The sequence below is a fragment of the Priestia sp. FSL P4-0332 genome (assembly GCF_038005845.1).
GTDB lineage: Bacteria > Bacillota > Bacilli > Bacillales > Bacillaceae_H > Priestia.
The window spans coordinates 4,210,767-4,268,437 of record NZ_JBBOUA010000001.1; the positions used below are offsets into that span (position 1 = coordinate 4,210,767).

Annotated in this window: 63 protein-coding genes and 1 riboswitch (2 of these 64 cut by a window edge); of the genes, 7 read left to right on the plus strand and 56 right to left on the minus strand. The window is 38.4% G+C overall.

The genetic code is table 11. The features are described from left to right. From aroB to MKY06_RS22130, 16 genes are all read right to left on the minus strand, one after another. On the minus strand, positions 1 to 867 hold the 5' portion of the coding sequence (gene aroB, locus MKY06_RS22055; protein WP_013059007.1) for a 3-dehydroquinate synthase. The gene continues 216 nt to the left of window position 1, outside the view; only the first 867 of its 1,083 coding nucleotides appear in the window; it begins with the start codon at positions 865 to 867; its stop codon lies off the left edge, out of view. Next, a complete protein-coding gene (gene aroC, locus MKY06_RS22060; RefSeq protein ID WP_013059008.1) occupies positions 867 to 2,039 on the minus strand; it encodes a chorismate synthase in 1,173 nt (390 codons plus the stop codon). The genes aroB and aroC overlap by 1 nt, the downstream gene beginning before the upstream one ends. A 134-nt stretch (positions 2,040 to 2,173) precedes the next feature. Beyond that, a complete protein-coding gene (locus MKY06_RS22065) occupies positions 2,174 to 2,956 on the minus strand; it encodes a CheR family methyltransferase (protein ID WP_098279066.1) in 783 nt (260 codons plus the stop codon). A 210-nt stretch (positions 2,957 to 3,166) separates the two neighbouring features. After that, positions 3,167 to 3,616 (minus strand): nucleoside-diphosphate kinase, encoded by a 450-nt coding sequence (ndk, locus tag MKY06_RS22070; protein WP_013059010.1) that lies wholly within the window; start codon positions 3,614 to 3,616, stop codon positions 3,167 to 3,169. A 115-nt stretch (positions 3,617 to 3,731) separates the two neighbouring features. Then, positions 3,732 to 4,697 (minus strand): heptaprenyl diphosphate synthase component II, encoded by a 966-nt coding sequence (hepT, locus tag MKY06_RS22075; RefSeq protein WP_013084891.1) that lies wholly within the window; start codon positions 4,695 to 4,697, stop codon positions 3,732 to 3,734. A gap of 81 nt (positions 4,698 to 4,778) precedes the next feature. Beyond that, positions 4,779 to 5,483: a demethylmenaquinone methyltransferase gene (locus MKY06_RS22080; protein ID WP_013059012.1), complete on the minus strand. Its 705-nt coding sequence runs from the start codon at positions 5,481 to 5,483 to the stop codon at positions 4,779 to 4,781. Positions 5,484 to 5,487: 4 nt separating this feature from the next. Continuing rightward, the gene (locus MKY06_RS22085; protein WP_223268968.1) at positions 5,488 to 6,279 is read right to left on the minus strand and encodes a heptaprenyl diphosphate synthase component 1; all 792 of its coding nucleotides are present in this window, start codon (positions 6,277 to 6,279) and stop codon (positions 5,488 to 5,490) included. Between the two features lie 281 nt (positions 6,280 to 6,560). Beyond that, the gene (gene mtrB, locus MKY06_RS22090; RefSeq protein WP_013059014.1) at positions 6,561 to 6,791 is read right to left on the minus strand and encodes a trp RNA-binding attenuation protein MtrB; all 231 of its coding nucleotides are present in this window, start codon (positions 6,789 to 6,791) and stop codon (positions 6,561 to 6,563) included. Positions 6,792 to 6,816: 25 nt separating this feature from the next. Next, the gene (folE, locus tag MKY06_RS22095; RefSeq protein ID WP_013059015.1) at positions 6,817 to 7,383 is read right to left on the minus strand and encodes a GTP cyclohydrolase I FolE; all 567 of its coding nucleotides are present in this window, start codon (positions 7,381 to 7,383) and stop codon (positions 6,817 to 6,819) included. A 148-nt stretch (positions 7,384 to 7,531) separates the two neighbouring features. Next, the gene (locus MKY06_RS22100; protein ID WP_013059016.1) at positions 7,532 to 7,804 is read right to left on the minus strand and encodes an HU family DNA-binding protein; all 273 of its coding nucleotides are present in this window, start codon (positions 7,802 to 7,804) and stop codon (positions 7,532 to 7,534) included. 373 nt (positions 7,805 to 8,177) lie between these two features. Beyond that, positions 8,178 to 9,656 (minus strand): stage IV sporulation protein A, encoded by a 1,479-nt coding sequence (gene spoIVA / locus MKY06_RS22105; protein WP_013059017.1) that lies wholly within the window; start codon positions 9,654 to 9,656, stop codon positions 8,178 to 8,180. Positions 9,657 to 9,885: 229 nt separating this feature from the next. Next, the gene (locus tag MKY06_RS22110) at positions 9,886 to 10,608 is read right to left on the minus strand and encodes a hypothetical protein (protein ID WP_013059019.1); all 723 of its coding nucleotides are present in this window, start codon (positions 10,606 to 10,608) and stop codon (positions 9,886 to 9,888) included. Between the two features lie 24 nt (positions 10,609 to 10,632). After that, positions 10,633 to 10,836: a DUF2768 domain-containing protein gene (locus MKY06_RS22115; protein ID WP_013059020.1), complete on the minus strand. Its 204-nt coding sequence runs from the start codon at positions 10,834 to 10,836 to the stop codon at positions 10,633 to 10,635. 315 nt (positions 10,837 to 11,151) lie between these two features. Next, positions 11,152 to 12,183, minus strand: a complete 1,032-nt coding sequence (locus tag MKY06_RS22120) for an NAD(P)H-dependent glycerol-3-phosphate dehydrogenase (protein ID WP_013059021.1) — start codon at positions 12,181 to 12,183, stop codon at positions 11,152 to 11,154. A 17-nt stretch (positions 12,184 to 12,200) separates the two neighbouring features. Continuing rightward, complete coding sequence (gene der, locus MKY06_RS22125; protein WP_013059022.1) at positions 12,201 to 13,511, minus strand: ribosome biogenesis GTPase Der; 1,311 nt, start codon at positions 13,509 to 13,511, stop codon at positions 12,201 to 12,203. A 297-nt stretch (positions 13,512 to 13,808) separates the two neighbouring features. Further along, positions 13,809 to 14,414: a YphA family membrane protein gene (locus MKY06_RS22130; protein WP_013059023.1), complete on the minus strand. Its 606-nt coding sequence runs from the start codon at positions 14,412 to 14,414 to the stop codon at positions 13,809 to 13,811. 120 nt (positions 14,415 to 14,534) lie between these two features. Here MKY06_RS22130 and MKY06_RS22135 point away from each other — a divergent pair, with 120 nt between their 5' ends. Beyond that, a complete protein-coding gene (locus tag MKY06_RS22135; protein ID WP_013059024.1) occupies positions 14,535 to 14,672 on the plus strand; it encodes a YpzI family protein in 138 nt (45 codons plus the stop codon). A 30-nt stretch (positions 14,673 to 14,702) separates the two neighbouring features. Here the strand turns inward: MKY06_RS22135 and MKY06_RS22140 are convergent, their stop codons facing one another. From MKY06_RS22140 to prsW, 10 genes are all read right to left on the minus strand, one after another. Then, the gene (locus tag MKY06_RS22140; protein WP_098476280.1) at positions 14,703 to 15,917 is read right to left on the minus strand and encodes an MFS transporter; all 1,215 of its coding nucleotides are present in this window, start codon (positions 15,915 to 15,917) and stop codon (positions 14,703 to 14,705) included. Positions 15,918 to 16,093: 176 nt separating this feature from the next. Next, complete coding sequence (fni, locus tag MKY06_RS22145) at positions 16,094 to 17,146, minus strand: type 2 isopentenyl-diphosphate Delta-isomerase (RefSeq protein ID WP_013059026.1); 1,053 nt, start codon at positions 17,144 to 17,146, stop codon at positions 16,094 to 16,096. Between the two features lie 16 nt (positions 17,147 to 17,162). Then, a complete protein-coding gene (gene rpsA, locus MKY06_RS22150; protein ID WP_013059027.1) occupies positions 17,163 to 18,299 on the minus strand; it encodes a 30S ribosomal protein S1 in 1,137 nt (378 codons plus the stop codon). A 162-nt stretch (positions 18,300 to 18,461) separates the two neighbouring features. After that, positions 18,462 to 19,049 (minus strand): lysophospholipid acyltransferase family protein, encoded by a 588-nt coding sequence (locus MKY06_RS22155; protein WP_013059028.1) that lies wholly within the window; start codon positions 19,047 to 19,049, stop codon positions 18,462 to 18,464. Next, positions 19,046 to 19,720, minus strand: a complete 675-nt coding sequence (gene cmk / locus MKY06_RS22160; protein ID WP_013059029.1) for a (d)CMP kinase — start codon at positions 19,718 to 19,720, stop codon at positions 19,046 to 19,048. The genes MKY06_RS22155 and cmk overlap by 4 nt, the downstream gene beginning before the upstream one ends. A gap of 162 nt (positions 19,721 to 19,882) precedes the next feature. Beyond that, positions 19,883 to 20,059, minus strand: a complete 177-nt coding sequence (locus MKY06_RS22165; RefSeq protein ID WP_013059030.1) for a YpfB family protein — start codon at positions 20,057 to 20,059, stop codon at positions 19,883 to 19,885. 69 nt (positions 20,060 to 20,128) lie between these two features. Next, positions 20,129 to 20,794 (minus strand): flagellar brake protein, encoded by a 666-nt coding sequence (locus tag MKY06_RS22170; RefSeq protein WP_053487718.1) that lies wholly within the window; start codon positions 20,792 to 20,794, stop codon positions 20,129 to 20,131. A 155-nt stretch (positions 20,795 to 20,949) separates the two neighbouring features. Next, on the minus strand, positions 20,950 to 22,299 hold the full coding sequence (gene ypeB, locus MKY06_RS22175) for a germination protein YpeB (RefSeq protein ID WP_029320395.1): 1,350 nt from the start codon (positions 22,297 to 22,299) through the stop codon (positions 20,950 to 20,952). Between the two features lie 17 nt (positions 22,300 to 22,316). Then, entirely contained in the window at positions 22,317 to 23,249 is a 933-nt protein-coding gene (gene sleB / locus MKY06_RS22180) for a spore cortex-lytic enzyme (RefSeq protein WP_013059033.1), read from the minus strand. A gap of 146 nt (positions 23,250 to 23,395) precedes the next feature. Next, positions 23,396 to 24,046: a glutamic-type intramembrane protease PrsW gene (gene prsW, locus MKY06_RS22185; RefSeq protein ID WP_013059034.1), complete on the minus strand. Its 651-nt coding sequence runs from the start codon at positions 24,044 to 24,046 to the stop codon at positions 23,396 to 23,398. Between the two features lie 198 nt (positions 24,047 to 24,244). On the opposite strand from prsW, the gene MKY06_RS22190 reads away from it, so the two are divergent. Beyond that, positions 24,245 to 25,216 carry an asparaginase gene (locus MKY06_RS22190; RefSeq protein ID WP_029320392.1) on the plus strand — a complete coding sequence of 324 codons (972 nt, stop codon included), beginning with the start codon at positions 24,245 to 24,247 and terminating at the stop codon, positions 25,214 to 25,216. A gap of 19 nt (positions 25,217 to 25,235) precedes the next feature. On the opposite strand, the gene MKY06_RS22195 is transcribed toward MKY06_RS22190, so the two are convergent. The 10 genes from MKY06_RS22195 to MKY06_RS22240 form a co-directional block, all read right to left on the minus strand. Next, positions 25,236 to 26,207 (minus strand): YpdA family putative bacillithiol disulfide reductase, encoded by a 972-nt coding sequence (locus MKY06_RS22195; protein WP_057273987.1) that lies wholly within the window; start codon positions 26,205 to 26,207, stop codon positions 25,236 to 25,238. Between the two features lie 124 nt (positions 26,208 to 26,331). Beyond that, positions 26,332 to 27,597: a Glu/Leu/Phe/Val family dehydrogenase gene (locus MKY06_RS22200; protein WP_370506064.1), complete on the minus strand. Its 1,266-nt coding sequence runs from the start codon at positions 27,595 to 27,597 to the stop codon at positions 26,332 to 26,334. Between the two features lie 357 nt (positions 27,598 to 27,954). Further along, positions 27,955 to 28,557, minus strand: coding sequence for a genetic competence negative regulator (locus MKY06_RS22205; protein WP_098288278.1), 603 nt, complete (start codon positions 28,555 to 28,557; stop codon positions 27,955 to 27,957). A gap of 127 nt (positions 28,558 to 28,684) precedes the next feature. After that, entirely contained in the window at positions 28,685 to 29,596 is a 912-nt protein-coding gene (locus MKY06_RS22210; RefSeq protein ID WP_098288279.1) for a MerR family transcriptional regulator, read from the minus strand. Positions 29,597 to 29,703: 107 nt separating this feature from the next. After that, complete coding sequence (locus tag MKY06_RS22215) at positions 29,704 to 30,471, minus strand: metallophosphoesterase (RefSeq protein WP_055992947.1); 768 nt, start codon at positions 30,469 to 30,471, stop codon at positions 29,704 to 29,706. Between the two features lie 20 nt (positions 30,472 to 30,491). Beyond that, a complete protein-coding gene (locus MKY06_RS22220) occupies positions 30,492 to 30,866 on the minus strand; it encodes a hypothetical protein (RefSeq protein WP_013059041.1) in 375 nt (124 codons plus the stop codon). 54 nt (positions 30,867 to 30,920) lie between these two features. Further along, complete coding sequence (locus MKY06_RS22225) at positions 30,921 to 31,373, minus strand: DUF2663 family protein (protein WP_029320381.1); 453 nt, start codon at positions 31,371 to 31,373, stop codon at positions 30,921 to 30,923. 91 nt (positions 31,374 to 31,464) lie between these two features. Beyond that, positions 31,465 to 32,070 (minus strand): CPBP family intramembrane glutamic endopeptidase, encoded by a 606-nt coding sequence (locus MKY06_RS22230; protein ID WP_098279062.1) that lies wholly within the window; start codon positions 32,068 to 32,070, stop codon positions 31,465 to 31,467. Beyond that, complete coding sequence (locus MKY06_RS22235; protein WP_098279061.1) at positions 32,070 to 33,587, minus strand: RecQ family ATP-dependent DNA helicase; 1,518 nt, start codon at positions 33,585 to 33,587, stop codon at positions 32,070 to 32,072. The genes MKY06_RS22230 and MKY06_RS22235 overlap by 1 nt, the downstream gene beginning before the upstream one ends. Positions 33,588 to 33,610: 23 nt before the next feature. Beyond that, positions 33,611 to 34,660: a helix-turn-helix domain-containing protein gene (locus MKY06_RS22240; protein ID WP_013059045.1), complete on the minus strand. Its 1,050-nt coding sequence runs from the start codon at positions 34,658 to 34,660 to the stop codon at positions 33,611 to 33,613. Between the two features lie 257 nt (positions 34,661 to 34,917). On the opposite strand from MKY06_RS22240, the gene MKY06_RS22245 reads away from it, so the two are divergent. Beyond that, positions 34,918 to 35,166, plus strand: coding sequence for a ferredoxin (locus MKY06_RS22245; RefSeq protein WP_013059046.1), 249 nt, complete (start codon positions 34,918 to 34,920; stop codon positions 35,164 to 35,166). Between the two features lie 78 nt (positions 35,167 to 35,244). Here MKY06_RS22245 and MKY06_RS22250 read toward each other — a convergent pair whose 3' ends face one another. Then, a complete protein-coding gene (locus MKY06_RS22250; protein WP_013059047.1) occupies positions 35,245 to 35,820 on the minus strand; it encodes an ECF transporter S component in 576 nt (191 codons plus the stop codon). Positions 35,821 to 35,974: 154 nt separating this feature from the next. Beyond that, a riboswitch (FMN riboswitch) is annotated at positions 35,975 to 36,117 on the minus strand. Between the two features lie 298 nt (positions 36,118 to 36,415). On the opposite strand from MKY06_RS22250, the gene serA reads away from it, so the two are divergent. Next, positions 36,416 to 37,990: a phosphoglycerate dehydrogenase gene (serA, locus tag MKY06_RS22255; protein WP_029320362.1), complete on the plus strand. Its 1,575-nt coding sequence runs from the start codon at positions 36,416 to 36,418 to the stop codon at positions 37,988 to 37,990. 31 nt (positions 37,991 to 38,021) lie between these two features. Here serA and MKY06_RS22260 read toward each other — a convergent pair whose 3' ends face one another. The 12 genes from MKY06_RS22260 to MKY06_RS22315 all read right to left on the minus strand — a co-directional run bounded on the left by MKY06_RS22260 (position 38,022) and on the right by MKY06_RS22315 (position 49,788). Then, a complete protein-coding gene (locus tag MKY06_RS22260) occupies positions 38,022 to 38,711 on the minus strand; it encodes a peptidoglycan DD-metalloendopeptidase family protein (RefSeq protein WP_098279059.1) in 690 nt (229 codons plus the stop codon). Positions 38,712 to 38,880: 169 nt separating this feature from the next. Beyond that, positions 38,881 to 40,653 carry an ATP-binding protein gene (locus MKY06_RS22265; RefSeq protein ID WP_028410715.1) on the minus strand — a complete coding sequence of 591 codons (1,773 nt, stop codon included), beginning with the start codon at positions 40,651 to 40,653 and terminating at the stop codon, positions 38,881 to 38,883. Continuing rightward, positions 40,653 to 41,369 (minus strand): response regulator transcription factor, encoded by a 717-nt coding sequence (locus tag MKY06_RS22270; protein WP_013059051.1) that lies wholly within the window; start codon positions 41,367 to 41,369, stop codon positions 40,653 to 40,655. Before MKY06_RS22270 ends, MKY06_RS22265 begins: the two co-directional genes overlap by 1 nt. Positions 41,370 to 41,718: 349 nt before the next feature. Continuing rightward, complete coding sequence (ccsB, locus tag MKY06_RS22275) at positions 41,719 to 42,897, minus strand: c-type cytochrome biogenesis protein CcsB (protein WP_013059052.1); 1,179 nt, start codon at positions 42,895 to 42,897, stop codon at positions 41,719 to 41,721. Positions 42,898 to 42,908: 11 nt separating this feature from the next. Continuing rightward, positions 42,909 to 44,531: a cytochrome c biogenesis protein ResB gene (locus tag MKY06_RS22280; RefSeq protein ID WP_029320357.1), complete on the minus strand. Its 1,623-nt coding sequence runs from the start codon at positions 44,529 to 44,531 to the stop codon at positions 42,909 to 42,911. A 12-nt stretch (positions 44,532 to 44,543) separates the two neighbouring features. Continuing rightward, positions 44,544 to 45,065, minus strand: coding sequence for a thiol-disulfide oxidoreductase ResA (gene resA / locus MKY06_RS22285; protein WP_013059054.1), 522 nt, complete (start codon positions 45,063 to 45,065; stop codon positions 44,544 to 44,546). 197 nt (positions 45,066 to 45,262) lie between these two features. Next, positions 45,263 to 45,988: a pseudouridine synthase gene (locus MKY06_RS22290; protein ID WP_013059055.1), complete on the minus strand. Its 726-nt coding sequence runs from the start codon at positions 45,986 to 45,988 to the stop codon at positions 45,263 to 45,265. A gap of 86 nt (positions 45,989 to 46,074) precedes the next feature. After that, the gene (locus MKY06_RS22295; RefSeq protein WP_013059056.1) at positions 46,075 to 46,608 is read right to left on the minus strand and encodes a spore maturation protein; all 534 of its coding nucleotides are present in this window, start codon (positions 46,606 to 46,608) and stop codon (positions 46,075 to 46,077) included. After that, positions 46,605 to 47,204 carry a nucleoside recognition domain-containing protein gene (locus MKY06_RS22300; protein ID WP_013059057.1) on the minus strand — a complete coding sequence of 200 codons (600 nt, stop codon included), beginning with the start codon at positions 47,202 to 47,204 and terminating at the stop codon, positions 46,605 to 46,607. Before MKY06_RS22300 ends, MKY06_RS22295 begins: the two co-directional genes overlap by 4 nt. Next, entirely contained in the window at positions 47,197 to 48,345 is a 1,149-nt protein-coding gene (locus MKY06_RS22305; protein ID WP_029320329.1) for a D-alanyl-D-alanine carboxypeptidase family protein, read from the minus strand. The genes MKY06_RS22300 and MKY06_RS22305 overlap by 8 nt, the downstream gene beginning before the upstream one ends. Before the next feature lie 118 nt (positions 48,346 to 48,463). Next, positions 48,464 to 49,036, minus strand: a complete 573-nt coding sequence (gene scpB / locus MKY06_RS22310; RefSeq protein ID WP_013059059.1) for an SMC-Scp complex subunit ScpB — start codon at positions 49,034 to 49,036, stop codon at positions 48,464 to 48,466. Then, positions 49,033 to 49,788, minus strand: a complete 756-nt coding sequence (locus MKY06_RS22315; protein ID WP_013059060.1) for a segregation/condensation protein A — start codon at positions 49,786 to 49,788, stop codon at positions 49,033 to 49,035. Before MKY06_RS22315 ends, scpB begins: the two co-directional genes overlap by 4 nt. 198 nt (positions 49,789 to 49,986) lie before the next feature. On the opposite strand from MKY06_RS22315, the gene MKY06_RS22320 reads away from it, so the two are divergent. Further along, complete coding sequence (locus tag MKY06_RS22320; RefSeq protein WP_170836726.1) at positions 49,987 to 50,085, plus strand: YjcZ family sporulation protein; 99 nt, start codon at positions 49,987 to 49,989, stop codon at positions 50,083 to 50,085. A 132-nt stretch (positions 50,086 to 50,217) separates the two neighbouring features. Continuing rightward, complete coding sequence (locus tag MKY06_RS22325; protein ID WP_029320325.1) at positions 50,218 to 50,739, plus strand: DUF309 domain-containing protein; 522 nt, start codon at positions 50,218 to 50,220, stop codon at positions 50,737 to 50,739. Positions 50,740 to 50,814: 75 nt separating this feature from the next. Here the strand turns inward: MKY06_RS22325 and MKY06_RS22330 are convergent, their stop codons facing one another. Continuing rightward, positions 50,815 to 51,168, minus strand: coding sequence for a GNAT family N-acetyltransferase (locus MKY06_RS22330; RefSeq protein WP_013059063.1), 354 nt, complete (start codon positions 51,166 to 51,168; stop codon positions 50,815 to 50,817). 244 nt (positions 51,169 to 51,412) lie between these two features. Further along, entirely contained in the window at positions 51,413 to 51,847 is a 435-nt protein-coding gene (locus tag MKY06_RS22335; protein ID WP_013059064.1) for a peptidylprolyl isomerase, read from the minus strand. Positions 51,848 to 52,235: 388 nt separating this feature from the next. Between MKY06_RS22335 and MKY06_RS22340 the strand changes: the two genes are divergently transcribed. After that, the gene (locus tag MKY06_RS22340; RefSeq protein ID WP_013059065.1) at positions 52,236 to 53,111 is read left to right on the plus strand and encodes a DUF1002 domain-containing protein; all 876 of its coding nucleotides are present in this window, start codon (positions 52,236 to 52,238) and stop codon (positions 53,109 to 53,111) included. Positions 53,112 to 53,159: 48 nt separating this feature from the next. On the opposite strand, the gene lysA is transcribed toward MKY06_RS22340, so the two are convergent. The 5 genes from lysA to spoVAD all read right to left on the minus strand — a co-directional run. Continuing rightward, complete coding sequence (gene lysA, locus MKY06_RS22345) at positions 53,160 to 54,479, minus strand: diaminopimelate decarboxylase (RefSeq protein ID WP_098279058.1); 1,320 nt, start codon at positions 54,477 to 54,479, stop codon at positions 53,160 to 53,162. A 138-nt stretch (positions 54,480 to 54,617) separates the two neighbouring features. Beyond that, the gene (locus MKY06_RS22350; RefSeq protein ID WP_029320320.1) at positions 54,618 to 56,099 is read right to left on the minus strand and encodes a spore germination protein; all 1,482 of its coding nucleotides are present in this window, start codon (positions 56,097 to 56,099) and stop codon (positions 54,618 to 54,620) included. Continuing rightward, the gene (locus MKY06_RS22355; RefSeq protein WP_098279057.1) at positions 56,092 to 56,658 is read right to left on the minus strand and encodes a stage V sporulation protein AE; all 567 of its coding nucleotides are present in this window, start codon (positions 56,656 to 56,658) and stop codon (positions 56,092 to 56,094) included. The genes MKY06_RS22350 and MKY06_RS22355 overlap by 8 nt, the downstream gene beginning before the upstream one ends. A gap of 6 nt (positions 56,659 to 56,664) precedes the next feature. Continuing rightward, on the minus strand, positions 56,665 to 57,015 hold the full coding sequence (spoVAE, locus tag MKY06_RS22360; protein ID WP_025750441.1) for a stage V sporulation protein AE: 351 nt from the start codon (positions 57,013 to 57,015) through the stop codon (positions 56,665 to 56,667). Further along, positions 57,003 to 57,671: the 3' portion of a stage V sporulation protein AD gene (gene spoVAD, locus MKY06_RS22365; RefSeq protein WP_013084932.1), read on the minus strand. Its footprint extends 363 nt past the window's final position; 669 of the gene's 1,032 nt are visible here — the last part of the coding sequence; its start codon lies beyond the right edge, outside the window; it ends in the stop codon at positions 57,003 to 57,005. The genes spoVAE and spoVAD overlap by 13 nt, the downstream gene beginning before the upstream one ends.

Consider the following 57,671-nt stretch of genomic DNA (forward strand, 5'->3'; position numbering starts at 1 on the left):
CACAGAGAACTGACTTTTCTCAAGAACATTGCTGACTTTCATAGCAAACAGCATACCAATCGCTACGCCTTCTCCGTGGCTGATTTGTCCATAGCCGCACTCTGCTTCGATCGCATGTCCTAGCGTATGTCCAAAGTTCAGATGAGCGCGAACGCCAGCTTCTGTCTCATCTTCTTTTACAACAGATGCTTTGACTAAAATACCGTTTTGAATAGCATAAATTAATTTTTCATCTTGTAAATCAGTCAGCGATTGTATATTTTGCTGAAGCCATTCATAAAATGCTTCATCGTGAATAAAAGCGTGTTTAATCACTTCTGCAAAACCGGAACGCCATTCTCTTTCGGGAAGCGTTTTAAGAAGATCAATATCATAAACAACCGCTTCAGGCTGATAAAAAGCACCAATCATATTTTTTCCAAGCTCATGATTAATGGCTACTTTACCGCCTACAGCACTATCGTGAGCAAGAAGCGTCGTTGGCACTTGAATAAAAGAAATTCCTCTCATATAAGTAGCGGCTACAAATCCAGCTAAATCGCCTACTACCCCTCCGCCAAAAGCAATAACGAGTGCATTGCGGTCAAGCTGCTGTTCGAGCGCAAATGTCTGACAATCGTAGTAATGTTGAAATGACTTTGCATGTTCACCGCTTGGCACTACGTATTTAGCCACTTTAAACTTTGTCTCAATCGCTTTTACAACCGCTTCTCCATAATATGAATCTACAGCTGAATCGGTGATGATTAACACGGACGACAGATTAGATTTTACACTCTCGATAATAGAAGGCAGCTTTTCAATTAATCCATTGCCTAAATAAAGAGGATATGTTTTGGATAAAGTTTGAATATCAATTTGCAACATTAAAACTCCCTCGCATGTGCACGCATTTTCTCAATATTTTCAGCAATTAAATCAATTCGGTCTTGTCCAAACTGTTCGATTAGCGCATCAGCCAATTCCCAAGCTACAACAGCTTCTGCTACAACGCTTGCAGCCGGCACAGCGCAGCTGTCTGAACGTTCAATGCTTGCCTCGAAGGCTTCTTTTGTTTCAATATCAACACTTTTTAACGGCTTGTAAAGCGTTGGAATAGGCTTCATTACACCGCGTACTACAATTGGCATACCTGTTGTCATGCCGCCTTCAAAGCCGCCTAAGTTGTTTGTTTTACGGGTATACCCATTCTTTTCATCCCATAGAATTTCGTCATGAACTTCGCTTCCTGGTCTGCGAGCCGCTTCAAAGCCAATCCCAAACTCAACGCCTTTAAATGCATTAATGCTCATAACAGCTGCAGCAATCTTCGCATCTAATTTACGATCGTAATGAACATAGCTGCCTACTCCTGCTGGCACGCCTTCAATAATAACTTCTACTACGCCTCCGATAGAATCGCCATTTTTCTTAGCATCATCGATTGCTTGCATCATGTCTTTCTCAACAGCTGAGTCAAAACATCTTACTGGAGAAGCTTCAGTGACTTCTTGAAGTTCCTCTAAGCTTTTGTATTGAGGCGGATTTGCCTGTACGCCGCCAATTTCTAATACATGTCCAGCTACAGAAATCCCGAACTGAGCAAGGATTTGACGAGCGACAGCACCTGCTGCTACCCTTACAGTTGTTTCGCGAGCTGAAGAGCGTTCTAATACATTTCTCATATCGCGATGACCATATTTAATAGCGCCGTTTAAATCGGCATGCCCTGGTCTTGGTCTTGAGATTTTACGCTTTACTTCTTCTGATTCTTCTTCAGAAATTGGCTCGATGCCCATAATTTTTGTCCAGTGTTTCCAGTCGTTATTTTCTACCGCTAACGTAATAGGAGATCCTAGCGTATAGCCGTGGCGGACACCACTTAAAATTTCCGCTTGATCTTTTTCAATTTGCATACGTCTTCCGCGACCATGACCTTTTTGTCTTCGCGCTAAATCTGTATTGATGTCTTCGGCTGTTAAAGGAAGCCCTGCCGGAACACCCTCTAAAATAGTAGTCAACTGTGGACCATGTGATTCTCCTGCTGTTAAATATCGCATAATCGTACCTCCGCTTAATATGTATTATTCGTCAGAATTTTTCCATTTTTAAATATGACTATACCATACTATAACATAAGAATGTACAAAAAGTTTCACCCTAGCTTTTAAGAAACGGCTTCAGGTTATCTCGATTAAATGGTCTTTACTTTTCTGTAAAAAAACGTATCAGCCGTTTCAAATCCATACTTTTGCGGAGTAAAAACCTGTTCTGTGCTACCTACAAATAAGATGCCGCCAGGTGCTAAAGCTCTGCTGAATTTTTCATATAAAGCATGCTTAGCTTCATCTGTAAAATAAATAAGCACATTGCGACAAACAATCAAGTCAATGTTTTTTGGAAAAGAGTCTGACAGTAAGTTATGTTTTTGAAAAACAACTGTTTTTTTGATTTTTTCATCTAATAAGTACCCGGTTCCTCTTTGTTGAAAGTACTTATTTTTCATCGAAACAGGCATTTCCTGAAGTGAACGTTCATCATAAAAGCCTATTTTTGCTTTTTCTATCACTTTTTCATCCAAATCGGTTGCCAATATAGAAATACGCGAAAGAGGAAAAAATGTCGATAAAACCATCGCTAGTGTATATGGCTCTTCCCCTGTTGAACAGGCAGCGCTCCACACTTTCAGGTCTGTTTTTCCTTTTACAAGAGTCGGTAAAATTTTTTGCTCCAATATATCCCACCGCTGATAGTTGCGATAAAACTCTGACACGTTAATCGTCATCCGATCTAAAAACTCCTCAAGCAGTTCGTTGTTACTGTTCATTGCTCGATAATATTCAAAAAAACTAGAAAAACCTTTTTTTTCATATAGGGAGGTAAGGCGGCGTTTCATTTGAGACTGCTTATATAGTGATAAATCAATGCCTGTTTTTATTTTTATTTTCTCCACAAACGCGTCGTATTCATCTATCATTTTTGACTCTCCTTTCTCATTTCTATACGTTGATGTTAGACGTATAAAGAAATAAAACCTTTATATACGCTTATCTCCTTACTAATATATCGGAATACATTGTGAAAATGTTTATGTAGAGAGATATTCGCAATCAATAGCTTAGGACCTATGTATAAACACAATAAAAAAGACGAATGAAAATTCATTCGTCTCCTTGCGCTATCTAAATTAGTAAATCCAAGCGTCTGCGTCTTTTTTATAGAAAGTCAGCTCTTCACTTTCAAAGAATAAGCTGATTTCACGCTCCGCACTTTCTGGTGAATCTGAGCCGTGAATAATATTCTTATCGACAATCAGTCCATAGTCACCTCGAATAGTTCCAGGAAGCGCTTCTTGAGGGTTAGTTTTCCCCACCATTTGACGTGATACTGAAATCACGTTTTCACCTTCCCATACCATAGCAAAAACTGGACCTGATGTGATAAATTTCACTAACTCACCGAAGAAAGGTTTCTCTTTATGTTCACCGTAGTGTGTTTCAGCTAATTCCTGCGAAATATGCATAAGCTTAGCTCCGACTAATTGAAAACCTTTTTTCTCAAAGCGAGAAATAACCTCACCAATAATGCTTCTTTGTACCCCGTCTGGTTTGACCATTAAAAACGTTTTTTGTATCATTTTACTCTCCACCCCTGAAGTTCATGATATGTAAACAAGTTTTGAAAGCGCAATCACACCTCATGAAGATATTAACATTGTTTCGAGCAGTTTACAACTTATGAAAGTAAATAAATCAAAATTTCCGTTTTCCAATGTACTTCGCAATTTGATGCAGCGTTTTTTTCGCCTTGTTTGGCGGCAGTTCTTCTAAAATGCTCATCGCTTTTTGCAGATAACGATCGCTCATCTCAAATGAACGTTCAATGGCGTTAGAAGATTTAATATCAGAAATAATTTCATTGATCAGCTCTTGCTCATATTCCCTCTCGAAAAGCTGTTCTACTTTATCTCGAAACTCAGCATTTTCAATGGCATACAAAACTGGCAGCGTAATATTTCCTTGCAGTAAGTCGCTGCCAACTGGTTTCCCAAGCTGTTCTTCTGATGAGATAAAATCTAAAATGTCATCGGTAATTTGAAATGACATTCCCACGTAATATCCAAACCAAAATAAACGTTTATGTATATCTTCAGGAGCTCCCGCTGCAATTGCGCCTAACTGACAGCTTGCAGCAATTAGCAGTGCCGTTTTACGTTTAATTCTACGCAGATACACGCGTAAGTTTTGGTTTAGGTTGTATTTGTCCTTAATCTGTTCAATTTCACCGAGCGTTAATTCCACCATCGTATTAGATAAAATTTTATGTGCTTCCACATCTTTAACCTCGCTCATAACTTCAAGCGCACGAGCAAAGATGTAATCCCCTGTATACATAGCAATACGATTGTCCCATTTTGCCTTAATTGTTGGTTTTCCGCGTCGCTTATCAGCGTCATCAATAACATCATCATGAACAAGAGACGCCATATGAATCAGCTCAAGCGCTACTGCCACGTGTTTGATTTGGTCGATGTTGTAATGCCCAAATTTAGCTGCCAACAAAACAAATACAGGGCGAATTCGTTTCCCCCCTGCTTGTAAAAGGTGAAGAGAAGCATCTGTGATAAGTGTTTCATCGGTATGAACAGTTTGTTCAAGTTCTTTCTCAATAAGGGTAATATCCGTATTCAAAAAAGCGTACATCATTTTTAGTTTCATTGGACTCACCTTGCATTATATATTCATTCTTTACTCCTTATCCTACAGGCTGTTGCACCTGTAGGACAAGCTTTTTCTCTTTTATCGTTTGTACCCTAGATGCATCGCTGCTACTCCACCTGTGTAAGATTTCACTTCAACATCTGTCAAACCGGCTTCACGGAACATATCAGCCAATTGCTTTTGACCTGGAAAGTCCCTTGCTGACTCTTGAAGCCATGAATATTCATCATAGCTTTTAGCGACCATCTTTCCAAGCGCAGGCATAATATACTTAAAGTAAAGCAAGTACATTTGTCGGTAGCCGATCATCGTGGGCTGAGACGTTTCAAGGCAAACCACTTTTCCGCCAGGTTTCACGACGCGCTGCATTTCCTTTAAAACTTGAAGGTAATCGGGCACGTTGCGCAGTCCGAATCCAATCGTTACATAGTCAAATGAATTATCTTCAAAAGGAAGTTCCATTGCATTGCCATGTAGTAAGGTAATATTTGAAAAAGGTGAGTTTTTTACTTTCTCTTCACCAATCTTTAGCATATTTTGACTAAAATCCAGGCCAACTGCCTCTCCTGTTTCTCCAACTGCTTCAGCCATAGCTAGCGTCCAATCCGCAGTTCCGCAACAAACATCTAAAGCTTTTGTTCCTTTTTGAACATTCATTCGCTTCATCGTATCTTTGCGCCATGCCTTATGACGCTGAAAACTAATAACAGAATTCATTTGATCATAATTTTTGTATATTTTTTCAAATACGCCATGGACACGCTGTTCTTTTGATTGCTGCATATCTCTATCCTTCTCCTACGACATTTTTCAGCACTTCTAAGCTAGATGTCAGTTCATCTAAGTGCTCTCTTAAAAACTCATTCATCACAAATTCACTTCGTAAGTATCCTCTAACAATGTTTACAGACTGTTGAGTATACGAATAAAGGTGTTCTTTTATTTGCTCTTGATTCATGCCAATTTGTTTGCAATAGTTTAGCAAGAGAGTAGGCTCTTTATGCTGTAATGACTTTAATTGCTTTAATATCCCGTTCAAATACGCTGCATGTTTTAAAAGTTCTTTCCACTCTTCACGTTCAAAATAGTCACATAAGCATCTTACAAACGATGATTCTGCTGCTAAAAAACTATTCATAACGTCGTGTGGATTAGTAGAGCGATTGTTATAAATGTGTATCTTAGCGATATTAATTTCTTTAATAGCAGATGCTATAACTTTCATTAAATTCAGCTGGTTGCTTTGAGCTAAATAGTAATAGTACAGGCCGCTGTAATAATCTCCGGCCAAAACTACCAGCTGCCGCTCATGCAGCTTTCCTTCATTTCCGCTAACATTTTGAGTGGAGACTAGATCGTGGGTATCAAGTGCGGTTTGAACGAGCATCACAGATAGCACAGAGCTGTTCTTTTTTTCTTCTTCCATTGAAAGAGTATCTAAGAACGAACACATGTACAGTAATCTATTTTCATCAATACGCGGATGATGAATATATTTTTTTACATATGGATGACTTAATTCAACATGAAGCTGTTCTTTCATGTTGGCCACAATATCATAGATGGTTTTTACGCTCATCATCCTTGTCTCCCTTTCCATCACTATTTGTTTAAAGTTCTTTTAACTCCAAATCGATAGTGTCAATTATAACATAATTACATTATAAAATACCCTTTAAATTCTTTTGAAGCTTTTTCACGGTTTAAATCATTTAGCTGCTCATCCGCTTGAACACCGTTCATCTACATACCATCTGGATTTCTCAGACAGTAATTTAAGATATTGCTTTTAGTTTCACCATGTTTTTCCTGTTCTTATTCATTTATTTTAAATATAAATAAAAGCAGGAAAATCCCTGCTTATTTTTTCGTATCGGATTCAATTTCTCCGTGAACAGTCTGAATGACGGCTTTGCCACGAATTTTAATTGCGGATGTATGCTCAGTAAACTGCGCAATCATTACTTCGCCTTTATCTAGTTTTTCTGAATGATGAAATCGCGTATCTGCTCCTCGCGTTAATCCAATTACGTTAACTCCATCTTCGACCGCTTTAATGACAATATACTCGGGCGTTCCTTTTTGTGTCATATTCTCTTCTCCTTCATCATCCACATTATGATTTAATCAGTGATAAAACTTCAGCTCTAGAACTTGCATCGTGTTCTAACACTCCACGTACAGCAGAAGTGATTGTCATAGCTCCAGGCTTTTTAATGCCTCGCATGGTCATACACATGTGCTCTGCTTCCACTACTACCATTACCCCGTGCGGCTCTAATGTTTCTACAATAGAATCCGCAACTGTAGATGTAATTCTCTCCTGAAGCTGAGGACGTTTCGCAACAGCTTCTACCGCTCTTGCCAGCTTACTTAAACCGGTCACTCGTCCGCCTTTTGGAATATACGCAACATGAGCTTTTCCATAAAAAGGAACTAAGTGATGTTCACACATAGAGTAAAAAGGAATATCTTTTACAAGCACTAGCTCTTCATGGTCTTCTCCAAAAACTGTTTTAAAATGCTCTTTTGGATCTTCATTCAACCCGGAAAAGACTTCCTCATACATTTTAGCTACTCGCTTTGGGGTATCTAATAATCCTTCACGGTTTGGATCTTCGCCAATTGCTTCTAAAATTAGTCTCACGGCTTGTTCGATCTGTGGTTTATTTACAGATGACATGTTGTTGCCCTCCAATTCGTTGCATTACGACTTTATGAAAAAAATTCTAGCATATGTATATACCAAAGGCAAAAAAGAAAGGTCGCAAATGTGCGACCTTTCAAAGCTCTTCATCAACGGCTATGAATAAAGCCATTTTATGTAGATATTATTTTACAGCATCTTTAAGAGCTTTACCTGGTTTGAATGCAGGAACTTTGCTAGCAGGAATTTCGATTTCTTCGCCAGTTTGTGGATTGCGTCCTTTACGAGCAGCACGTTCACGTACTTCGAAGTTACCAAAACCGATAAGTTGAACTTTGTCCTCAGCTTTTAAAGCTTCTAAAATTGTATCGAAAACAGCATCAACTGCTTTTGTAGCATCCTTTTTTGAAAGCTCACTTGCTTCTGCAACAGCATTAATTAATTCTGTCTTGTTCATGCCATTCACCTCCTCCCAAAATCGGATCATATAATAACTAAAAACCTTGTTAGAAAAGGAATCTAGTAATTCGTTATATCTCATTCTTTAACAAAACAAATGGATATTATACATAACCTATGTATCGACAAGCCTAATCATAAACGATTGAACTAAATAATTCAATGTTTTTCATTCATCTGCCGTATGTATGTAATGAAAACAGTATGATCGATCGATTTCTGTTAAAAGATTAACATATTGAACAAGGCATAGCAAGCAGAAAATAACGCAGGAATAAGATAACCACGCGATCTATCACAATATATGTAAAGTTTTGTATGTTCTATCCAAAAAGAAGAGGCTCCTTTATGAGGAGCCTAACGTTACATTCTTATAAAATAATCGCGATTAAACCTCCAGATCCTTCGTTAATAATCCGTTCTAGCGTTTCTTTTAACTTATATCGCGCATTTTCAGGCATCAGCGACAGCTTTCCTTGAATCCCTTCTCTTACGATTGAACTTAGAGAGCGGCCAAATATATCTGAATTCCAAATTGAAAGCGGATCATCTTCAAAGTCTTGCATCAAATAACGAACTAATTCTTCGCTTTGCTTCTCCGTTCCGATAATCGGCGCAAATTCTGATTCTACATCCACTTTAATCATGTGTATAGAAGGTGCCACTGCTTTTAAACGAACCCCAAAACGCGATCCTTGGCGAATAATTTCAGGTTCATCAAGGCTCATATCCGAAAGCGAAGGTGCAGCTACACCATAACCCGTTTGTTTAACCATACGAAGGGCATCAGAGACTTGATCATACTCGGTTTTTGCATGCACAAAATCTTGCATTAACTGCAGCAAATGATCTCTTCCGCGAATTTCTACTCCCACGATTTCTTTCAAAATCTGATCGTATAAGTCATCTGGAGCATATAAGTCAATTTCGGCAATTCCCTGCCCCATCTCAATTCCGGCTAATCGAGCCTGATCGATAAACTCAAACTGGCTAAATTGCTCTACTACCCGTTCAACGTCTCTCAGCCTCTTAATATCTTTTACCGTTTCTTTAACGGCTTCTTGATAGCTTTCACGCAGCCAATGTTTATCTTTTAAAACCATTACCCAGCTTGGTAGATTAACGTTGACTTCTAATACAGGGAACTCGTAGAGTGCTTCTCTTAATACGTTCATCACATCAGTATCGCGCATGCTTTCCACACTCATCGCTAATACTGGAATATCATATTTTTCATTAAGCTTTGCACGAAGCTTTTCTGTATCAGGATGATATGGCTGTACGGTATTAATAACCATGATAAATGGTTTGCCTACTTCTTTTAGCTCATTAATGACGCGCTCTTCTGCTTCCACGTAATCTTGACGAGGTATATCTCCAATTGAGCCATCTGTTGTAATGACGACACCAATCGTTGAGTGTTCTTGAATTACCTTTCTCGTTCCAATTTCAGCCGCTTCGTGAAATGGAATTGGTTCTTCATACCAAGGTGTATTGATCATTCGAGGTCCGTTTTCATCTTCGTACCCTTTAGCGCCAGGCACCGTATATCCTACACAATCTACTAACCGTATGTTAACTTCTAGCCCGTCATCTACCAAAACATTAACTGCTTGATTCGGTACGAATTTCGGCTCAGTTGTCATAATCGTTTTTCCAGCTGCACTTTGTGGTAGTTCATCTTGTGTGCGAGCTCTTTCTGCCTCGTTCTCGATGTGAGGCAGGACCACCAGCTCCATAAATTTTTTAATAAATGTAGATTTTCCTGTTCGAACTGCTCCCACCACACCTAAATATATATCGCCTCCTGTACGTTCAGCGATATCTTTAAATACATCCACCTTTTCCAAAAGATCCCCTCCGATCTATGAGTTCATGGAATATGACATCCATTGCGAGAGTAAATTAGGACACTATATAGTTATGACGTTGTCCTATTAAAATATGACTTTTGATAGAAAAATTTATGATTTTTTTCATGCACATGCTGACTTAGTCATTCTGATTATCATTATTGGTGTACAAGAAAGAGAAAACCCCTTCTCTCTGAATATTATTCAAGGAGAAGGGGTTCATGACTTATTTTTTTAAAAATATTGGTTCATTCTTATCGTTGACTGTATAAGGAAGAGAGTAAGCAGGTACAAAATCACTGTTTTCCACAAGGAGCTTTCGTATATCTTCACCAGGTTTGTAGGAGCTTTTATGTTTTTGAATGGCATCATACAAATCAGGGCGATAATCTACAAATACATCTCCCTGTCCATTAACAATTAAAGAAAGACTATTCCCTGTATATGGGCTAGTAACGACAGGAGGCTCTTTCATATTCAATTTTTTATAATTAATAGAGAATACGCCGGGAGCGATGACGTCTTTAAACGGTACGTACCCTTTATGATTTTGACGGTATATATTCAAATGTACGTTAACATCTTGAATCGTATCCGCCATCCGTAAGTCTAATAATTTAACCGTCGGCTTTGTTTCTGCATCCACAAGCACGTACGCAAATATCCCTCCGCTTTCATACGAATTCCCAGGTGCGTCTTGCATGTATCTAGGAACAATTTTCGTAAAGTCAATCGGATATTTTTGATAAATCGGCGTGTCCATATCTTTCGTTTTTATCGGCAATAAGCCTCCGCTTTCTTGTTTAAATTGATCAACCGCCGTTTGCACGGAAGCAACTTGATCTTTATAAGGAACTTGATTTTGAGACATTCTTTCCGCCGGGTACAAACAACCGGATAATATAAAAATGGTTAACCCAACAATAGACGTTAGCATGAATTTTTTCATTTTTCTCACCCTACCATATGTACATTAAGCATCTGTCGGCCCGCTGAATACAACAATTACCATAATAAGACCTGCTACAATCATAAGCGAATAGGCAATGAAAGCGAGTACAATTTTACCAATGCGGTTCGTAATTTTATAACGACTAAAGTAAATAGAAAATACCGAAATAAACATAAATACAATGGAACCCAATGAAATCCACATCTTTAACAAACCTGGCGACAAATTGCATCCACTCCTTTTTTCACCGTTATTATAACATAAGGACTTATAGTTAAGATGGATATTGATAGAACTTTCTAAATTCACTATTTATTTACCTTCCAGTGATTCATGCTCTATAGTAATTACTTTCCTATTAAATTGACAAATTCCTGCTTTTTCGCATAAAAAAAATCGAAGCGAAGGGGGCTCTTCGCTTCGATCATAACTAAATATTCCCATACTAACAGTTCTACTCATCTTTATTTACACGTTATTTTATGCAAGTAAATGATTTTGGGTATCGCCAATTGCCTATTTTTTCATATTTCTTTGCACTTAATTTAATTTTTCTCCTAAAACATTCGCTAAATCTTCCATTTCATGTGTTTTAGTACGAGACATAAGCGCGTCTACTGCATCCTTTGCCTTCACATCATTAAACAGTACATTATATAAAGCATCAGCAATCGGCATTTTTACGTCATATTTTTGAGATAGCTGGTAAGCTGCTTTCGTCGTGCGTACACCTTCTACAACCATTCCCATATTTTCTAATACTTCGTCTAAATTTTTGCCTTTCCCAAGAAGATTACCAGCGCGCCAATTTCGAGAATGAACGCTTGTACACGTTACAATCAAGTCCCCAATCCCGGTTAAACCTGAGAACGTCAGAGGATTGGCGCCAAGCACAGTACCTAAACGAGCGATTTCAGCTAAGCCACGAGTCATAAGAGCGGCCTTCGCATTGTCACCATATCCAAGTCCATCCGTGATACCAGCAGCAAGAGCAATAATATTTTTTAACGCTCCCCCAATTTCCACACCAATCACATCAGGATTTGTATAAACACGGAAGTACTGTTGATTATTAAATAAATCCTGCACTTTTTCTGCTGCTTGTATATTTGTTGAAGCTGACGTCACGGTTGTCGGCTGCCTTCTACTTACCTCTTCAGCATGACTCGGACCTGATAAGACAACGATGTCTTTTGTATCAATTTCTTGTTGAATCATTTGAGATATACGTAAAAGAGAATCAGGTTCAATCCCTTTACTCACGTGAACAATTGTAAACAGTTCATCGGTAAGGGATTTTAGCTGCTGCAACACTTCACGAATGGCCTTCGTTGGAACAGCTAAAATAAGGGTTTCAACACCCTCTATTGCCTTTTCTAATGACGTAAAACCTTTAATCTGATGAGGAAGCTCTACACCAGGCAAATATTTTTCATTCTGATGCGTCTCGTTGATTTGATCAATGACTTGTTGTCTATGTCCCCAAATGCGAACATCGTGTCCATTTTCCGCCAATACGAAAGCTAATGCAGTTCCCCAGCTTCCTGCTCCTAGTACAGCTATTCTTTCCACGCCGATCACATCCTCTGTTATTTTCTTGGTCTTGCAATAATTTTAATTGGAGTTCCTTCGAATCCAAAAGCTTCACGAAGCTTATTTTCTAAGAAACGTTTATATGAAAAGTGCATTAGCTCAGGATCATTTACAAACACAACAAAAGTTGGCGGCTTGATTGCTACTTGAGTTGTGTAATAGATCTTTAAGCGGTTGCCGTTGTGAGTAGGCGTAGGGTTCATTGCTACTGCATCCATAATCACATCATTTAAGATGCTTGTTTCTACACGTACCGCATGGCTTTCGCTTGCAAGATCAATCATTGGCAATAGCGTATGCGTACGTTTTTTCGTTTTAGCTGAAAGGAATACAATTGGAGCATATGTTAAGAACTGAAAATGCTCACGTATATTTTCTTCAAATTTTTTCATTGTTTTTTCATCTTTTTCTACTGTATCCCATTTGTTCACAACGATGACAACAGCTTTTCCAGCTTCTTGTGCATAGCCGGCAATTTTCTTATCTTGTTCAATAATACCCTCTTCAGCATTTAATACAACTAAGACAACATCTGAGCGTTCAATTGCCTTTAATGCGCGCAGTACGCTGTATTTTTCAGTACTCTCGTACACTTTTCCACGCTTTCTCATTCCAGCTGTATCAATAACAACATATTCTTGATCTTCTTTTGTAAACTTTGTATCAATAGCATCGCGTGTCGTGCCGGCAAGATCACTGACAATAACACGGTCTTCACCTAGAAGAGCATTAACTAATGAAGATTTCCCTACGTTAGGACGACCAATCAATGAAAATTTAATGACGTCTTCTCCGTAATCTTCGTCTTTTTCTTTTGGAAAGTGCTTAGCTGCCTCGTCTAGCAGGTCACCTAAACCTAAACCATGCGTTCCTGAGATTGGGAACGGTTCTCCATATCCTAGTGCGTAGAAATCATAGATTAATTCTCTCATTTCAGGATTATCTACTTTATTAACAGCTAGGACCACAGGCTTTTTGGATTTGTATAAAATTTTCGCCACTTCTTCATCAGCTGCAGTAATTCCATCGCGTCCATTCACTAGAAAAATGATTACGTCCGCTTCATCAATTGCAATTTCTGCCTGCTGTTTGATCTGTTCTAAAAATGGCTCATCTCCAATATCAATACCGCCAGTATCAATAATGTTAAAGTCCACATTCAGCCACTCACCTGAACTATAGATACGATCACGAGTTACACCCGGAATATCTTCTACAATAGATACTCGCTCTCCTACAATTCGGTTGAAAATTGTTGATTTTCCTACGTTGGGACGACCAACAATCGCAATAATTGGTTTTGGCATACGATTCTTCCCTTTCCTTGATCTTTTTTATGTATCGGCAACCAGTCTTTAATCGACTAAAGGTATTTATCTACATGTACAAATAAATAAGATCATTCTTTTTTCAAAAATTGAGGCCATGCAGCGTGGCATGACCTCTACTAATCGATCATAAGCGATAAAGCAGGCTTTTTATCAGCTCTATTTTACACCAAGCTGATTAACTGCCTATCCGCTGAATAAGCATTACTCTTTCAATCAAACAATTTTATCAAAAATCACCGGTAACAACAATATAATTTTACGAAATCTCTTCTTCTATTTGTAAGTACTTTGCTTTTGCCTGTGAGACTTCAGCACGTACAAATCTAAATAAGCAGAAAAATAAACCAGCATCTCCCAAATAAACATAGTTCCTACTGCTGTTGCTAAAACGTCGAGTGTCCGAAGAGACCCTACTTCATAAGATGCAATATCTCGAATAACAACTGCGTATAAAAAATCTCCTCCAACTACACCTAAAATGATCGCTGCGAATCTTTTTTCAGCATCTTTAATCACCATAAAGCAAATATATAAGATAAGTCCAGTCAAAATCCACTTACGATCAATAAAAATCCATACAGGATCATAGAGCTCAAGTAAACAAAAACCAGCATAGGCAATTATTATAATGCCGCATACAATAACATAATATAACTGCTGAAACCTGCTGTAGCCTGAAGCATAAACACACGCTACTCCCACTAAAAACAAAGCGGTGTAGCTACATGAAAACTGAGCCATATGCATGTTCATTCCGCTTAGGAGTATACTGATTAATATAATGGCTGCTACCTTCCAACGCCTAGGTGTTTTGGGCATAAGAAAAGTCGCAACAATCCATCCCATCCACGAAAGCCAATAAAAGAAAATTCCGTCCACTGAATATGGCACCTCCTCTACCTGTCATCAGTATGTATCAATTTGGTAAAACTTAATCGGAGTTTTAGAATAGAACCCTTTATTTTGGACAACCTATCAGAAAAAAGGAGGGAAACTAAAATGGGAAAAGATCGTCAAGAGAAAAAATTAAAAGAATCAAAACGAGTTGAATCTGACCGTGATCAAGGACTTCACTATCCGGGAGCAACTAGCTTGCAAAGTCCTGAAGAAGCGCGCGAGTTAAATGAGCACAAATAAAAAAATGCGCTGACTTAGTCAGCGCATTTTTTATTTTAAAACTGGATGTGAAACAGGATAGGAACGTTCTTTCTTTCCTGTAAACAAAAAGAGAACTCCTCCCACTAACAATAGTGCTCCTGACAAATAAAATCCGAATTCCATACTTCCAAGTTTATCTGCAAAATATCCGGTAATGTAAGGTGCAAAGATCGATGACAGCATGCCGCTGAAGTTAAAAAAACCGTACACTTTAGAGTACATGGACGATGGAGTAATATCCGCTATATACGAAATCAAAATCGGATCTAATGCTAATTTACCTATCAGACCGTACACAATTAAGCCGATTAATAGCCAAGAATAACTCTCTGTATAGGGAATAAAAAATTGACATAAAGCGCCCGCTACTGACAAACTCACAATTAATGCTTTTTTATTTGCAATTCGATCAGATATATATCCAAAGAAGATTGCTCCTGGAATAGACGCCCAAGGTACTAAAGATGCTATGATGCCTGTTTGAGACCCTTCTAAGCCTCGCGAGTGCTGTAAATAATACGGAAGCCACGTAAGCATCCCAAAAAATCCGTAAAGAGAGCAGAAGATTAAAATGTATACGAAAATATGATTTCTTGTAAATAATACTTTTAGCGACTGCTTTGTTTCTTTATTTGGCGCATTTTTTTCTTGATCCCTTTGCTTATCTTTTACAAAGAAAGCTATTAAAATAGCTATTACTATAGTCGGAATAGCAAATAAGTAAAAAGTAAACTGCCAGTCTTTTTCTAACGTATATGTAATGTATGTAGAACCGATAAAACCAAGTGATATACCAAAAGCCATTCCACTATTAATGAGCGCAGCCACTAAACCTCGGTATCGTTCGGACGTGATGCTTGAAGAAATTCCGTATTGTGAACCATAATACGTTCCTTCTCCAAGCCCTGTCAGCGCCCGCATGAGTAAGAACATACCGAAAGTAGTTGTAAGTCCTGTGAAAAATGTGGCAACTCCAAACAAGATGTATCCAGCTACTAAGATCTTAACGCGACCAAATCGATCTGCCAAAAAACCCGTTGGAATTTGCATAGCTGCATACGCTGCAAAAAACACGGTAGACATTAGTCCAAGTTCAGCTTTATTAAGATCCCACTGCGCACCGATATCTCCCATAACCGGAGATAAAATATTACGATCTGCATACATGAAAACCCAGCCTAAAAAGAAAAGAAAAATTGTAAATATAGGATGTCCCTTTTTCATTACGCCACCTCTTTTTTCTGATTTTTCTGTTCATTTAACTTATTATAAGGGGCTAACGTTTGGGATTTCATGCTTTTTGTCACTTCTTCTGCCAACATTTTTTGTTTTTCAAAATGGAAACGCGATCATTCATCTTCTAAAAAAATAAAAAAGCACGCAGTCAACTGCATGCTTTTTTATGATCTGTTATTAAATGTTTCTATAGATACATTTCGCTGAGTCAGCCAGCTATGGGTATCCCCTGTAATAACTAGAGGCATTTGCTGAAGCTTAGCAATAGAAGTTGCTCCTAACGCAGCCATGATGAACGTTAACTCCTCATGCAGCTCGGCTATCTCTTCTACAACTGCTTCTAAACCAGACTTCATTAAAATGGATAAAAAATATCCTGCCATTCCCGTTGCAGAAGCTCCTAGCGCAATAGACTTAGCAATATCCATAGAGGTTTGAATACCTCCTGAACCAATAATGGACATACCTTCTACGTGCTGAGATACTTCCGCTAAAGAAGCTGCTGTGGAAATTCCCCAATCATTAAAGAAGTGAAAATGTTTTGCTCGTCTTTCATTTTCGATTTTCGAAAAATTGGTACCGCCGTACCCACCAATATCAACGATTTCAACACCAACATCTTTAAGTTTTTGCACTGCTTGAGCGCTCATCCCAAAACCTACTTCTTTGACAATTACAGGAACGGTTACTTCTCGGACAATGCGTTCAATACGACGTAATGCATCGGTAAAATCACGATCTCCCTCTGGCATGACCAGTTCTTGTATAACATTTAAATGAATTTGAAGTCCATTTGCTTCAAGCATATCAACCGCTTTTTTAGCTTGTTCAACTGTAGCTTCACTGCCTAGGTTGGCAAAAATAATTCCGTTAGGGTTTTCTTGACGCACTACTCTGTATGATTGTTCTTCCTTTTCATCTTTAATCGCAGCCATCTGCGATCCAACGGCCATTGCTAACTGACCATGATGAGCAATTTGAGCAAACGAACGGTTAATCCGTTCCGTTTCTTGTCCGCCTCCACCCGTCATAGCATTTATAAAAATTGGCGAACTTAACAAAAGTTCGCCAATTTTTGTATCAATATGAACATCTTGCACGCCTGTATTTGGTAAGCTATTATGAACGAAGCGAATATCATCTAGCCCGTGCAGCCGATGCTGTCCAGTTTGAATCGCATGATGAATGTGATCAATTTTACGTTTTGCTCTGCTCACAAATCATCACCATTACTTATCTTAATTTTTTTAATTGATCCCCAATCATATCACCTAATTGGAAACCTTTTGACTCTTCTTGTAATTCATAGTCACCGTAATCTTCTTGTTCTTCTTCCTCAAGATCACGAATGCTTAACGAAACGCGTCGCTCTTGTTCATTCACATCAAGTACTTTCACCGTCACTTTTTCGCCTTCAGAAAGCACTTCATGCGGTGTCCCGATATGCTTATGGGAAATTTGAGAAATGTGTACAAGTCCTTCTACTCCAGGTAGAACTTCCACAAAAGCTCCAAAAGATACAAGTCTTTTAACGGTTCCATCTACTACATCACCTTGGCGAAGCTTCGTAGAAATGTTGGACCATGGACCTTCTAACGTATCTTTAATAGATAATGAAACACGCCCCGTTGATTTGTCAACAGACAATACTTTGACTTTCACAGCATCTCCCTCAGCTACTACGTCTGAAGGTTTTTCTACACGCGTGTGTGAAAGCTGAGAAATGTGCACTAACCCATCTACTCCACCTACATCTACAAACGCACCAAAGTCTGTTAAGCGCTGAACGGTTCCTTCTAAAACCTGACCTTCTTTTAATGACTCAAGAACATTTTCTTTTTGTTGTACAAGCTCTTCTTCTACAACTGCACGATGCGAAAGGATCACGCGATTTTTTTCTTTATCTAATTCCACTACTTTGACCGTAAGAGTTTGATCTTGATACTCTGCAAAATCATCAACGAAATGAGTTTCAACAAGAGAAGCTGGAATGAACCCTCTTACACCAATATCTACTACTAGTCCGCCTTTGACAATTTCTTTGACTACCGCTTCAAACACTTCACCTGAAGAAAGTTTTGCTTCTAAACCATCCCATGCTTTTTCAGCATCTACAGCCCTTTTAGATAGCACAAGCAAATCGTCTTCCACTTTAATTACTTTCGCTTCGACTTCGGCACCTTCTTGGATTACATCGCCTGCTTTTTCAATATGTAAGCTCGCTAATTCACTAATTGGAATAATACCGTCTAGTTTGCTGTTAGGTACATCTACATACACTTGCTTTTCTTCTACTTTTGTAATAGTACCTTTTACTGTTTCTCCTACTTCTAATGACGTTACCTCTACTTGATTCATATCTTCTGTCATCGTCTTTTCCTCCTCCAATATCCATCTACAATATGTATTCCCTTGTAAGAGTTCTTCACTCTTTTAGCTCATCATTATTGTATATAGCTCTGTATAGAAAAAACTCTCTTTGTTACTAACTTCTAATAAATAGAATCTTTTGTCAAGTCATAAGGTTACAAACTATTGATATTTTTCAATTAATTTACCAATGCTTTTCATAATAGCTTCGGTTACTTCGTCGGCTGATGCTTTTCGTTCGCGAAGCTCATCCATCTGAATTGGCGGTCCGTATACTACTTTTAACCTTGCAAAACGCTTATATGGACCAATAACAGCGCAAGGCACAACAGCTGCTTTTGAACGCAAAGCAAAAAAGCCTACTCCAGCCATCCCTTTTCCTAATTTCCCATCTTTACTTCTTGTTCCTTCGGGAAATAATCCAAGCACTTTTCCTTCTTTTAAAATCTTTAACCCTTGGCGCAAAGCTTCACGATCTGCCATCCCGCGCTTTACAGGGAATGTTTCTAACTTTGGCAGAACCGTCTTCAGAAAAGGTGCTTTAAACAGCTCTGCTTTTGCCATAAACGAAATAGGCCTTGGACATGTCACACCTACAGTAGGCGGATCTAAGTTGTCAATATGATTTGAACAAAGCAACACTCCGCCTTCTGAAGGGATATTTTCTGCACCGATTACTTCATAACGATAAACTGGTGTTAAAATGCCTTTTACAATGGCACGTGCAAACATATAAAAGCTCAAAATCATCCAATCCTTTCTTTTGTAATAGAAAGTATTTTTTCTACAACTCCTTCAATCGATAAGGAAGTTGTATCGATTTCAATTGCATCTTCAGCTTTTTTAAGAGGTGCTACTTCGCGCTCAGAATCCAGCTTGTCTCTGCGGGCAATTTCTTCTTTTAAACGCTCTAAATTTGATTCAAAACCTTTTTTTATGTTTTCGTCGTGGCGTCGCTGTGCTCTTTCATCCACAGACGCTAATAAAAAGATTTTAACTTCTGCGTGAGGTAGCACGTGTGTACCGATATCACGTCCATCCATTACAACGCCTCCATCTTTAGCAAGGCCCTGCTGTCTCGCTACCATCTCTTCACGAACTGCACGATGTTTCGCTACGATGGATACAGAGTTAGTTACTTCTGCGGAACGAATTTCACTTGTAACATTCTGTCCATTCAAGATGACTACCTGTCCAGATTCAGACGGTTTTAAATCGATTACTGTTTCGTTAAGCAAATGCAATAGCTCTTCTTCATTTTGCAAATCTACCTGGTTTTTCTGCGCTTGATACGTTAGAGCACGGTACATCGCTCCTGTATCAACATAAATATATGATAAGGTTTCTGCTATAATCTTTGCCACTGTACTTTTCCCAGCAGCTGCAGGACCGTCAATCGCGATTGAAATTTGTTTTTCCATAAGTGCCTCCCTTAATTTCAAAACAGGAACAAACCACTTTCATCTTTTATACAATGAGCCATTTTATATGAAGCGTTTATAAACGAAAAAAAGAGCAGGGGGTCTTCTCCTGCCTGGTGTTCACTGCATGTTTCTTTCCTAGTTATTCTACCATACGTCCGACTACTGGTCGAATGTTTCAATAATTTTATTAAAATTATTTTTGCTAACTCCCTCATACTGAATAACCTTTGAGAAATATGTACTGTGACTGCTAGATAGTAAAATACATTGGGCAATTATTAAAAACACAAATTGAATAACCACTAATTTAATTAAAATTCGTTCTATTCGATTCACCTTTTTTCTCCTTTTGTAAGAAGTAATACCTTTGCTTACAGTTTAGGAAAGAGAAGTTTTTTTTATACGCTAAAGAAGACCTTTTCTTCTTAGGTCGAGCTGACGCTTTAAGGTATAACGAATCATCATTTCTTTCGTTTGTTTTTCCATATTCATAAATTTAATAGATAGCTGACCTACTTTACAAGGAGTCGGGGCGGTAATTCGTACAACTTCCCCTTTTAATTCAAGATGCTGCAAAGCTCCCTCACGATTAGGAAGACTTAATCGTACAACAACCGAATCTTTCTCATTAAAAAGCAGCGAGTGATGGAAGGAGCCGGCTATTCCACCTGCACTGATGTTTTTAGTCATGATTTCCATTACATCCTGCTGTTCTTGTTCACTTTCTATCACCGCCTTCACTGTAAGCGGCACACGGAAAAAATTTCTTCTTTGGATGGATTTTAACTTTTTATCGCCCGGGTAAAAGAGCTTCACAACAGGCATGCCTTTTATTTCACGCCCTGTTACTTCAGTTGGAAAGGTATATACATTTTGATCATATCCAATAAACGTAGCAAGCAATTTTGTACCTTTTAGTAAAAAAGCACTTCGCTGCGTTTCTTCATTTAGCGGATAGCTAATATAAATCACGTCTTCCGTAAACTCAACTACTTTACATCGATATGTTTGTTGTAATGTAGACTCTCTGTGCCCGCTCTCTAACGTCAACCTCATTCCCGCTTTTATCATCTTCTCTCTCCTTCAGTTCCACTATATACACTTTTTCCCTTTATTTAAACATAGTCAAATATGTTTATTTTGTAAATATAAATTAGTTATTTAGACTCAATAAAATATTACAAAACACAAAAACCAGTGTCTATAGACACTGGTTTTTATCAACTTTACACTTCATTATATAAAGGTTCTGAGTTTTGCAGTTTTTCGACTTTTTCTTCAAAACCCGTATCGGCATTGATGAAAATACGATACGTATCATTTTTTATTGTCCCTAAAAACTCATAGCATAGCACTTCTTCGTTTAAATCATTCGTAATAATTGCCAAGCGTTCTTCCATCACTTTTACATTCGAGTTCAGCTTGGTTTTTGCCTGTTCTTTCGAAATTTTAGGTTTTGGAATATCTCTTGTACGATGTTTTAATAAGAAGTCTTTAGCTGAGAAACCAATCACAGATCCATCTTCTAAAGACATTTTCATTTTAACTGAATCCGGATAAATCCGAACTCCACTTTCCGTTTGCTCTACGAATGTAAAGACTCCCATATTATCATATTGAGCGCTTTCAGCCATCACTAGGCTTTCAAAACGATGATCTTTTAAAAACTTAGTCGCTTTGTTCATAGCATCGTTTAAACTAATATTTTGTTTTTTAATATCTCGATCTTCGAGCACCCAAAGCGGATATCCACCTTTTTGTGTAATATCCATATACGTCTCTTGTTTAGTCTTTGGATCTGTAATGGTTAAGCTGTACACCTCATAATCGGCATCTTTTCCGCTCTTTACAATATGAATTTGTTCATTTCCTTTTAAATTCAAAAACGAACGCGCCACTTGTTTTGCAACATCTTCACTAACTTCTCTACCTTTTAATTGATGAAAAGCGTTTTTTTCCTGCTCATTCGTTGCATTCATAACGCCTAAATCTGTTTCGGCAAAAGAATCCATACTTTTTTCAACGGTTTTTAATCCGTCAATAATCGTATTGTCCCCTTGCTTTTCTTTTGTGGCTAAGGCTAGCTCAACATCCATCCAGCGCAAGTTATTATCAATGACTAGATGCTGTACTTGGCGCATTTCATTTTGAATTTCGCCTGACTGATCATAAAGCGAATTTAACGTTTTATACTCTTTATCTGTTAGGGGGGATTTGCTTAAATCCCTTACCGCCACTTTATACGTAAAGTCACCAACATCTGAAAGAAACTCTTCTGTTTTATTGAACGGTAAAAGCGATAAAGGCAGCTGTCCTACATTGTTATGAGCTTCAGAAGTTAAACGCCATACTTCTGCAAGCGCGGGCGAAAGCTGATCTCTCGAACTCATGGCGAGCGTGCCACCAATTTTATCATTTAATAAATCTAGCTGATATGACAAATCATGAAATGCTCGTTGATACGTATTCTCCGCTTGAAGCAGCACAGCATCTTTTTCTTGATGTTCGCTGTACCCCCAATACCCTACACCTACAACACCAATAGCTAATAATACAATTAAAATTGTTCGAATCATGTTTCCTTCACCTCTCTTTATCGACAGAAAATGTGTTTCCCGATTTGCTTAATTTGAGGACGTGACCAAATCCATGCGCTTGTTGCTGTATCCGGATTAAAGTAATAAATAGCATTCCCAGTAGGATCCCATCCGTTAATCGCATCCATAACCGCTTTTTTAGATGTTGGATTGGGTTCAAGCCAAATTTGCCCATCTGCTACGGCAGTAAATGCACGCGGTTCAAAAATAACTCCAGCGACTGTATTTGGAAATGACGGACTGTTAACTCGGTTCAAAATAACGGCCGCTACGGCTACTTGGCCATTATATGGTTCACCCCGTGCTTCACCATGCACGGCATTTGCCATGAGCTGAATATCGTTTTGTGAAAAACCGCTTGGTACATTCACCGCTGTTGGCTTTTGTGCTTTTTCTTTCTGTTGTTCAGAATTTCCTTTAGACGTATTACGCTGCGGCTGACTGGCAGGTTTTTTTGCTTGAGAAGATCCGCTTTGTGCTTTTTGCTGACCATTGTTCACCCTGCTTTTCCCACTGCTACCGCTTCCTTTAGACTGTTGATCAAGAGGCTGACCGCCATAGTGCGTAAACTTATTCCCTTTTCTAATTTGATTTTTCACATAGTTTTCGTGATATTTTGTTGCGTTGGCTAATTTAATCTTTGTTTGCCAGCCTGCTAAACCGTCAATCTTTTTAATGCCAAATTCATATTGAAAATTGCGCAGTGCCCAGTATGTGCTCCATCCAAATACACCGTCAATTTTCCCATTATAATAACCTAAATACTGAAGTCTCGACTGCAGCTCAATAACGTCATCTCCAACTGCTCCGTGTTGAATGACTTGATTTGAAAACGCGTGAGCGGCCTTTGGACTCACAACGGATGCTGCAATAAATGAACATATGCATATGAGACATGCATACTTTTTAAAACATCGAAATGATAACATGACAAAACCTCCTACATCGTATGTAACTGATAAGATGATAGGAGTATTTTTTGTAAAGGTTGTTTTTTTATACAAGATGCGCAAAATTTACCGAAATGAAAAAAACTCAGCTCGTAAATCTCTCAAAAAAGATTTACAAGCTGAGCCTAGACAATCGATGGCTGTTTGGCCTTTTTTACTTTTCTTAACGCCAGCCACCATAAATAAATCATAAATGGAATAATAATAAATACCCAATGATCCATTGTTTTTAAAATATAATCATATGTTCCATGTAAAATGAGCGGCGCAAATACGGAGTACAGCGTCCACTTCGTTTTTTCCTTTCCTTCAGAAAACTTTGCTTTCCCTAAATAATACCCCATAATGACGCCGAATAAAGCATGACTAGATACGGGTAAAAAGGCTCTTCCTAGCGCTGATTCTAAACCATTTGCAAATAAATATAAAATATTTTCAACGGTAGCAAAACCTAATGAAACAGCTGCCCCGTAAACAATTCCATCATAATGCTCATCAAATTCCACATGCTGATAAATCGTGAAATATAAAATGAACCATTTGAAAAATTCTTCTAAAAAGCTTGTCGTAAAAAATGCTTGAAGAAAAGGTGATTGAAAAACGTGTTCTTCACCAAATACATATTGAATAAACATAATTGGCAAAACAAGCATTGCTCCAAAAATAAATGTTTTTAATACCATTGAAATAGGCTCAGTTTCATATTCATCTTTCAAATAAAAAAAACTTAACAATGCCAATCCTGGCGCAATGCCTGCAGATACAATCGCCAACATAAATAGCGCCTCATCTCCTCTATTTTTTTTAATAGTAACATGTTATCTTTAGGATGAAAATCTCCGTCTATAATGTCCTTATCTTTATATGTAAATGCTCACATAACTTGCTGTCGATTTACAAAGCCTAACAAAGACCTTAAACAAGTATACCAAAAAATGTATCATACTTATATGAAAAATTGAAAGGAGCTCTCTATGAAAACTGTTTATATTCTTCACACCGGCGGCACAATCTCTATGAAAGAAGACATGGCAACTGGATCGGTAACACCAGATATTCAAAATCCGCTCCACCGCTCAACATCATCTGTTTCAGGTATGGCCAATGTAATCGTAGAAGAAGCATTTCATCTGCCTTCTCCTCACATTACTCCTAAGGAAATGCTTATACTTTCAAGAAAAATACGCGATAAAATTAATGAAGGCAAAATTGATGCAGTCGTGTTAACCCACGGTACGGACACGCTGGAAGAAACCGCTTATTTTTTAGATTTAACAGTGCATACAGATATTCCAATTGTCTTAACTGGAGCCATGAGATCAAGCAATGAAATTGGTTCAGACGGTCCTTATAATTTTATATCTGCGGTTCGGGTGGCTATTAGTGACGGTGCAAAGGGAAAAGGTGTCTTAGTTGTGATGAACGATGAAATTCATACCGCTGAAAATGTGACCAAGACCCACACAAGCAACGTGGCGACATTTCAAAGCCCTCAGTACGGGCCAATAGGATTAATCACAAAACGCGGCGTATCTTTTCACCACATGCCTACAGAACATGAATTTTATCCTGTCAATCAGATAGATAAACAAATCACTTTATTAAAAGCTTATGCAGGAATGGATGACCATTTATTTCGAGCAGTGGCTTCAATGAATGTTGATGGACTTGTAATTGAAGCCCTCGGTCAAGGAAATCTACCTCCTCTCACAATTCCAGGCATTCAATTGCTTTTGGAGCGAAAGATACCCATCGTGCTCGTTTCTCGCTGTTTTAATGGAATTGCCCAAGATGTATATGGATATGAAGGCGGTGGCAAGCAGTTGAAAGAGATGGGCGTTATTTTTTCAAATGGCTTAAATGGTCCTAAAGCACGCATTAAACTGTTAGTTGCTCTCCAAGTAACAACGAATCATGATGAGCTGCAGCAGCTATTTAATCATTAGTAAAACAACGCATAGAAGCCTATGCGTTGTTTTTGTTGATAATATGAGAAGCAATTGATTTTCCATGAAAACGTCCATTTTCGATAAAAATCTCATTAGCATTGTTTCCTGCAGCAATCACACCAGCGATATAAATTCCTTCCACGTTTGTTTCCATCGTCTCTTCGTTAAAAGAAGGGCGGCCTGTTTCATCATCTAATTCCACACCCATTTTTGTTAAGAACGAATGATCAGGGTGATAGCCAGTCATGGCAAAAACGAAATCGTTATTAATCGTAGATTCTTTCCCTTCCTGCTCATATGTTACCGTTTCATCCGTTATCTTTGTTACATGAGCATTAAAATGCATCCCAATTGTTCCATTTCGAACCAGCGCCTCAAATTCAGGCAATATCCAAGGTTTTACGCTAGGTGAGTAATCTGAGCCACGATAAATAACCGTCACCCTTGCATCACACTTCACCAATTCCAGAGCTGCATCGACGCTAGAGTTTTTTCCGCCTATAACGACTACATCTTTATCAAAGTACGGATGCGCTTCTTTAAAATAATGAAATACCTTTGATAAATCTTCACCAGGCACATTCATATAATTAGGATGATCGTAATAGCCCGTAGCTATAATGACATTCTCCGCTTCATATGTCTCTTTAGATGTTGTGACAATAAATTGGTTTTCCGCTTGTTTGTCTACTTGCAAGACACGTTCAAACGGCTGAATTCGAACTTGCTTGCGCTTCACCACTTCTCGGTAGTAAGCAAGAGCTTGGTTGCGCACAGGCTTACGATTTTCGGTAATAAAAGGGACATCCCCAATTTCTAGTTTTTCACTCGAACTAAAAAACGTTTGGTGGGTAGGATAGTTATAAATTGCATTCACAATGTTCCCTTTTTCAATTACAAGGGCATCAATACCTGTATGTTGAAGCTCAATAGCTGCTGAAAGGCCGCATGGTCCTCCGCCAACAATAATTACTTTTTCTTTCTTCATGCCTGTCACTCCTTCAGTTGTAAACGCACCTTTTTTTTATTTTAACGCAGTGTAAAACAAAAAAATCTCCTCATTAATGATAGGAGATTTTTTCTATTTACGCAATTGTTCTGCTGTTCTGTTTTTAAATCCAGCCTCTGAAACGAGAGCCTTCTGCCATTTTTCTTACGCCTATCATATAAGCAGCTAGACGCATGTCGACTTTTCGAGTTGTAGAGGTTTCGTAGATGTTATTAAATGATTTAACCATTACTTTTTCAAGTTTTTCTTCTACTTCTTCTTCCGTCCAATAATAACCTTGGTTATTTTGCACCCATTCAAAATAAGAGACTGTTACACCTCCGGCACTTGCCAAAACGTCTGGAACTAATAAAATTCCTCTCTCTGACAAAATGCGCGTTGCTTCAAGAGTTGTTGGTCCATTTGCTGCTTCTACTACAATACTCGCTTGAATGTTATGGGCGTTTTCTTCTGTAATTTGATTTTCAATCGCAGCTGGAACTAGGATGTCACAGTCAAGTTCAAGTAGCTCTTTGTTGCTGATTGTATTATTGAATAATTTCGTTACTGTACCAAAGCTATCGCGTCGATCTAATAAATAATCAATGTCTAAACCGTTAGGGTCATGCAGCGCTCCGTACGCATCGGATATCCCTACAATTTTAGCGCCAGCGTCGTGCATGAACTTAGCTAAAAAGCTTCCTGCATTTCCAAACCCTTGTACTACTACCCGTGCACCTTGTAATTCAATGCCTCGTTTTTTCGCTGCTTCACGAATACAGATAGTTACTCCTTTTGCAGTCGCTGTTTCACGGCCGTGCGAACCACCTAAGACAAGGGGCTTTCCAGTAATAAAGCCCGGTGAGTTAAATTCATCAATCCGGCTGTATTCATCCATCATCCAAGCCATAATTTGTGAATTTGTAAACACATCCGGCGCTGGAATATCCTTTGTTGGTCCAACAATTTGGCTAATCGCACGAACATATCCGCGGCTTAAACGCTCTAATTCTCCAAAAGACATATTTCGAGGATCACAAACAATTCCACCTTTTCCTCCACCGTAAGGAAGGTCAACGATTCCACATTTTAAACTCATCCATATAGATAGAGCTTTTACTTCTTTTTCAGTTACGTTTGGGTGAAAACGAATTCCGCCTTTCGTAGGACCAACTGCATCGTTATGCTGCGCTCGGTGACCTGTAAAAATCTTAACTGATCCGTCATCCATACGAACAGGAATTTTTACTGTCATCATTCGTAATGGCTCTTTTAATAGTTCATACACTTCATCAGGATAGCCTAGTTTTTCTAACGCTTTATGTATCACTGTTTGTGTAGATTTTAAAACATCATGCTTCTCTTCTTGACTATTTTTACTGTCTTGCATCTTGTCGGCTACCATCTGTAAACCTCCTAAAATGTATCGAAAATTATTCGTTTTTAATTGAATGGTGCTTCTTTCATGACATAGTATACACCCTTAGTTTTACATTGCAAAGGAAAATATCGAACTTTTAGTATTTTTTGTGTTCTTCTAAGAAAACGCTTCCATTAACTTTACAAGGTATGCTACAATGTTTTAAGTCTGCCTCTTTTCTAGTATGCTTTAATCGTCTAAAAAAAATAAAAAACACCCGGTGATAAAGAGCACTTTCAACAACTTTGTACAAGCTGAAAGTGCAGCCACTCTTATTTTAATAAAAGTGCTTTATCCTTCACGGGTGTAATTATTTCAATTAAACAGTTAAGAAAAGACAGAGTTAATATACTCCAAAGCTCTCTTTTCTACTAACATTTTTCCATATTCATTTACGCGGTGCTTTGTAATTGTAGAGGGATTTCCATACTCCGCCAAAACCGCAATCATATTCCCCACTTCAGCCGGTGACAGCATTTGATAATCCAACAGCACGTAAAAACGTTTTTCAAATGAATAGAGCACGCTATCCGTATCGTAAAAGTTTGACATGCGTTTGGTCAGCTGAATGACATCTTCAAATGAATCAAACTCAAAAAACATGTCTTCGCTTTCATCTAGCATGACCTGCATTTCAATGAAGTCTTCGAACTCGTCTTCATCTAACTCACCGTAGCTGGTTTCTTCTTCATACTGCTTTGTCACAAATACAACCATTCCCTGTGCTTGAAGTGAAAAAACTTCTACCGAAAGAGAATTTGTAGGTTCAAAGTTCAGTTCTTGAGAAGCTTGCTCTATCATCTCACGAAAGAGCTGCTTTACTTTGAATGTATCTGTCCATAGATCTTCTTTTGTTAACCCTCTTTCTTTTAAATCATCGTAGGTCAAAAAAACTTTTAGCTTATTATAGTTTAATCGTTCAAGCCTCATTAGCGTCCCTCCCCGCTTGCACTCATAACCACATGGTTCGATAATGCAGTATATGTATTTTTTGGAAAACGGTTCGTGATGTTTACTTACGAGTTTACAGGTTTATGATAGGAAAGACAAGCTATTCTCAATCAATTTCTGCTAATTTTTTTGTTAGCCAGCTGTTCCACTCTTCTTTTGTATTTCCTAAAATAAACGGCTGGGCCTCGCCTTTTCTTTTGCTATCTAAACCATCAAACACATAACCGCCTAATCCTACTTTGAGATGCGGGAATTTCTTTATCATTTGGTTCGTCAAATTTAGTGTTTTCTCGGCATTTTCCATCATTGTGCATGACATAAATAAAAACGTTGGGTCTACTTCTTTAACAATTAACTCAACATCTTTATCTTCAATGCTGCTTCCTAAATAAATAACCTCAAACCCTTTACGGCGTAAAAATAGCGTAAAGATTAGGAGTCCCACTTCATGTGTCTCGTTAGGACCGCATACAGCAATCGCTTTAGGCAATAAGCCATTTGAAGGCAGCGAATAAAAAATCATGCTGATACGCGTTTTTAATAATTGAGTCGTATAATGCTCATGAGCACTTGTAATTTGCCCTTTTTCCCACATATCTCCAACCGTCACGAGTAGAGAACCCAAAATATCAATAACCACTTTTTCTACCGAATACAGGCTAAAAGCATGATTAATTAAATCCTGTGCTTTTCCTTCTTCAAAAGATAAAAGCATCGTTAACAGCTCATCCCTAATTTTTTGAGGGGAATCTACTTCTCCTTCTTCTTCAAACGTTCCTACTGTACTACTTTCCGTTTCTAATAACGAAACCGCTTGACTTATCGTAAAACCTCCGCTCACTTTTTCCGTGAGCCATTTTAATTTCCTCAAATCTTCCTCTGTATATAACCGATGCCCCGAATCGTTGCGGACAGGATTTAAAATTTGATAACGTCGTTCCCATGCACGCAAAGTTCCCGGCTGGATTCCGACCATATTTGAGATGGCTTTAATATTATACTTCCCTTCGTGAGCCATACGTAACCTCCAACTACTCTTCGTGAACTGTATCTATTAATTGAATTATAGGATAAGTTATCCTGTGTGTAAAATTTGTATATGCTATGTAAAGATTTTGTTCAAGGCTATTCTTTCCTTTTTAAAGTGATATAATGCGTTTGGGCTCTAGCTTGTAAACGGAGAGGCAATGAGGTTGTACCATATCCGTTACTGACAAAAAGAGGAATCTTTCGTTTTTCTTTCAGCCCTCCTAATTCATACATACCAAAATTAAATAAGCGTATCTGTCCCCCGTGTGTATGTCCGCTCAAAATTAAATCTACTTTTGATTCTTCATCTACATAATAGATAACATCAGGATTGTGGCTTAGAAGAATGGTAAGCTGTTCAGGTTCAATGGAAGAAACAGCTCTCTTTAGATTTATCTGACCTTCTGATAAATCATCTACCCCCGCAAAATGGCATGTAGTACCATATTTAGAAATGGCAAAGACATGCTCGTTTTTAAGGGCAATAACTCCTTCATCTTTAAGCATCTGCTTCAATTGCATTTGACTTACTTCGTAATCATTATTTCCCCACACAAAATAGACGGGTCCTAGCGTTTTAAGCTTTTGAATATTTTGACGAGCCCGCAATAAAGGGACTCCTCCTTCTAATAAATCACCGCCTATGATCACAAAATCTACTTCGCCCGGTATTTTTTCCAACAGCTTCGACGAAACTGTTCGCTTATGTATATCCGATATAAAAAACAGGCGCAAAGGCTGCTGATTTTCAGGAAATCTTGATAAATGAATCGTTTTTTCTTCGACATATGTACGATGGGCTTCTGAAAACATAAAAATCAGCAAGCCTATGCCTAACGCTAAAACAATTAAAAGAATAACCATATATTCTCCTTCTTTTCATTTTATACCCGGTGTGTTTCTGTTAAAGAAGAAAGGGCATAAATTATCGCAATTGTTAACAAACCTACTACTTGATAAAGCGCAATTGCACTTAACGATAAAATTCCTATCACACATAGACATGAAACAAGGTATTCATGCCATTTTACCTTATAGCCTTTTAGAAGCAACCGACTTTGCAGAAACACTTTACGAACTGCCGCCGACAGACAAAAAAGAGCCGTGAAAAACAAGATTATAACACTAAACACATCTAACGGATGTAAAATCATTTGAATAAGTAAATAGGTTAACGAAGCTTTTGAGCCTACAGCCGTTAAACTGCTGATATAATAACTGCATAACCACGCAGCCAGCAAGTTAAACCAATCCCTCACAAAAAAACCCCCTTCACTAAACTTCTATGTAAAAAGAGGCTTTTTCATGCGATTCTATTTGTTTTCATGATATAAATTAATTCCATAGGTTGACTGCATCCAGCGGAACGTTTCTTTTCGGTGCTCCCATGTTTCAGGCGTCGCCCATAACTCTTTGCTTCTTTTAATAATCTCACAGCGCAAATCTTGAAAAGTCTTTTCTGCTTTCTCGCTTTTTTTCCGCAGCTGTACAGTATAAAAGTAAAGTGAGACGGTAAGCAATAGAAACATCAAATGCCCCATGTTGCCTAACAAAAATGAAAAAAATTCGCTAAACGTCGTAAAAAAACCGCTTTGAAATATGAAAAAAAAGTAGCTAATAACAGCCGTTACACTGGCTAAAAACAAAAGCTTCCATTTTTTCTCTTTAGCTTTCAGCTTATTGACTGTCTCTTTTCTTTTAATAACGCTCGCTAATATATATTGAAGTGTTTCATCGCTTTCAAAGTCTATCACTTTGTTTTCCATCATTCCACCCCCTCGTATGCTAGTACAACATATGAGGGAACATAAAAGATTATGTGGGTAGCACTGAAAATAATGGCTGTTTCCTTAACCTTTACTGCATTAGTTCTTCTGGCTGTGCAGATTCCCCTTTTGATTTTCGTATCTGCAGGCCTAATAAAAAATCAATGAGAAAATGAGTAAAAATCGTGACATACAAATTTTCAGTCCACCAAAAAAGTAACCCTATTAAAAAGCTTAAAAACACAACCGAAATAAAAAGAAACCACTTTTTTAAATATCGAATGTGAACGAGTGCAAATACGATACTCGCCCAAAAAAGGCCAAACTGAACTTGTATAACCCCTCGAAATAGTATTTCTTCTGAACATGCAACGATTAGGCAAATAAGAACCAGATGAGGAACAGAACGATTAGCAAATAAACGTTCATTGATCCCTCCGTCATCGTATAAATGCTCAGGTACGCATTTCATTAGAAGTATATCTCCTCCTACTACCAAGAGAGCTGTCCCTCCCCCGTACAATAAAATAGAAGACCAATCCAGCTGAAAAAACTGCAAAAAGAAATTCCACGAATCGAATGTAAAAAAACCGATGCCTAAAGCAATGAAGCAGATGAGCAGCTGTGTTACATATAAATTTTTAACTAGCTCTGCATCTGTCATGGATGAAATAAGCTCTTGCTGTGATTTTGCCATTATATCTCTCCTTGACGAAGCAAACGAGCTAATTCTAATTCCCAGCCTTGAAATGTCCATTGCTCCTGCTCACCATTTGTTTTTTTATAGTTTTCTAAATCCAAGCCGCAGCAATCGCAACAATTCTCAAGCTCTGATTTTCCCGTTTCATCGAAATAGCCAAGCAGCACGTGACGACGGCATTCTTTTGTCTCAATAAACCCCTTCATCGCACGATACTTGTCATGTTTGTTTCGAAGACGTTTATTTACAGCTGTAACAATCGTTTCATGCAGCGATTCAGGAATTTTCCAGGGTTCAACATGTTCATTTTCCACTGCATTTTCTCTGTACAAATAATAACGAATAAATCGCCAATGTGTTTCTTGAACACCCACTGTATAAAGAAAGTGAGACTCTACTTGTTTTAAAGGAATGGCCTGATCATGGTTTCGTAAATACGACAAGCAGTATAAGATGGTATCTGAAGAAGGAAGCTCAATTTCAAGTAAAGAATGAGCAAAATCATCGTCTCCTTCAGCATAAAGCAAGATCGCAATACTGTTTCGCTGATCGCGTCCACTTCTTCCAATTTCCTGTACATATGCTTCTAGCTGCGTAGGTGTATGAAAATGAATAACAAAGCGAACATTCGATTTGTTAACCCCCATTCCAAATGCACTTGTGCAGCAAATGATATCAAGCTGATTTTCTAAAAATTGCTGTTGAACAAGCATTCTTTCATTCGGTTCCATTCCCCCATGGTAATACTGCACTCGCTGTATCCCATTTTCCTTTAGAAGCTGTGTTAATGCTTCTGTCCAAGATCGGCTGGAACAATAGATAATTCCCGGACCTTGCAGTTCACTAACGTACATCAGTAACTTCTCTTTTTTTTCTTCAATACTTGCAACAAAATCAACTTTCATCGCAATATTACTTCGATTCATGGAATAGATGTGCTCGTTGACAGCAGGAAGCGATAAGTAGCGCTTAATATCTTCCACTACTTCCCTAGTCGCAGTTCCCGTTAATGCCAGACATAGCGGACTGCCAAGTTCCTTCCATATATCTCCTAGCTGTAGATAATCTAAACGAAAATCATGTCCCCACTGAGAAATACAGTGCGCCTCGTCCACAACGAAAAGGCCTACCTTTGCCTGCTTTAATGCTTCTACTACAACAGCATTTTGCAAAATTTCAGGAGATGCATAAATAAAACGATAAAAAGCTAAATTTTTTAGCGCTCGTTGTTTTTCTTCTTGTTGTAGGAAACTATTTAAGGCAATAACTCGCTTTTCTCCGCTTGCCTTTAGTTGTTGAACTTGATCTTCCATCAGTGAAATTAAAGGAGATACAATCAGCACCGGTCGGTTCAACAAATAAGCTGGGAGCTGATAGCACAATGATTTTCCTGTTCCTGTAGGAAGAACCGCTAACACATTATGACCCGTTAAAATATCTTGAATAATCTCTTTTTGTCCTAGTCGAAATTGGCTATAGCCAAATTGTTTCTGTAGAAGTTGTTCTATCTTCACATCAAACACCACTTTTTTTAGTATCAGGTAAAATGTTTTGCTAATACGAGACGAATCTGAAAATAGGTAACGTCGTCTTTTACTTCTTCCTTTATCACCTTTAATTTATTTGTACGCAAACCTTCAAAAGCTGAGACAATTTCTTCCTGCTGCTTAGGCGATACGTATGCATCGATTGAAAAAGATGGAACAAACAGAGCTAATTCTGCAATATGATCTTCAATTGTACTTTCTTTTAAACGCCTTATATAAGCAATTTCTTCAAGCGTCTTGCCTTTTTGAAGCCAGCTATACGTTTTTAACGTCGAGCTTGTCAAAGGCAATTCTAAATATAGATCACGTAAAAAAGAAGAAAGTACATGAAAGCTTTCATTATTTTTACTCACTTTTTCAATGATATGGTGAATAACCCCTAAAAGTTGAATATGAACATAATGCTCATCGAGTTCATATTGATATGCTAACTGATTTTTTGTAAAGCCTACTCTTTGGTATCCAGTCAGTTGCAAAACAAAAAGAGACGCGTCCCGTTCCGTACAACCTTTCAAGCACGTTCGGAGCTCTTCGAATAGCTCGGCCGCTAACTCTTGACGCGTTTGCTTTTGAGACATAATATATGTTTTGACCCATTGAATAACCTCAGGATTTTTGGAAATGGGTAAAAACCCTTTTTGAAAATACTGTAGGTTTGATAAGGTCTGAATGAACAAAGTGATTCTTGCTAAAAATAATTGAGTACTGCTTGCGAATTTCCATCCGTCTAAAGCTGGATGAAAGGGTCGAGCCGTCAGTTCATCTTCAAGGCGTGCTTGTCCCTTATCTGTCATCACATACTTTTGATTTTCAGTTTCTTCAATATACTGCTGTTCTTTTAAATATGCAACGCAGGTTTCAAAAGACCGTTTATCTAAGTAAACAAATGACTGAAACAGAAACGAAATTCCAAAAATTTTTCCGTCTTGAATCGTTTGAGCTGACTTTTTACCTGTTAATAAATGATAAATACCATAGGCGGTTCGCTCACCTTTTAACTGTTTTATACAAAATAAAATGCTAACTTGAATATAATTCAAAGGTGTCAACTTCCTTTCTCATTCATTGTACCAAAAGTGACCAATAGCATGTGAGATAAAGGCTTTTTAGCTCTTTCCTTTATGTATCAAAACGTTTGGGTAAGTGAAGAAACCTTGATTTGATAAGCATTCTCAGTGACTTTTCTATTGAAAAGTTTTATAAATCATTTTACAATGAATAAGGAGAAATTTCACTCTTGATTCGCGAAGAGATTATATAATGAGAAATTTTCGAACACTTTACAGGAGGTCTTGTTATGCCAAAATATACAATTGTTGATAAAGATACTTGCATCGCATGCGGCGCTTGCGGAGCAGCAGCACCAGACATTTATGATTATGATGATGAAGGTATTGCATTCGTAACATTAGATGATAACCAAGGTGTAGTAGAAATTCCAGAAGATCTAGAAGATGATATGATGGATGCAATGGAAGGCTGCCCTACGGATTCAATTCGCGTAGCGGATGAAAAATTCGAAGGCGATGCTAATAAATTCGAATAAGTATTGAGCAAACCTGTAGTGTACATGCTGCAGGTTTTTTTATATATAAAAATCGCTCTCCCCGGGAGAGCGATTGAATTAAACAGCAATGCGACGCGTGATCCATTGCTTCATTTTTGAAAACAATAAGACAAAGATAACCCCTGTTGCTGCTCCTTTTATTAAGTTAAACGGCAAAATACCTGCAACGATATATTGACGTGCTTGTTCACTAGACATTTCTGGCGATTGTAAGAAGATTGTATACGCTGGTAAGAAGACATAATAATTTAAGACAGCCATGAGTACCGTCATTACCACCGTACCCGTAACCAAACCTATCGTTACGCCTTTAGCCGTTTTAAATCGGTTGAACATGTATGATACAGGAAGAACGAACAGTAAACCAGCCACAAAGTTCGCCACTTGACCAACTGGAACCCCTGTAGCACTTCCTTGAATTAAATAATTCAATAAATTTTTTATTCCTTCTACTATAACAGCAGCCATCGGTCCGAATACAAGTGCTGCTACGAGTGCAGGAATTTCGCTAAAATCAATTGTTAAAAACGGAGGTAATCCAGGAATTGGAAAGTTAATCATCATTAAAATATAAGCAATACTACTTAACATTCCTAGTACAACCAGCTTTTGAGTTTTCTTACTTTGTTGCATCTTGCCTCTCTCCTTCTTTGTGATCCACTCTTCAAAGAAGAAAGGTTCAACTTTATATCCCCACGCAAAAACCTCCCAACAAATGATTCGTTGAGAGGAGACATGGCAGGCATATTTAATAAACGTTCATCACATTAGGTTTTGAACGCTGAACCTCCACCTTCTCCCATCCAGACTGTACTGTCGGCTTTGGAGTTTCACCAAATCTGCTCGTATGTATTACATATAAGCTCGCGGGCTCAAAACAATTTGTTTTTTACCGCCGGTCGGGAATTTCACCCTGCCCCGAAGATAGACCAATATTTAATTATGAATTTATTATATGTTATCTCGAATTAAAAGTAAATAAAGAAGTTTTTTAATTCATATTAAATTGATGTCTTTTATAAACTTCATTACTGCTTTTATATGTAAAATAAGGAAATAAGTGCATAACCAACAGCGTTATGACATATTTATAGTTCCAATTTACGTTTATAATTGTGTATTTGATAACTAATCGTAAAGTTTGAAAAATACAATTGACAGAATTTTTTAAACATGGTAAATTATCAAATATTTGATGATAGTAAAATCCAAGGGAGATGTTCACGTCATGTATAATGTGTTAGTAGCTGATTCAATTAGCAATGAAGGTCTTGCTCCACTACTTGAAGCTCCTCATGTGAATCTTACGCGAAAAAAAGTTGAAGAAGTTGAGAATGATTTGCATACGTACGATGCGCTTTTAGTACGGAGTGCTACGACGGTTACAGAGGATTTGCTGACAAAAATGCCGAATTTAAAAATTGTTGCTCGCGCTGGAGTAGGAGTCGATAATATTGATATTGAAGCCTCAACCAAACGAGGGGTTGTCGTTATTAACGCGCCGAACGGAAATACCATTTCAACGGCGGAACATACATTTGCTATGATGGCTAGCTTGTTTCGTCATATCCCCCAAGGAAATGCTTCAGTTAAAGCGCGCGAATGGAACCGCTCAGCATTTGTTGGAACAGAGCTTAATCGCAAACACCTGGGCATTATCGGATTTGGACGAATTGGCTCAGAACTTGCCAAACGCGCAAAAGCCTTCAATATGAGCGTTCACGTTTACGATCCTTTTTTAACCTCTTCCCGAGCTGAAAAGCTAGGAGTAGAACTATTATCCCTGGATGAATTACTAGCAGCAGCGGATGTAATTACCGTGCACACTCCGCTTACGAAAGAAACAAAGGGATTGCTCAATCATGACACATTAGCCAAAACAAAGAAGGGTGTGTTTTTATTAAACTGCGCGCGCGGCGGAATCATTGATGAAAAAGCCTTAGTTCATTATTTAGAAATTGGCCATGTTCAAGGTGCAGCTATTGACGTATTTGAAGTTGAGCCGCCGATTGATAACCCTTTGTTACATTTTGATCAAGTTATTACAACTCCCCATTTAGGAGCTTCTACAAAAGAAGCCCAGCTTAACGTTGCTGAGGACGTGGCACATGACGTTCTGCGTTTTCTAGAAGGTAATCCTGTAAGCTCATCCATTAATTTGCCAACGCTTTCTAAAGAAGTTTTTGAAAAAATTCAGCCGTTTACGAGCCTTACTAAACAAATGGGAGCCATTTTATCTCAATGCATGCGAGAACCTGTTCAGCATATCTCTATCTCCTACGGAGGTACAGTGACGGATTTGGAAACCACTTATATTACACGGAGCTTGCTATCAGGCTTTTTAACTCATCGGATCGACTCACCTGTTAACGAAGTCAATGCTTCTATGATTGCCAAAGAACGAGGAATTACATTTGGTGAAAAAACATCGGAAGATACGCAAGGATATTCCAATATGATTGACGTTACCGTAACAGGGGAACAGCGTATATTTACCATTACGGGCACCTATATAGCAGGCTATGGACCTCGAATTATTAATATTGATTCGTTTGATATTGATTTTTATCCGGAAGGACATCTTCTTTATATCCGTCACAGTGATCAGCCCGGAGTTATTGGAAATGTAGGGAAAGTACTTGGAGATTTACGTATTAACATTGCTACCATGCAAGTGGGCCGTAAGCAAAAAGGCGGAGAAGCCATTATGATGCTTACGTTTGATAAACTTTTAGATGATTCTGTCATTTCCTCGTTAAAACAAACAAGCGAAATTGTGACCATACAGCGTATTGAATTGTGACATTAAAAAAAGAGCCTTAGCGGCTCTTTTTTTATGGACTTATCTTTAACACTTGTCCTGCATTTAACATCGTATTTTCTAAATGATTCCACTTTCTTAGCTGATCAATATCTACTTCATATTTGACTGCGAGCTCAGATAATGTATCTCCTTGATGGATAAGAATACAGTTATCAGAAGTCTGATGTAACTGCTGAAAAACCGTGGCAGCTAAATCGCTTTTTACGTATGCCGATAGTTTTTGCTTGTCCAATTTGGCAAGTGGGTTTACTGCATTGGTTTTATCCGGATTCCAACTTTCTTGATGAACTTCAAAATGCAAATGTGCACCTGAAGATCGCCCTGTATTGCCAACTCGTCCAATGTTTTGACCTGCGGCTACACGATTTCCTTCTGCAACAAAACGTTCCTCTAGATGAGCATAGACCGTTTCGTATCCATTTGTTTGTTTGATAAAAACAACCTGTCCGTATGTATTTGAATAGTAAGAGCGGCTCACCACTCCTTTTGCAACAGCATACACCTGTGTACCAACAGGTGCTGCTATATCAATTCCAAAGTGTTTGGCGTGACGAGAACCAAATATATCAGTTAAGACTCCTTCAACCGGCCACTCCCACTGCTTCTCTTCTGCTTTTACTATTTGCCCGCCCAAAAATAAAAGACCTATACACAATCCCATTACTAATACAACCAATATTCTTCTTAACACGTCAATCATGAAGAAAGAACCTCCTATGTAGATCATTGCACACAAAACATACTATATGCCAATTCCTTCTCTTTTAGACTTGTTTATAGAAAAAATAAAGAGATGTGATTTTCCACTGAATCACATCTCTTTGCTATTCTTATTATTTCAGCCGAACAAACTGTTATTTAGCATGTGCTTACTTTGGCAGTTTAATAAAGAAAGTTGTTCCTTCATTTAATTCACTTTCAACCGCAATGATCCCTTGATGTGCCTCCACAATATTTTTGGCGATTGCAAGCCCAAGACCAGTTCCTGACTTCCCTCTTGTTCTGGCTTTATCCGCTTTATAAAATCGTTCAAATACAAATGGAAGATCTTCTTTCGGAATGCCTGCTCCTGTATCTTGAACAGAAAGATGGATTTCGGATTGACTTTTATCAAGATGCAGCTTTACTTCTCCGTAGTCATCCGTATGACGAATCGCATTATCAATTAAGTTTGTCAGCACTTGTTCCATACGGTCTGAATCAATCATCGCTTCAAATTCATCTTCTATTTTTCCATTAAGAGACAGTTTAATATGTTTTTCTTTAGCTAACCCTTGAAACTTACGCAAAACACGTTCTGTAAATTCAACCATTGCTACAGATTCTAAGTGAAGCTGCACATGTCCCGCTTCCATTCGCGCCAAATCTAAAAGTTCATTTACAAGCCGGCCCATACGGAGTGATTCATCATAAATCACCTGTGCAATTTCTTTCTTTTCTTCATCCGTACTTGCAATATCGTCAATAATAGCTTCACTATAACCTTGAAGCATAGAAATAGGTGTACGCAATTCATGAGACACGTTTGCAATAAAATCTTTTCTCGATTTATCAAGTTTACGCTCTTCAGACATATCACGTAGTACAGCTACAGCACCGCGAATTTTCGTTTGATTATAGAGCGGTGACATTAAAATGACCCACGTTTTCCCTTGAATTTTCAATTCTGCACTTCGCTCCGTTTCAGTCTCTACTACCGTTTGAAACAAATGGACGACGTTTGCTGGAAGCTCAGGGACCTGCTGATTGTTGACATCCTGCTCGTAATACCAAGTCTGAAGAAAATGCTCCGCTGGAGGATTGGTAATTAAAATCGATCCGTCTCTACTAAACGTAATAACACCGTCTGCCATACTGCTTAAAATACTTGAAAGCTGCTCTTTTTCCTGATTGAGCGCATTGAGGTTAAACTTTAACTGCCTGCCCATTTGATTAAAAGCAATCGCTAACTCTCCAATTTCATCGTGAGTTAAAATAGGTACTTTTGTATCAAAGTTGCCTTTTGTTACTTCAAATGCCGCCTGCCTCATTTTTCTAAGAGGCGCTGTAATTCGAGTGGATAAGAAAAAAGCAAAGATAGTAGTTAAAATAATAGCAATACCTGCAGCCAATAAAATGAACTTAGTCGTATATTGAGCGGGTTCTTCAATTTCAGAAAGAGATTGATACAAATAAACGCCGCCTGTTGGTTTGTTATCTTTCATTAAAGGTACACCGACAACAAACATTAAAGGCTCATCACTCGTGTCTTTCTTTGTAGTCATGTACATTTTTTCCCGTATTACTTTACCTTTTTCAACCACTTGATTTAGCTGATCGTTTTGTTTAACAATGGCCGAAATAGCTTTCTTATTTTCTTTATCAGGATGTGTGGAATGCCAATAAAAATCTTTGTCTTGAACAATAACTACACTTGCTTGGTCTGCAAGTTCACGAGCAATCGATAGTCCTAGTTTTTCATCGTCCGTTTCCTGCACAATGGTAGAGATTTTAGCAGCCGTTTTAGTTAAACGGTTTTCTGCATCTACAACATGATAATTTTCAAAAAACTGAAGTAGTAAAATGGTCAAAATAAATAAAACAAGCGTGACGAGCAATAGGATAGTAAACCATAGTTTACCAACTACACTTCTCCAAAACATCAGTTATTTTCAACCTCAAATTTATACCCTACTCCCCAAACGGTTACAATCATTTTCGCCGCTTGTGACGATACACGATTTAACTTTTCACGCAAACGCTTGACGTGCGTATCTACCGTACGAAGATCTCCAAAGAAATCATAATGCCATACTTCACGCAGCAGCTGCTCTCTGTCATATACTTTATCTGGCGTTTTTGCGAGATAGCATAATAATTCATATTCTTTTGGAGTTAAGTTAACTTCTTTTCCGTCTGCTGTAACGCGATGTGCATCATTATCAATCGTTAAGTGATCAAAGACAATAAGATTTTTCACGCTCGTTTCTGGTTGAATAAACGTTGCTTGAGAAGAACGTCGAAGCAGTGCTTTTACGCGAAGAACCACTTCTCTTGGGCTAAACGGCTTAACGATATAATCATCTGTACCTACTTCAAACCCTTGGACTCTGTTTACTTCTTCCCCTTTAGCTGTAAGCATGATAATAGGAGTTGCTTTTTTCTCCCGAATTTGTTTACAAACCTCAATACCGTCTATGCCGGGCATCATTAAATCTAATACAATCAAATCATAATCTATGTGTAACGCTTTTTCGATTGCTTCATGCCCATCCGCTGCTTCTTCAATGATGTATCCTTCTTTTTCTAAGTACATTTTTAACAATCGTCTAATGCGATCTTCATCGTCTACTAGCAGTAATCTTTGTTCGTTTTGCATGTATTTTCAACCTCCTAGTCTTAGTGTACAAAAAAAAACCGGCGAGTTCTACTTATGATACCCAAACAATGTGACAATTCGTGAACACCTTTACAAAAAACAGCTTTTTTTACCCAAAAGAAGCTGAGACGCAACGAAATCCATGCAATCTACAGCTGAATAAATAAAATAAAGAAGCTAGTAGGGATCGCTTGTTGCACGGCTATAAGCACCTACATACATGAACCCTACGTTCACCATCTCAATGAAAAAATCCGAACGAATGAGATTCTCCATCAAGAATCTCATTCGTTCGGATCTTCCTTCAACTAAAATATCTTTGTTTCAGCCTCTATTCTATTTTTAAAGGTTACGCATATGAATGTAAACCTGCAATAATTAGGTTCACAGCAACTAAGTTGAACATAATGATGGCAAACCCGCCAACTGCCAGCCAAGCTGATTTTTCACCGTGCCACCCTTTAGACAGCCGAAGATGAAGAAAAGCGGCGTAAAATAAAAAGGTGATCAGCGCCCACACCTCTTTAGGGTCCCACCCCCAAAAGCGCGTCCAGGCCATCTGAGCCCAAATCATAGCGAAAATAAGTGCTCCTAGTGTAAAAATAGGAAATCCAATCGCCACTGCTCTGTAGCTTACTTCATCAAGCAAGTCGCTGTTTACCTGCTTCACAAGCGGCTGCAGCGCGGCTCCAATTCGCTTCCGTAAAATAAGACGAATCAGCCAATATAAGACAAAGCCACCGGCTAACGACCAAATAACCGTATTTAATTTTTTAGCATTGATAATAGCGGGCATATCAATAAGCGGCTGTATATCGTTCCCGTCTGTCCACTCACTTTGATGCGGTCCCACTAGCGGAACCATATGATATACGACTTGCTCTTGTTCTCCACTTTTATTAACCCAATTAAATGATGACTCGTAGTGAGCCGCATTAAAAGTCAGCGTCACCGCTACAAACCCAAGCGTACTAATAAGCGTATACAGGATGAATTCCAGCCAAAATGCTTTTTTATTTCGCTTGGATTGGTCAATCGTTTTGATTAAATAAATCAATCCTGCAACAAAGCTAATGGAAAGCACGGCTTCACCCGTAGCAGCAGTTGTAACGTGAATATGCAGCCAATTCGTTTGGAGAGCCGGTATCAGCGGCGTAATTTCAGTTGGAAACATGCTTGCATAAGCAATGATCAAAAGAGCCACCGGCAATGCAAACAGTCCAAGCATGCTAAGACGATAAATAAAGTAAATAACAATAAATGCGCCAACAAGCATCATGCCAAAAAACGTCGTAAATTCAAATAAATTACTAACAGGAGCGTGGCCTGATGCAATCCACCTTGTAATAAAGTAGCCAATCTGTGCAATAAAGCCGATGATGGTAACCGCAATTCCAAACGTTGCCCACTTTGTTTTCTTTTGAGCTGCTCGCTTATCTCGAATAGCTCCTCCGAAAAAAAAGGTTGCAACTAAATAAGCAATAAACGCCACATACAGTAAATTACTACTTATACTCGCGTAATCCATGCTTTTTCCTCCTATTTTGTTTCTTTATCATTTTGGTCCTTCAGCTGTGTAAGGGATGTTGATTCTAATAAACCATTTAGTTCTTTTTTAAGCCCATACCAGTTTTTATTTGTATGTGCGGCCAACCATATCTCATTATTGACTTTTTGAATCCACATGCGGCGATGATTCCAATACATCCCTTGAATCACACCAATCATAAAGATTGCTCCGCCAATTCCTAAAAACCAAAGCGTATAGTCTCTGCGAACGGTTAATCCCGTTACATTTTTCGTTTCCACACCAGCAAAGGTCATTTTATAATCGTTATTTCCTAGCGGCTCCAAGTTCTCTCTAATTCCAACAAAAGCAACTTCCCCTTTTTTATGCTGAGGCGTAATCATTTTAAATACAAAAGCCGGATTGTTAGGCACTCTGGTCTTTGTATTTGGATTTCCTTCATCATCAAAGAAAAAGTCTGGAAAGTAACTCATGAGCTTGACTTTATATCCGTTTTTTAAATCATATGTTTCTTTTGGATTATGTAAATCTACTGTAAGTGAACCAACGTTTCTATTTGCATTTTTATCTGTTAAATGGAAAGACATAGAGCTAAACTCATTTAACTTGAAGTCCACTTGGTACATGGCATATCCTTCAAACTTAAGCGGCTGATTCACCCGAATCTCTGAATCTTTTATTTTCTTTAACTTTGGATCTGCTCCCGGTATAAGCTTTCCTTCGCGCTTATACAAACTAACATCCGCTTCATATTTTTTGGCTACTTTATTATTCCCTGCACGATCAATTGCTTCTTGGAACACGGCGCTTTCGCTATCTTTATCATACGTTTCAACAGTAAAACGATGGTTTTTCAAAAAATACTCTCCGTTCGTCCCAGGAATAACTTTTGTTTCACCTTCACGGATCCAAAGAACTTCATCTATATACATACCTGGTACAAATCTAAGCATAGCACCTAGTAAAAAGATAATGAGACCGATATGATTAATATATGGACCCCATCTTGAGAAGCGTCCTTTTTCAGCCAGCAGATTGCCGTTTTCTTCACGAATGGAGTATCTTCTTTTTTTAAGCATGCTTTTTACATGTTCATAATCTTGATCCGTCCACGATGATGAAGTGCTATATAAACGCTGTCTTTTTAAGAAGTTTGGATGTTTTGTTACACTCTGCTTTTTTAGAGCTCGGTACAAAGGCACGACTCGATCTAAACTGCAAATGACTAACGACATCCCTAAAGCAGCAATTAAAAGCAAGTACCACCACGATTCATAGAGGTGATGAAAACCTAACTTATAATAAAGTTCTCCTGTCCATCCATATTCCTTTTGGTAATACTCATCTGCTGTCACATTAGGAGGTATGTAAGCTTCTTGAGGATAAATGGTTCCGACTGCAGACGCAACAAGCGTCACAATAATGATCCAAATACCTACTTTTACAGAAGAGAAAAAGTTCCATATTTTATCGATAACTGTTTTATTGTACGTTTGCGATCGCCTTGCGCTTCCTTCATAACGCATATCTACTAATTTATCAGTTGTTTCTTCTGCAATCGGCTTACCACAGGCTTCACACAAAATCGTACCATGCGGGTTAACGTGTCCACATTCACATTTTACGTGTTTCATTGTCAACACTCCCTATGGTTTAATTTCTTCCATATATTCTTTTATTTTAGATTCTTCCAATCCCCCAATAAAACTGTCTACAATCTTTCCGTTTTTATCAATTAAAAATGTAGTCGGCAGAGGATCTATTCCGTATGCACCCAAAACTTGTGAATCTTTATCCATCAAAATCGGAAAAGATAGCTCATATTGTTTAGCAAATTGCTCTACTGCTATATTCGTTTCTGCAACGTTAACAGCTAGAATTTCAACACCTTGCTTTTTATATGATGCATACTGCTTCTCCATAGCCGGCATCTCTTGTTTACAGGGCTTGCACCATGTTCCCCAAAAATTCAAAAAAACTCCTTTGCCTTTGTAATCTGATAGCTGATGAGTTTCTCCATTAACATCTCTTAATATAAAGTCAGGTGCCTTATCTCCTACTGATACCTTTTGTTTATCAGCAAAAAATTGAGCATAAAGGGTATATCCAACCGCGCACAGCAAAACTGCCAATATAACTGTTCGAATAATCAAGCGCTTTTTTTTCATGGCACGAACTCCTTTTAACCGCTTTCAATACGCTTTTTTCTATCATTATATCATTTTTGTGGTAGTGGCTTTCCAATAATATTTCGACGTTTCTGTGAAGTCTTCCTCTCATTCTACAAGTTCGACATTTTTTCAAAAAACCTTGCTTGTTTTTCTAATTCACGACATTTTTCATAAAAAAAACAGGTAAGTGAAAATTACTTACCTGTTTGAGACATTGAATATAATTGTTTGACTTCATGCGCTGTAAGCTCACGAGCTTCGCCTGCATTTAATCCGCGTAAATCTAAAGGTCCGTAGCGTTCACGTTTTAATTTTAAGACAGAATGCCCAATTGCATCGAACATGCGACGTACTTGACGATTTTTCCCTTCATGAATCGTCAATTCCACAATCGCCGTCTGCTTGCTTTTATCAATAGAAAGAACTTTTGCACGAGCTGGTGCTGTTTTTCCGTCCTCTAGCATCACACCGCGCTGCAGCTGTCTGATTTTTTCACGACTTGGAATTCCTTTAATTTTAGCCACATAAACTTTATCCACTTCAAATTTAGGGTGCATTAGCTGATTAGCAAATTCACCGTCGTTTGTTAAAAGAAGTAAACCCGACGTATCATAGTCTAGACGTCCAATTGGATAAATTCTTTCTTCTACATGTGGAAAGAAGTCAACGACTGTTTTTCTTCCCTTGTCGTCGTTAGCAGCTGAAATTACGCCTCTTGGTTTGTATAACATAAAATAAACGGGCGCTTCGCTTTCTACCGGCACTTCGTCTACTTCAATTTTATCGTTAGGACCTACTTTCGTGCCCAATTCTCTTACAACTTTTCCATTTACTTTCACTCGGCCTTGGCCGATTAATTCTTCAGCTTTACGTCTTGATGCTACACCTGCGTGAGCAATCACTTTTTGTAATCGTTCCATTAACACTTCACCTCTTGTAACATCTTACTTGTTTACGAAGTAATACACAAGTCTATTTGCCACTCAGAGGTAGAATTTTCGATTTCTTACCGGCCAAACACAAGGATTACAATGACAACTGAGGCAATAATTCCTACCAAATCTGCCAGTAAGCCAACCTTCAGCGCATCTCCCATTTTTTTAATGCCAACCGCTCCGAAATAAACCGTTAAAATATAAAATGTGGTATCTGTACTTCCCTGCATGGTCGATGCCAAACGACCGATAAAAGAATCAGGTCCGTATGTAGAAATTAGATCCGTCGTGATACCAAGAGCAGCCGTTCCAGATATCGGTTTGATAAGAGCTAAAGGTACAATTTCAGCCGGAACGCCGACTGCTTGCAGCATAGGTTTTAAAATAGACAAGAAAAAATCAAGGGCTCCTGAAGCTCGAAAAATAGAGATGCTCACTAACATGCCGACTAAGTAAGGAATGATGGAAAAAGCAATTTGTAATCCGTCTTTCCCTCCCTCTACAAACTTTTCATACGTAGGAATTTTTTTATAGGTTCCATAAAGTAAAATGCATCCTACGATAAGAGGAATAAACATCAATGATACTTGATTAAGCATAGTCATTTTCGTTTTCCTCCTTTTCGTGTACGTCGATAATAAAAGAAGCGATCAATGATGATAGCTCCTATCGTAGCTACAACAGTTGCTAAAAGTGTGGTACCGACAATTTCAGTAGGATTAGCCGAGTTATACGTAATTCGAATTGCAATAACTGTGGTTGGTATAAGTGTTAAACTGGTTGTGTTAAGTGCTAAAAGTGTGATCATAGAACGGCTTGCTTCGTCTCTATCGCCGTTTAGCTTTTTAAGCTGCTCCATCGCTTTAATGCCAAGAGGAGTTGCCGCATTCCCGAGTCCAAACATATTCGCCATCATATTGGACAATATGTACCCTAAGGCCGGATGATCTTTTGGAACATCAGGGAAAAGTCTTGTAATGATGGGTCGAAACAGTTTCGCTAACTTGTCGAGAAGCCCTGCACTTTGAGCAATATTCATCATCCCTAACCAAAAGACCAGCACGCTGATTAACCCAATGCTGATGGTCACTGCTTCGCCTGCTCCTTGAAAAATTGCTTTGTTTACATCACCAATTTTCCCATTTATAATCGCAAAAACAATTCCGATAATGGTCAGCAGCATCCAAATAATATTAACCATCTGTTTTGGCTCCAGACTGAATAAACATTAATCGCTTCACTTTATCAAAAAAACCTTTTTGCTGCTCGGACTGCTTTTCGAAATAAATTGGAACACTGTCAATCGTCTCTCCACTTCTATAAATATCGAGCTTTCCTACCACATTTGGAACTTCCCCTGTTTCTTTCCACTGCTTTTTAGGCTGAATTAACGTTGTTTTCACTTCTACAGAGCTTTGTTCTTTCTTTGTGAGAGGATAGACGACATTTCGTTTAATATACAACTGATCTTTATAGAAAGAATCCTTTATATCTGCCAATTCTCCTTTTGCAGCTAAACTGGTCATATCATATTTATCAAATGCATTTTCATACATGGAAATGTGATCGTTCCAATCATCTGGGGCATTGATCGTTACAGCAATTAAATCCATTCCATCTTTTGTAGCAGTTGTCACAAGCGTTCGTTTTGCTAATTTTGTATACCCTGTTTTTCCGCCAGTACAGTATGCATACAGTGTTGTCAGCAGTTTATTTTTGTTTTTCCACACTCGATCCCATTTCTCTTCAGGATGCTTCATTCGATAGACTTTTGTTCCTGAAATCTCTTTGAAAATTTTATTATTCATTGCATAGCGCATGAGCAGAGCCATATCGTGCGCGGTTGAGCGATGATTTTCATGATCGTCTAATCCATGCGGATTTTGAAATGTTGTATTTGTCATGCCAATTTCTTCTGCTTTTTTATTCATCAAATAAACAAATCCATCTTCGCTTCCTCCAACGGCTTCTGCGATAGCTACAGCAGCATCATTACCTGAACGAAGCATCAAGCCATATACTAAATCTTTTAATTTTATTTTTTCACCTTCAACTAAATACACAGAAGAACCTTCAACACCAACTGCGCTGTGGCTCACGGTAACTGTTTTATTTATTTTGCCAGATTCAATCGCCAGTATTGCTGTCATAATTTTTGTAATGCTAGCAATTCGGCTAACTTGATCTGCATTTTTAGCATATAACACTCTCCCTGATTTCTGTTCCATCAAAATAGCACTATGAGCACTTACGCTCCCCGCTGCAGATGATGTGGAAGGCCAACCGCTGAGACATAGCAATACAATAAATAGATAGATGATACTTTTTTTGCTTCTTTTCATGTCATCCCCGTCCCTCTACCTGTTTGTACAAGTTTATGCTCGTCTTTTTTGGTTATGAATGAAAAGATTTGTCCATACAAAAAAGAACATAGAAAAAACTCTATGTTCTTTTACATTTTCACTTCATTTCTTGAAACGATTGAAAAAACAAATCTGCTTCTTGATCGGTTCCTTCTTGTAATAAATCTTCTGGAAGCGGCGGCAGCTCTTCGATACTTTTAAGGCCAAAATAGCCTAAAAATTCTTTTGTCGTTCCGTATAAGATGGCCCGCCCTGCGCCTTCCGCTCGTCCCACTTCTTTTAATAAAACCTTTCCAATTAAAGTTTGAAGAGGTCTTTCCGTTTTCACTCCGCGAATCTCTTCGATTTCAGCTCTTGTAATTGGCTGCTTATACGCTACAATAGCTAACGTTTCAAGCGCTGCTTGTGATAATGATTGATTAGCGGGAGCTTCTACGAGCTTCTCAATATATGGTGCATACTCTTTTTTTGTGACAAGCTGATAGGCCCCTCCTATTTCAACAAGTGTAACTCCTCTGAACTTACACTCTTGCTCTAAGCTCTCCAAAGCACCTTGAATGTCTTCATGAGGCTTTTCTATAATCTCAGCTAACCGGCTAATGGATAGACCTTCATCACCAGAAACAAAAAGTAAGCTCTCAATAATAGCCTGTAGATTATTCGTTGTCATTCCTCTTCATTCCTTTCTCGATACGATACATAAAGCTCGTCTAGATTGTGCTGCTGTTCCACAACGATTTCATTTTCTTTCATTAATTCCAGCACAGCTAAAAACGTTACAACAATATGATCACGCTCTTGATAAGGAAACAGCTGATAAAAACTTTTTTTCCCTTTAAAGGCTTTTAATTCGTTCACAATTTCACTCATGCGCTTATCAATTGGAATGTCTTGCCTTGCTATTTTCGTCTGCATAGGCTTTTTGTTTTGCTTTCGTTTCATCAACTTTTGAAAAGCACTTAGCATATCATACAGTGATATATCCAATCCTTCATCCTGAGGCTGCGTACGTTCTTCTGCATTTATTTGCACATTACTTGGAGGTTTTGTATACACATGACTTTGGTCTTCTTCCAGCTTTTGAAGCTCTACCGCCGCTTCTTTAAACTTTCGATATTCAATTAAGCGCTGCATCAATTCTTCACGCGGATCTTCTTCATCGACCATTTCAATTTCATCCATATCTTCTTCATACGTAGGCAGAAGCATTTTACTTTTAATTTGAAGCAAAGTTGCTGCCATGACTAGATACTCACTGGCAACGTCTAGCTGAAGCTCATTCATTGTATGTATAAACATCATATATTGCTCAGTAATTGTCGCTACTGGGATATCGTAAATATCAATTTCAAATCGGTTAATCAAATGCAGAAGAAGATCTAAAGGTCCTTCAAACGCATCTACTTTTACACTATACTCCACTTTTATCTCACCAACACTTTTCAATTGCTTATCATTTCTGCTGCTTTATATAACGTTACTATCATTAGTATAGAGGATTATAGACACATGTCCAATACAAATTAACGTAAAAATAGGTCATTTGCCCATACAAAAAGTTTAAATATACATATGATGTCAAGGTAATAAGATTTTGAAATGGCTGAAGGAGGAACTCGCATGGGTGAAAAATCTTGTGGATACGGTAGCGGTTTCGCTTTAATTGTTGTACTGTTTATTTTATTAATTATTGTTGGTTGTTCTTGCTTACGCTTCTAACCACACATATTGAATAAAAACAAACGTGTTCGCCATACCTTGAGCACGTTTGTCTCTTTAAAGGCACCACGCTGATGAATAGCTAATTTTTGTGATACACTACATATAGAGTCTTACCAGGAGGGAACAAGATTGTATTCACAAGCCTATATTGATTATTTAGTTCATTTTCATGGCGACCGGGATTACTTTGAATGTCATGAACTGCTAGAAGAACACTGGAAAAAAGACGAAAGAGGATACCGCAATATTATTTGGGTTGGCCTTATTCAAATTGCTGTTTCACTCTATCATCATCGACGCCAAAATTTCGCCGGAGCCAAAAGAACGATGCAAAAGGCGCTGGCAATTTTAACGAAGGAAGAAGAAAATATTGCACAGCTTGGACTTAATTATCCTTCACTGCTTAAACTTCTTCGCAAACAATTAGCTTTAATCGATACCTATCAGCCATATAAAAGTATTAACTTGCCCATTGAAGATCCAGCATTATTACGAGCTTGCAAACAAAGAAGCACTGATAAACAGCTTGTCTGGTTATCAGCTTCTAATCTGCAAAATGATGCGATTGTTCATCGTCACAGCACGCGAGATCGGTCAGATGTGATTGCGGAAAGACAAGCGAACTTATTGGCAAAACAAAACAACAGGTAGCTTCTAGCTACCTGTTGTTTTATGATGACTAAGATGTGAAAGAAGCTTTCGCACCTCACCTAATCATGCTTTTCTTTATTCATCCGCCTGACACTTTTCATAAAACGGAGCGATGATTTCACTCGGCTTAATTTGTGCAGTCGTATACATTTCTTTAAGAGCTTTAATCATTTTTTTGCCAATGCCCTGTTGGCGGTGTGAAGGGTTTACACTGACGTGTTGAACCTCAATCAAACTTTTATCGAGCATGGAAATGCCAACAATCCCAATAATATCTTCTTCTTGCTTCCAAAGATACAGCTGCCAATGTTCGTTTTGCTCATATTCTTTCATCGTTTGTTGAAGTTTTTTTAAATCTTTTTCCGTAGGTACAAACGATAGAAGACCCATGGCAATTTTTTCATAGTTTCGTTTATAGCGAATAAGCATACGATTCTCCCTCGTCCTCAAACTTTCCTACAAATTAATGCGCTGCGTTTTTTACTGCTTTTATCATACAAAATTTATAAGTAAATAGCAATATTACACAAAAGCTTGTCCTATGTCATGCGTGTATGAGAAACCTAATCTATTACGCTTTTTGAGCTGTTGCGCGAAGAAAAAACGCCGTAACCCCCTGTAAAAGGTTGTTATGACGTTTTATTAGCTAATATCCATTTATAGCAGTATGCTCTTATTCTTCCCAGACTTTTACTTCTTTCATTACGTCGCCATTTTTCATTTTTAACACTGTATCAAGTCCTTCTGTTACTTTTCCAAATACAGTGTGAACACCGTTCAAATGAGGCTGTGGCTCATGAACAAGAAAGAACTGACTGCCGCCTGTGTCTTTACCAGCATGTGCCATTGATAGAGAACCCGCTTCGTGTTTGTGAGGGTTTCCTTCTGTTTCACATTTAATTGAGTAGCCAGGGCCGCCAGCACCTGTACCAGTTGGGTCTCCTCCTTGAGAAACAAATCCAGGGATAACGCGGTGGAACGTTACGCCGTTGTAGAATCCTTCATTAGCTAACTTTTCAAAGTTTTCTACTGTTCCTGGTGCTTCGTTCGGAAATAAATCGATTAGAATTTTTTCGCCATTTTCCATTAGAATACTTGCTTTTTTCATATGAATGACCTCCAATATATGTATTAGTACCGCTATAGGCTCTGTTTTCCCTATCAAAGCGGCAAAACGTAAAAATTGCAAGTGCCACCTAGAGTAGAACACTTACATTTATAAACTCACTCTATTCTACTACAAACAAGCTCATGAATTCAATGAATGCACTTTTTCACTTTCTTCTCGTAGGGCTCTAAATAAAAAATAGTAGTTGTGAGATGAAACTTTTTATAGTATCATCCGTCTAATACAGTGATGGAGATACATAGATTTCATTTCATATAGAAATCTACGCCTCTAGACTGATTTATGGGAAAATGATGAATTGACTCTGTTACTTCAGACCTGCCCGTATTATAATAGGGCAAGTATGGGATTAAAGGAGGAAAAAGGTTTGAAATTAACGATAAAAGCAATGATGGTGACATTAGGTCTTCTTCTATTCCTAACCGCACCCTTAAAAAGTTTTGCAGATGCCGCTCCGGGCGATGTTATTATTACATTAGGTCAGGACTTAACCAGCTCTCAGAAGCAACAGGTATTAAATGACCTTGATGCGCCAAGCAATGCTCAAACAGTAACCGTGACAAACCAAGAAGAGCATGAATATTTAGGTGACTTTATTCCAAAGGCTACTATTGGATCTCGTGCTATTTCATCTTCTAGTATTACCCTTGGTTCAAAAGATTCAGGTTTAAGCGTATCAACTCAAAATATTAATGGTATTACAGACGACATGTATATTAATGCTTTGATGACCGCCGGCGTTAAAGATGCAAAAATCCAGATTACCGCTCCATTTGAAGTATCTGGTACAGCTGCTTTAACAGGTATTATGAAAGCATATGAAGTTCAAACAGATCAAAAAATCCCAGAAGAAGTAAAAAAAGCAGCCAATGAAGAGATGGTCCAGACATCTGAGCTTGGTGAAAAAATCGGTAAAGAAAAAGCAGCGCAGTTTATGGCAACGATTAAAGAAGAAATTGCCAAAGAAAATCCTCAAACAAAGGACGATTTACGCACGTTAATTCAGCGAGTGGCTGATGATTTAGGTATTAAATTAACAGATTCAGAGCTTAATACACTTGTTGACTTTTTCAATCGTTTAAAAGATATGAACATCGATTGGAATCAAGTAAAAGACCAACTTTCTGCGACAAAAGAAAAAGTAACAACATTTCTTCAGTCAGAAGAAGGCCAATCATTTCTTGATAAATTAAAGCAATTCTTTGTTGATATTATTAATGCTATTAAATCGTTATTCTCATAAAAAAAGAGCCTCTTGTTCAAGAGGCTCTTTTTTTACGTTAATCACTCGTTACTTTTTTACCTTCACTTTGTATTTCACGTCATTTTTTACAATGTCTTCATACGTTTCGCGTTTTACGACTAGCTGTGCTTCTCCATCTTCTACGAACACGACAGCTGGCTTTGGCAAACGGTTATAGTGACTTGCCATAGAATAACCGTATGCGCCTGTACAAAACATCGCTAATAAATCATCTGGGTTTGCTTTTGGAAGGTGTACATCCCACATCAGCATATCCCCCGATTCGCAGCACTTACCCGCAATAGATACAAGCTCATCACTCTCATCATTCATTCGATTGGCAATGACCGCTTCATATTTCGCTTGATACAGCGCAGGACGGATATTGTCGTTCATTCCTCCATCAATGGCTACATATTCACGTACATTAGGTACATGCTTACGAGAACCAATTGAATACAGAGTCGTTCCAGCATCTCCTACAAGAGAGCGGCCGGGCTCAATCCAAATTTCAGGGATTTCTACCTCTAACTGTTTAGACTGCTTTTTGACCTCTTCTATAATAACTTCCACATACTGCGAAACAGGAATAGGCTGATCTTCTTCCGTATATCGAATGCCAAAGCCGCCGCCTAAATTTAATACTTGCGGAACAAATTCTATACGTTGTTTCCACTCTTTCATTTTTGCAAAAAGCTTTTGAGTCGCCATAATAAATCCGGTTGTTTCAAAAATTTGAGATCCTATATGACAGTGAATACCTAAAAGTTCTAGCCCCTTGCTATTTTGCACAAGACGCACAGCTTCGTCTGCTTGACCGTTTTGAAGATCAAACCCAAACTTCGAGTCTTCCTGCCCTGTCAAGATATAATCATGTGTATGAGCTTCAATTCCGGGTGTTAATCTGAGAAGAACAGGCATCTTTTTTTGATACTGTTCCGTTATTTCCTGAAGCAATGCAATTTCATAAAAATTATCAACTACAATGCATCCTACATCTTCTTTGATGGCCATTTCTAGTTCTGCTCGGCTTTTATTGTTTCCATGAAAATGAATCCGTTCTTTCGGAAAGTCAGCTGCTAAAGCCGTATACAGTTCTCCTCCCGAAACAACGTCTAACGAAAGACCTTCTTCATGAACGACTTGGACCATGGCAATTGTAGAAAAAGCTTTGCTTGCATAAGCGACCTGTGCTTTTACCCCATGCTTTTCAAATGTTTCTTTAAATCCTCTAGCACGCTGCCGAATTAAAGCCACGTCATATACGTAAAGGGGTGTCCCAAAATTTGATGCTAATTCAACCGTATCAACTCCACCAATTTCAAGATGACCCTGCTTATTTATGCGACTTGTTCCGTGTAAAAACATGTTTAGACCCCGTTCCTGTGTATAGTGTAAAAAAGACAGTTAACGGCAATTCGCTGCTAACTGTCTAAATATTTATTATTTTCCATATTTAAAACAAATCTATCACATCTTCATACAGGTTTCAACCACCTATTTTGTTTAAGGTTTTGCAGGCTGGCGGTCTTTATCCTGCGGATGCACAATACTAGGTCGCGGATTTGCTCCAGGAACCGGTGTGCGAATGATAATCTGCCATAAAGCCTGCGGATTAAATGGAAGAAACGGCCACAAATAAGGCGTATTCAATGATTTTAGACGTACCATGTAGAGAATGATAGCCGTTGTCGCAATAAGGAATCCTGGAGTATGAAATGCCGCAACAAAAATTAATAAAAACAATCTCAGCATCTTATTTGCCACTGCTAACTCATAGCTTGGCGTTGAAAAAGAACCAATGGACGCAATAGCTACATAAAGAATAACTTCCGGAACAAACAATCCTACATCAATGGCAATCTGTCCAATGAGTGCTGCAGCAATTAAACCCATAGCAGTAGCAAGCGGTGTCGGCGTATGAATGGCGGCCATCCTCAGGAACTCAACCCCTAGATCGGCTAAGAAAATCTGGATAACTGTCGGAATATTTGTTGCTTCGTTTGGCCCAATAAACTGCAATTTTGCCGGCAGCAGATCTGGCTCAAGTACAAATAACAGCCATAGCGGTAATAAGAAAAGAGACGCAAGAATTCCTAAAAACCGTATCCAGCGGATAAAGGTACCTACAGAAGGAGACTGCCTGTATTCTTCTGCATGCTGCACGTGATGAAACAGCGTAGTTGGTGTAATAATAACGCTTGGTGATGTATCGGTAATAATAATGACATGCCCCTCTAGTACATGAGCTGCTGCTGTGTCCGGACGTTCTGTATAGCGTACCATTGGAAAAGGATTAATTCCTTGTTTGACTAAAAACTCTTCAATGGATTTGTCAGCCATAGGCAAACCATCTACATCGATAGCTTCCAGTTCATCTTTTATCAGTTTAACCAGTCCTGGATCAGCTACCCCCTTTATGTACCCAATCGCTACGTCCAGTTTCGAACGTTCGCCTACCTTCATAATTTCAAAACGAAATCTTCCGTCACGGATTCGTCTTCTCGTTAACGCTGTATTGATAATGATGTTTTCAGTGTATCCATCTCTTGCTCCGCGAATCACTTTCTCTGTATCCGCTTCTTCAGGCGATCTGCCGGGATACGTACGCACATCGACTTCAAAGCCAACTTCTTCACCGTCAATTAAAACGAATAACAGTCCTGATAAAACAGAAACCATTCCATCATCCAGCGTTTTTAAAGGCTTTACTTGCTGATGAATAAGACGGTTTTCAACAATATCTTTTAGCTTCGCTCGTTCAACTTCATTATCATTAATTTGAACGAGCACTTTTGTAATTTCAATAATAAATGAACTGTCGCATAATCCTGTTACATAGTAAACATGAACTTCTCGATCCAAAATAAGTAATTTACGCACGCCCACATCAAAACTTGTGTTCATACTAGCGTTTTCTTTGAACCACTGATCGTTTTTTTGCACTTTTGAAAAAATAGCTGTTTTCTGCTCTGCTGGCTTACCCAAACGAACCGCTCCTTTCTAAAATAAGTCTTGCTGCTTTTTCAGTAATCGGACATCCAATTTCAATATCGTCCATCCTAGCCATTTTGCCGATATCCCCTATTCCTACAACTAAGGGAATATCGAGCTGATCCAAGCAGTAAACTGTATCTCCATTAATTCGTCCGACTTCTAACTCTTGAATTCCGCTTTTATCCACGCCATAATGCGATATTTCTCCAAAACGATCGATGGTCACATCCACTCTTGTCCATTCGCTTTGATGAGTACGTGATGCAACGGCAATCACTCCAAGAACTTCTACTTGAGGATGCTTTGCTACGTGCAGCAAAGCGATCTCTCCCGGTCCTTCCTCTAAGAAACCGCTATCGTCGAACATCACAAAGACGGGATCATATGGTGCTTGAAGGATTAGCTCTACCGTTTGACTGCCTGTTAACGTAGTAGGGTTTCCATATGACCTCGAAATGCATCTGCCACCAACCGATTTAGCTACATGCTCAATTGCTTTGCGAGCATATTCATCGCCATCCGTTACAATAATGATCCTTCTTTTTTTCATAATCTTTTATCCTTTCGGTTTAAAGATTAACGCGATAATAAAAGCAAATAAAATAGCTGCTGAAATTCCAGCCGAGGTAAGTTCAAAAATCCCAATCCCAATCCCGATAAATCCATGGTCATCCGCTTGCTTCATCGCTCCGTGCAGCAAAGAATGACCAAAGCTTGTAATTGGAACCGTCGCTCCGGCGCCAGCAAATTCAATTAACTTATCATAAAGACCAAATCCATCTAAAATCGCTCCTGCAACTACAAACGAACTCATGACGTGCGCCGGAGTAAGCTTAGCAAAATCAAGCAGCAGCTGCCCAATAACGCAAATGATTCCTCCTACAGCAAAAGCTATTACATACTCCATTGATCATCCCCCTCCCCAATATGTTCTAAGACGACGCCATGAGCAATTGTTGGAATTGACTCTTTTTGCTGAATCATCGTTGGACTTAAAAGAGCTCCTGTTGCCACCATAAACACTTTCTTTAAGTTTCCTGATTTTAATTCATTTAAAATATGCCCATACGTGACAATAGCCGAGCAGCCGCAGCCGCTTCCTCCTGCAAATACATTTTGATCAGGGCGATATACCATTAATCCGCAATCATTATGATTGGTTGATATATCGTAGCCTTCGTCCTTGAGCAGCTGTTTTAAGATTGGACTTCCTACACCAGATAAATCTCCTGTTAAAATAAGATCATACTCGCTTGGAGCAACGTTTAAGTCTTCCAAATGTCTTTGAATGGTATCTGCAGCAGCTGGTGCCATAGCAGAACCCATGTCGTTTGCATTTTTAATCCCGTAATCCATTACCCGACCAATCGTTGCAGACGTGAGACGGACAATACCTTTTTCTTTCGAGACCAGCGCTGCCCCTGCTCCCGTAATGGTTGCCGTTGCTGTATCTGGTTTTTGTCCTCCGTACTCGGTAGGATTTCGAAATTGGCGCTCAGCCGTTGCGTTATGACTGCTCGCTGATGCAATAACACGATTAGCAAATCCCGCATCCACAAGAGC

What these genes read in the sequence shown, in the direction of transcription:
- aroC (WP_013059008.1), bottom strand. Translation starts at nt 2,039, where the DNA reads ATGCGATATTTAACAGCAGGAGAATCACATGGTCCACAGTTGACTACT.
- MKY06_RS22065 (WP_098279066.1), bottom strand. Translation starts at nt 2,956, where the DNA reads ATGATAGATGAATACGACGCGTTTGTGGAGAAAATAAAAATAAAAACA.
- ndk (WP_013059010.1), bottom strand. Translation starts at nt 3,616, where the DNA reads ATGATACAAAAAACGTTTTTAATGGTCAAACCAGACGGGGTACAAAGA.
- hepT (WP_013084891.1), bottom strand. Translation starts at nt 4,697, where the DNA reads ATGAAACTAAAAATGATGTACGCTTTTTTGAATACGGATATTACCCTT.
- MKY06_RS22080 (WP_013059012.1), bottom strand. Translation starts at nt 5,483, where the DNA reads ATGCAGCAATCAAAAGAACAGCGTGTCCATGGCGTATTTGAAAAAATA.
- MKY06_RS22085 (WP_223268968.1), bottom strand. Translation starts at nt 6,279, where the DNA reads ATGAGCGTAAAAACCATCTATGATATTGTGGCCAACATGAAAGAACAG.
- mtrB (WP_013059014.1), bottom strand. Translation starts at nt 6,791, where the DNA reads ATGACACAAAAAGGAACGCCCGAGTATATTGTCATTAAAGCGGTCGAA.
- folE (WP_013059015.1), bottom strand. Translation starts at nt 7,383, where the DNA reads ATGTCATCTGTAAATAAACCACAGATCGAACAAGCCGTGAGACTAATT.
- MKY06_RS22100 (WP_013059016.1), bottom strand. Translation starts at nt 7,804, where the DNA reads ATGAACAAGACAGAATTAATTAATGCTGTTGCAGAAGCAAGTGAGCTT.
- MKY06_RS22110 (WP_013059019.1), bottom strand. Translation starts at nt 10,608, where the DNA reads ATGAAAAAATTCATGCTAACGTCTATTGTTGGGTTAACCATTTTTATA.
- der (WP_013059022.1), bottom strand. Translation starts at nt 13,511, where the DNA reads ATGCCAAAACCAATTATTGCGATTGTTGGTCGTCCCAACGTAGGAAAA.
- MKY06_RS22135 (WP_013059024.1), top strand. Translation starts at nt 14,535, where the DNA reads ATGGGAAAAGATCGTCAAGAGAAAAAATTAAAAGAATCAAAACGAGTT.
- MKY06_RS22140 (WP_098476280.1), bottom strand. Translation starts at nt 15,917, where the DNA reads ATGAAAAAGGGACATCCTATATTTACAATTTTTCTTTTCTTTTTAGGC.
- rpsA (WP_013059027.1), bottom strand. Translation starts at nt 18,299, where the DNA reads ATGACAGAAGATATGAATCAAGTAGAGGTAACGTCATTAGAAGTAGGA.
- MKY06_RS22155 (WP_013059028.1), bottom strand. Translation starts at nt 19,049, where the DNA reads ATGATTTTGAGCTTTTATATGTTTGCACGTGCCATTGTAAAAGGCATT.
- cmk (WP_013059029.1), bottom strand. Translation starts at nt 19,720, where the DNA reads ATGGAAAAACAAATTTCAATCGCGATTGACGGTCCTGCAGCTGCTGGG.
- MKY06_RS22170 (WP_053487718.1), bottom strand. Translation starts at nt 20,794, where the DNA reads ATGATAAAAGCGGGAATGAGGTTGACGTTAGAGAGCGGGCACAGAGAG.
- ypeB (WP_029320395.1), bottom strand. Translation starts at nt 22,299, where the DNA reads ATGATTCGAACAATTTTAATTGTATTATTAGCTATTGGTGTTGTAGGT.
- sleB (WP_013059033.1), bottom strand. Translation starts at nt 23,249, where the DNA reads ATGTTATCATTTCGATGTTTTAAAAAGTATGCATGTCTCATATGCATA.
- prsW (WP_013059034.1), bottom strand. Translation starts at nt 24,046, where the DNA reads ATGTTGGCGATTGTATCTGCAGGCATTGCGCCAGGATTGGCATTGTTA.
- MKY06_RS22190 (WP_029320392.1), top strand. Translation starts at nt 24,245, where the DNA reads ATGAAAACTGTTTATATTCTTCACACCGGCGGCACAATCTCTATGAAA.
- MKY06_RS22195 (WP_057273987.1), bottom strand. Translation starts at nt 26,207, where the DNA reads ATGAAGAAAGAAAAAGTAATTATTGTTGGCGGAGGACCATGCGGCCTT.
- MKY06_RS22200 (WP_370506064.1), bottom strand. Translation starts at nt 27,597, where the DNA reads ATGCAAGACAGTAAAAATAGTCAAGAAGAGAAGCATGATGTTTTAAAA.
- MKY06_RS22205 (WP_098288278.1), bottom strand. Translation starts at nt 28,557, where the DNA reads ATGAGGCTTGAACGATTAAACTATAATAAGCTAAAAGTTTTTTTGACC.
- MKY06_RS22210 (WP_098288279.1), bottom strand. Translation starts at nt 29,596, where the DNA reads ATGGCTCACGAAGGGAAGTATAATATTAAAGCCATCTCAAATATGGTC.
- MKY06_RS22215 (WP_055992947.1), bottom strand. Translation starts at nt 30,471, where the DNA reads ATGGTTATTCTTTTAATTGTTTTAGCGTTAGGCATAGGCTTGCTGATT.
- MKY06_RS22225 (WP_029320381.1), bottom strand. Translation starts at nt 31,373, where the DNA reads ATGGAAAACAAAGTGATAGACTTTGAAAGCGATGAAACACTTCAATAT.
- MKY06_RS22230 (WP_098279062.1), bottom strand. Translation starts at nt 32,070, where the DNA reads ATGGCAAAATCACAGCAAGAGCTTATTTCATCCATGACAGATGCAGAG.
- MKY06_RS22245 (WP_013059046.1), top strand. Translation starts at nt 34,918, where the DNA reads ATGCCAAAATATACAATTGTTGATAAAGATACTTGCATCGCATGCGGC.
- MKY06_RS22250 (WP_013059047.1), bottom strand. Translation starts at nt 35,820, where the DNA reads ATGCAACAAAGTAAGAAAACTCAAAAGCTGGTTGTACTAGGAATGTTA.
- serA (WP_029320362.1), top strand. Translation starts at nt 36,416, where the DNA reads ATGTATAATGTGTTAGTAGCTGATTCAATTAGCAATGAAGGTCTTGCT.
- MKY06_RS22260 (WP_098279059.1), bottom strand. Translation starts at nt 38,711, where the DNA reads ATGATTGACGTGTTAAGAAGAATATTGGTTGTATTAGTAATGGGATTG.
- MKY06_RS22265 (WP_028410715.1), bottom strand. Translation starts at nt 40,653, where the DNA reads ATGTTTTGGAGAAGTGTAGTTGGTAAACTATGGTTTACTATCCTATTG.
- MKY06_RS22270 (WP_013059051.1), bottom strand. Translation starts at nt 41,369, where the DNA reads ATGCAAAACGAACAAAGATTACTGCTAGTAGACGATGAAGATCGCATT.
- ccsB (WP_013059052.1), bottom strand. Translation starts at nt 42,897, where the DNA reads ATGGATTACGCGAGTATAAGTAGTAATTTACTGTATGTGGCGTTTATT.
- MKY06_RS22280 (WP_029320357.1), bottom strand. Translation starts at nt 44,531, where the DNA reads ATGAAACACGTAAAATGTGAATGTGGACACGTTAACCCGCATGGTACG.
- resA (WP_013059054.1), bottom strand. Translation starts at nt 45,065, where the DNA reads ATGAAAAAAAAGCGCTTGATTATTCGAACAGTTATATTGGCAGTTTTG.
- MKY06_RS22290 (WP_013059055.1), bottom strand. Translation starts at nt 45,988, where the DNA reads ATGGAACGATTACAAAAAGTGATTGCTCACGCAGGTGTAGCATCAAGA.
- MKY06_RS22295 (WP_013059056.1), bottom strand. Translation starts at nt 46,608, where the DNA reads ATGACTATGCTTAATCAAGTATCATTGATGTTTATTCCTCTTATCGTA.
- MKY06_RS22300 (WP_013059057.1), bottom strand. Translation starts at nt 47,204, where the DNA reads ATGGTTAATATTATTTGGATGCTGCTGACCATTATCGGAATTGTTTTT.
- MKY06_RS22305 (WP_029320329.1), bottom strand. Translation starts at nt 48,345, where the DNA reads ATGAAAAGAAGCAAAAAAAGTATCATCTATCTATTTATTGTATTGCTA.
- scpB (WP_013059059.1), bottom strand. Translation starts at nt 49,036, where the DNA reads ATGACAACGAATAATCTACAGGCTATTATTGAGAGCTTACTTTTTGTT.
- MKY06_RS22320 (WP_170836726.1), top strand. Translation starts at nt 49,987, where the DNA reads ATGGGTGAAAAATCTTGTGGATACGGTAGCGGTTTCGCTTTAATTGTT.
- MKY06_RS22330 (WP_013059063.1), bottom strand. Translation starts at nt 51,168, where the DNA reads ATGCTTATTCGCTATAAACGAAACTATGAAAAAATTGCCATGGGTCTT.
- MKY06_RS22335 (WP_013059064.1), bottom strand. Translation starts at nt 51,847, where the DNA reads ATGAAAAAAGCAAGTATTCTAATGGAAAATGGCGAAAAAATTCTAATC.
- lysA (WP_098279058.1), bottom strand. Translation starts at nt 54,479, where the DNA reads ATGTTTTTACACGGAACAAGTCGCATAAATAAGCAGGGTCATCTTGAA.
- MKY06_RS22355 (WP_098279057.1), bottom strand. Translation starts at nt 56,658, where the DNA reads ATGAAAAAAAGAAGGATCATTATTGTAACGGATGGCGATGAATATGCT.
- spoVAE (WP_025750441.1), bottom strand. Translation starts at nt 57,015, where the DNA reads ATGGAGTATGTAATAGCTTTTGCTGTAGGAGGAATCATTTGCGTTATT.